This window comes from Actinoplanes sp. NPDC049681 (genome assembly GCF_044465265.1).
GTDB lineage: Bacteria > Actinomycetota > Actinomycetes > Mycobacteriales > Micromonosporaceae > Actinoplanes.
In genome coordinates this window covers 57672-111228 of the sequence record NZ_JBITLP010000009.1, presented here as the reverse complement: position 1 = coordinate 111228, position 53557 = coordinate 57672, and the positions used below count along the sequence as shown (strand labels likewise).

Annotated in this window: 56 protein-coding genes and 1 pseudogene (2 of these 57 only partly in view); 31 read left to right on the top strand and 26 right to left on the bottom strand. The window is 72.1% G+C overall.

Annotated elements, in window-relative coordinates; translation table 11 throughout:
- The 4 genes from ACIBO8_RS30520 to ACIBO8_RS30505 form a co-directional block, all read left to right on the top strand.
- Positions 1-1171: the 3' portion of an FAD-binding oxidoreductase gene (locus ACIBO8_RS30520; protein ID WP_396118828.1), read on the top strand. It extends 413 nt beyond the left edge of the window; only the last 1171 of its 1584 coding nucleotides appear in the window; its start codon lies beyond the left edge, outside the window; its stop codon occupies positions 1169-1171.
- Between the two features lie 31 nt (positions 1172-1202).
- The gene (gene ngcE / locus ACIBO8_RS30515; RefSeq protein WP_396118827.1) at positions 1203-2606 is read left to right on the top strand and encodes an N-acetylglucosamine/diacetylchitobiose ABC transporter substrate-binding protein; all 1404 of its coding nucleotides are present in this window, start codon (positions 1203-1205) and stop codon (positions 2604-2606) included.
- 11 nt (positions 2607-2617) lie between these two features.
- Positions 2618-3376: a maleylpyruvate isomerase family mycothiol-dependent enzyme gene (locus ACIBO8_RS30510; RefSeq protein WP_396118826.1), complete on the top strand. Its 759-nt coding sequence runs from the start codon at positions 2618-2620 to the stop codon at positions 3374-3376.
- Positions 3377-3500: 124 nt separating this feature from the next.
- Positions 3501-3923 carry a hypothetical protein gene (locus ACIBO8_RS30505; RefSeq protein ID WP_396118824.1) on the top strand — a complete coding sequence of 141 codons (423 nt, stop codon included), beginning with the start codon at positions 3501-3503 and terminating at the stop codon, positions 3921-3923.
- On the opposite strand, the gene ACIBO8_RS30500 is transcribed toward ACIBO8_RS30505, so the two are convergent.
- From ACIBO8_RS30500 to ACIBO8_RS30490, 3 genes are all read right to left on the bottom strand, one after another.
- A complete protein-coding gene (locus ACIBO8_RS30500; RefSeq protein WP_396118823.1) occupies positions 3924-4757 on the bottom strand; it encodes a PIG-L family deacetylase in 834 nt (277 codons plus the stop codon).
- Positions 4758-4824: 67 nt separating this feature from the next.
- Entirely contained in the window at positions 4825-6222 is a 1398-nt protein-coding gene (locus ACIBO8_RS30495) for a M36 family metallopeptidase (RefSeq protein WP_396118822.1), read from the bottom strand.
- Positions 6223-6338: 116 nt separating this feature from the next.
- A complete protein-coding gene (locus ACIBO8_RS30490) occupies positions 6339-7049 on the bottom strand; it encodes a class I SAM-dependent methyltransferase (protein WP_396118821.1) in 711 nt (236 codons plus the stop codon).
- A 113-nt stretch (positions 7050-7162) separates the two neighbouring features.
- Between ACIBO8_RS30490 and ACIBO8_RS30485 the strand changes: the two genes are divergently transcribed.
- Entirely contained in the window at positions 7163-8827 is a 1665-nt protein-coding gene (locus ACIBO8_RS30485; protein WP_396118820.1) for a DEAD/DEAH box helicase, read from the top strand.
- A 33-nt stretch (positions 8828-8860) separates the two neighbouring features.
- Here ACIBO8_RS30485 and ACIBO8_RS30480 read toward each other — a convergent pair whose 3' ends face one another.
- Positions 8861-10090 carry a hypothetical protein gene (locus ACIBO8_RS30480; protein WP_396118818.1) on the bottom strand — a complete coding sequence of 410 codons (1230 nt, stop codon included), beginning with the start codon at positions 10088-10090 and terminating at the stop codon, positions 8861-8863.
- A 164-nt stretch (positions 10091-10254) separates the two neighbouring features.
- On the opposite strand from ACIBO8_RS30480, the gene nadE reads away from it, so the two are divergent.
- Positions 10255-11103, top strand: coding sequence for an ammonia-dependent NAD(+) synthetase (nadE, locus tag ACIBO8_RS30475; RefSeq protein WP_396118817.1), 849 nt, complete (start codon positions 10255-10257; stop codon positions 11101-11103).
- A 48-nt stretch (positions 11104-11151) separates the two neighbouring features.
- Here nadE and ACIBO8_RS30470 read toward each other — a convergent pair whose 3' ends face one another.
- The 3 genes from ACIBO8_RS30470 to ACIBO8_RS30460 all read right to left on the bottom strand — a co-directional run bounded on the left by ACIBO8_RS30470 (position 11152) and on the right by ACIBO8_RS30460 (position 14203).
- Complete coding sequence (locus ACIBO8_RS30470; RefSeq protein ID WP_396118816.1) at positions 11152-12231, bottom strand: LCP family protein; 1080 nt, start codon at positions 12229-12231, stop codon at positions 11152-11154.
- Between the two features lie 3 nt (positions 12232-12234).
- A complete protein-coding gene (locus tag ACIBO8_RS30465; RefSeq protein ID WP_396118815.1) occupies positions 12235-13017 on the bottom strand; it encodes a polysaccharide deacetylase family protein in 783 nt (260 codons plus the stop codon).
- A gap of 112 nt (positions 13018-13129) precedes the next feature.
- Positions 13130-14203 (bottom strand): methyl-accepting chemotaxis protein, encoded by a 1074-nt coding sequence (locus ACIBO8_RS30460; RefSeq protein WP_396118814.1) that lies wholly within the window; start codon positions 14201-14203, stop codon positions 13130-13132.
- A gap of 203 nt (positions 14204-14406) precedes the next feature.
- On the opposite strand from ACIBO8_RS30460, the pseudogene gvpJ reads away from it, so the two are divergent.
- The 14 genes and pseudogenes from gvpJ to frdD form a co-directional block, all read left to right on the top strand.
- Positions 14407-14628 (top strand): annotated as a pseudogene (gvpJ, locus tag ACIBO8_RS30455) (gas vesicle protein GvpJ); the annotation flags it as partial.
- 92 nt (positions 14629-14720) lie between these two features.
- Entirely contained in the window at positions 14721-15467 is a 747-nt protein-coding gene (locus tag ACIBO8_RS30450) for a GvpL/GvpF family gas vesicle protein (protein ID WP_396118813.1), read from the top strand.
- Entirely contained in the window at positions 15464-15649 is a 186-nt protein-coding gene (locus tag ACIBO8_RS30445; RefSeq protein ID WP_396118812.1) for a gas vesicle protein GvpG, read from the top strand. Before ACIBO8_RS30450 ends, ACIBO8_RS30445 begins: the two co-directional genes overlap by 4 nt.
- Positions 15646-15912, top strand: a complete 267-nt coding sequence (locus ACIBO8_RS30440; protein ID WP_396118811.1) for a gas vesicle protein — start codon at positions 15646-15648, stop codon at positions 15910-15912. The genes ACIBO8_RS30445 and ACIBO8_RS30440 overlap by 4 nt, the downstream gene beginning before the upstream one ends.
- Positions 15909-16649, top strand: coding sequence for a GvpL/GvpF family gas vesicle protein (locus tag ACIBO8_RS30435; RefSeq protein ID WP_396118810.1), 741 nt, complete (start codon positions 15909-15911; stop codon positions 16647-16649). The genes ACIBO8_RS30440 and ACIBO8_RS30435 overlap by 4 nt, the downstream gene beginning before the upstream one ends.
- Positions 16646-16840: a gas vesicle protein gene (locus tag ACIBO8_RS30430; RefSeq protein ID WP_396118808.1), complete on the top strand. Its 195-nt coding sequence runs from the start codon at positions 16646-16648 to the stop codon at positions 16838-16840. Before ACIBO8_RS30435 ends, ACIBO8_RS30430 begins: the two co-directional genes overlap by 4 nt.
- Entirely contained in the window at positions 16824-17147 is a 324-nt protein-coding gene (locus tag ACIBO8_RS30425) for a gas vesicle protein K (protein WP_396118807.1), read from the top strand. The genes ACIBO8_RS30430 and ACIBO8_RS30425 overlap by 17 nt, the downstream gene beginning before the upstream one ends.
- A 50-nt stretch (positions 17148-17197) precedes the next feature.
- Entirely contained in the window at positions 17198-18586 is a 1389-nt protein-coding gene (locus tag ACIBO8_RS30420; protein ID WP_396118806.1) for a glutamate decarboxylase, read from the top strand.
- 277 nt (positions 18587-18863) lie between these two features.
- Complete coding sequence (locus ACIBO8_RS30415; RefSeq protein WP_396118804.1) at positions 18864-19442, top strand: pyridoxamine 5'-phosphate oxidase family protein; 579 nt, start codon at positions 18864-18866, stop codon at positions 19440-19442.
- Positions 19443-19526: 84 nt separating this feature from the next.
- Entirely contained in the window at positions 19527-19763 is a 237-nt protein-coding gene (locus ACIBO8_RS30410; RefSeq protein WP_396118803.1) for a hypothetical protein, read from the top strand.
- A gap of 12 nt (positions 19764-19775) precedes the next feature.
- Positions 19776-21515 (top strand): fumarate reductase (quinol) flavoprotein subunit, encoded by a 1740-nt coding sequence (frdA, locus tag ACIBO8_RS30405; RefSeq protein ID WP_396118802.1) that lies wholly within the window; start codon positions 19776-19778, stop codon positions 21513-21515.
- A 1-nt stretch (position 21516) separates the two neighbouring features.
- The gene (gene sdhB, locus ACIBO8_RS30400; RefSeq protein WP_396118801.1) at positions 21517-22263 is read left to right on the top strand and encodes a succinate dehydrogenase iron-sulfur subunit; all 747 of its coding nucleotides are present in this window, start codon (positions 21517-21519) and stop codon (positions 22261-22263) included.
- Positions 22260-22658, top strand: a complete 399-nt coding sequence (locus ACIBO8_RS30395; RefSeq protein ID WP_396118799.1) for a hypothetical protein — start codon at positions 22260-22262, stop codon at positions 22656-22658. Before sdhB ends, ACIBO8_RS30395 begins: the two co-directional genes overlap by 4 nt.
- Positions 22659-23021 (top strand): fumarate reductase subunit FrdD, encoded by a 363-nt coding sequence (gene frdD, locus ACIBO8_RS30390; RefSeq protein WP_396118798.1) that lies wholly within the window; start codon positions 22659-22661, stop codon positions 23019-23021.
- Here the strand turns inward: frdD and ACIBO8_RS30385 are convergent.
- From ACIBO8_RS30385 to ACIBO8_RS30360, 6 genes are read right to left on the bottom strand one after another with little or no spacing between them, the layout of a single operon-like run.
- Positions 23018-23962, bottom strand: coding sequence for a class I mannose-6-phosphate isomerase (locus ACIBO8_RS30385; protein ID WP_396118797.1), 945 nt, complete (start codon positions 23960-23962; stop codon positions 23018-23020). The two genes, frdD and ACIBO8_RS30385, sit on opposite strands and share 4 nt — an antisense overlap.
- Positions 23959-25161 carry an ADP-dependent glucokinase/phosphofructokinase gene (locus tag ACIBO8_RS30380; RefSeq protein WP_396118795.1) on the bottom strand — a complete coding sequence of 401 codons (1203 nt, stop codon included), beginning with the start codon at positions 25159-25161 and terminating at the stop codon, positions 23959-23961. The genes ACIBO8_RS30385 and ACIBO8_RS30380 overlap by 4 nt, the downstream gene beginning before the upstream one ends.
- Before the next feature lies 1 nt (position 25162).
- The gene (locus tag ACIBO8_RS30375) at positions 25163-26026 is read right to left on the bottom strand and encodes a ketose-bisphosphate aldolase (RefSeq protein WP_396118794.1); all 864 of its coding nucleotides are present in this window, start codon (positions 26024-26026) and stop codon (positions 25163-25165) included.
- Positions 26027-26052: 26 nt separating this feature from the next.
- The gene (locus ACIBO8_RS30370) at positions 26053-26895 is read right to left on the bottom strand and encodes a carbohydrate ABC transporter permease (RefSeq protein ID WP_396118793.1); all 843 of its coding nucleotides are present in this window, start codon (positions 26893-26895) and stop codon (positions 26053-26055) included.
- Between the two features lie 7 nt (positions 26896-26902).
- The gene (locus tag ACIBO8_RS30365) at positions 26903-27835 is read right to left on the bottom strand and encodes a carbohydrate ABC transporter permease (RefSeq protein WP_396118792.1); all 933 of its coding nucleotides are present in this window, start codon (positions 27833-27835) and stop codon (positions 26903-26905) included.
- Positions 27836-27841: 6 nt separating this feature from the next.
- Complete coding sequence (locus ACIBO8_RS30360; protein WP_396118791.1) at positions 27842-29122, bottom strand: ABC transporter substrate-binding protein; 1281 nt, start codon at positions 29120-29122, stop codon at positions 27842-27844.
- 246 nt (positions 29123-29368) lie between these two features.
- On the opposite strand from ACIBO8_RS30360, the gene ACIBO8_RS30355 reads away from it, so the two are divergent.
- Positions 29369-30208 carry a DeoR/GlpR family DNA-binding transcription regulator gene (locus ACIBO8_RS30355; RefSeq protein ID WP_396118790.1) on the top strand — a complete coding sequence of 280 codons (840 nt, stop codon included), beginning with the start codon at positions 29369-29371 and terminating at the stop codon, positions 30206-30208.
- Here the strand turns inward: ACIBO8_RS30355 and ACIBO8_RS30350 are convergent.
- On the bottom strand, positions 30172-31089 hold the full coding sequence (locus ACIBO8_RS30350; protein WP_396118789.1) for an aldo/keto reductase: 918 nt from the start codon (positions 31087-31089) through the stop codon (positions 30172-30174). The genes ACIBO8_RS30355 and ACIBO8_RS30350 overlap by 37 nt on opposite strands.
- A gap of 76 nt (positions 31090-31165) precedes the next feature.
- On the opposite strand from ACIBO8_RS30350, the gene ACIBO8_RS30345 reads away from it, so the two are divergent.
- Positions 31166-31492, top strand: a complete 327-nt coding sequence (locus tag ACIBO8_RS30345; RefSeq protein ID WP_396118788.1) for a hypothetical protein — start codon at positions 31166-31168, stop codon at positions 31490-31492.
- A gap of 66 nt (positions 31493-31558) precedes the next feature.
- Here ACIBO8_RS30345 and ACIBO8_RS30340 read toward each other — a convergent pair whose 3' ends face one another.
- Positions 31559-32713, bottom strand: a complete 1155-nt coding sequence (locus ACIBO8_RS30340; RefSeq protein WP_396118787.1) for a hypothetical protein — start codon at positions 32711-32713, stop codon at positions 31559-31561.
- Positions 32714-32844: 131 nt separating this feature from the next.
- Entirely contained in the window at positions 32845-33174 is a 330-nt protein-coding gene (locus ACIBO8_RS30335) for a PLD nuclease N-terminal domain-containing protein (RefSeq protein ID WP_396118786.1), read from the bottom strand.
- Between the two features lie 162 nt (positions 33175-33336).
- Here ACIBO8_RS30335 and ACIBO8_RS30330 point away from each other — a divergent pair, with 162 nt between their 5' ends.
- Together ACIBO8_RS30330 and ACIBO8_RS30325 are read left to right on the top strand one after the other, a co-directional pair.
- Positions 33337-33798, top strand: a complete 462-nt coding sequence (locus ACIBO8_RS30330) for a peptidoglycan-binding protein (RefSeq protein WP_396118785.1) — start codon at positions 33337-33339, stop codon at positions 33796-33798.
- A gap of 277 nt (positions 33799-34075) precedes the next feature.
- Positions 34076-34258 carry a hypothetical protein gene (locus ACIBO8_RS30325; RefSeq protein ID WP_396118784.1) on the top strand — a complete coding sequence of 61 codons (183 nt, stop codon included), beginning with the start codon at positions 34076-34078 and terminating at the stop codon, positions 34256-34258.
- Here ACIBO8_RS30325 and ACIBO8_RS30320 read toward each other — a convergent pair.
- The 4 genes from ACIBO8_RS30320 to ACIBO8_RS30305 are packed head-to-tail and all read right to left on the bottom strand — an operon-like array spanning position 34255 to position 42508.
- A complete protein-coding gene (locus ACIBO8_RS30320) occupies positions 34255-37392 on the bottom strand; it encodes a BTAD domain-containing putative transcriptional regulator (RefSeq protein ID WP_396118783.1) in 3138 nt (1045 codons plus the stop codon). The genes ACIBO8_RS30325 and ACIBO8_RS30320 overlap by 4 nt on opposite strands.
- Before the next feature lie 57 nt (positions 37393-37449).
- On the bottom strand, positions 37450-38385 hold the full coding sequence (locus tag ACIBO8_RS30315) for a phosphotransferase (RefSeq protein ID WP_396118782.1): 936 nt from the start codon (positions 38383-38385) through the stop codon (positions 37450-37452).
- The gene (locus ACIBO8_RS30310) at positions 38382-39185 is read right to left on the bottom strand and encodes an HAD family hydrolase (RefSeq protein WP_396118781.1); all 804 of its coding nucleotides are present in this window, start codon (positions 39183-39185) and stop codon (positions 38382-38384) included. Before ACIBO8_RS30310 ends, ACIBO8_RS30315 begins: the two co-directional genes overlap by 4 nt.
- Positions 39182-42508 (bottom strand): amino acid adenylation domain-containing protein, encoded by a 3327-nt coding sequence (locus tag ACIBO8_RS30305; protein WP_396118780.1) that lies wholly within the window; start codon positions 42506-42508, stop codon positions 39182-39184. Before ACIBO8_RS30305 ends, ACIBO8_RS30310 begins: the two co-directional genes overlap by 4 nt.
- A gap of 145 nt (positions 42509-42653) precedes the next feature.
- Between ACIBO8_RS30305 and ACIBO8_RS30300 the strand changes: the two genes are divergently transcribed.
- The 6 genes from ACIBO8_RS30300 to ACIBO8_RS30275 are packed head-to-tail and all read left to right on the top strand — an operon-like array spanning position 42654 to position 47704.
- The gene (locus tag ACIBO8_RS30300) at positions 42654-43346 is read left to right on the top strand and encodes a phosphoribosylaminoimidazolesuccinocarboxamide synthase (protein ID WP_396118779.1); all 693 of its coding nucleotides are present in this window, start codon (positions 42654-42656) and stop codon (positions 43344-43346) included.
- 49 nt (positions 43347-43395) lie between these two features.
- Positions 43396-43731 (top strand): hypothetical protein, encoded by a 336-nt coding sequence (locus tag ACIBO8_RS30295; protein WP_396118778.1) that lies wholly within the window; start codon positions 43396-43398, stop codon positions 43729-43731.
- Positions 43724-44656 carry a histidinol-phosphatase gene (locus ACIBO8_RS30290; protein WP_396118777.1) on the top strand — a complete coding sequence of 311 codons (933 nt, stop codon included), beginning with the start codon at positions 43724-43726 and terminating at the stop codon, positions 44654-44656. The genes ACIBO8_RS30295 and ACIBO8_RS30290 overlap by 8 nt, the downstream gene beginning before the upstream one ends.
- Positions 44653-45603, top strand: coding sequence for an NAD-dependent epimerase/dehydratase family protein (locus tag ACIBO8_RS30285; protein WP_396118776.1), 951 nt, complete (start codon positions 44653-44655; stop codon positions 45601-45603). Before ACIBO8_RS30290 ends, ACIBO8_RS30285 begins: the two co-directional genes overlap by 4 nt.
- The gene (locus ACIBO8_RS30280; protein ID WP_396118775.1) at positions 45600-46889 is read left to right on the top strand and encodes a DegT/DnrJ/EryC1/StrS family aminotransferase; all 1290 of its coding nucleotides are present in this window, start codon (positions 45600-45602) and stop codon (positions 46887-46889) included. The genes ACIBO8_RS30285 and ACIBO8_RS30280 overlap by 4 nt, the downstream gene beginning before the upstream one ends.
- Positions 46886-47704 carry a hypothetical protein gene (locus ACIBO8_RS30275; protein ID WP_396118774.1) on the top strand — a complete coding sequence of 273 codons (819 nt, stop codon included), beginning with the start codon at positions 46886-46888 and terminating at the stop codon, positions 47702-47704. The genes ACIBO8_RS30280 and ACIBO8_RS30275 overlap by 4 nt, the downstream gene beginning before the upstream one ends.
- 60 nt (positions 47705-47764) lie before the next feature.
- On the opposite strand, the gene ACIBO8_RS30270 is transcribed toward ACIBO8_RS30275, so the two are convergent.
- From ACIBO8_RS30270 to ACIBO8_RS30260, 3 genes are read right to left on the bottom strand one after another with little or no spacing between them, the layout of a single operon-like run.
- Positions 47765-49015, bottom strand: a complete 1251-nt coding sequence (locus ACIBO8_RS30270; RefSeq protein ID WP_396118773.1) for an MFS transporter — start codon at positions 49013-49015, stop codon at positions 47765-47767.
- Positions 49012-49956: an aminoglycoside phosphotransferase family protein gene (locus ACIBO8_RS30265; protein ID WP_396118772.1), complete on the bottom strand. Its 945-nt coding sequence runs from the start codon at positions 49954-49956 to the stop codon at positions 49012-49014. Before ACIBO8_RS30265 ends, ACIBO8_RS30270 begins: the two co-directional genes overlap by 4 nt.
- On the bottom strand, positions 49953-51002 hold the full coding sequence (locus ACIBO8_RS30260) for an LD-carboxypeptidase (protein ID WP_396118770.1): 1050 nt from the start codon (positions 51000-51002) through the stop codon (positions 49953-49955). The genes ACIBO8_RS30265 and ACIBO8_RS30260 overlap by 4 nt, the downstream gene beginning before the upstream one ends.
- Before the next feature lie 162 nt (positions 51003-51164).
- Here ACIBO8_RS30260 and ACIBO8_RS30255 point away from each other — a divergent pair, with 162 nt between their 5' ends.
- Positions 51165-51878: an SDR family oxidoreductase gene (locus ACIBO8_RS30255; RefSeq protein ID WP_396118769.1), complete on the top strand. Its 714-nt coding sequence runs from the start codon at positions 51165-51167 to the stop codon at positions 51876-51878.
- On the opposite strand, the gene ACIBO8_RS30250 is transcribed toward ACIBO8_RS30255, so the two are convergent.
- The 3 genes from ACIBO8_RS30250 to ACIBO8_RS30240 form a co-directional block, all read right to left on the bottom strand.
- Positions 51875-52612, bottom strand: a complete 738-nt coding sequence (locus tag ACIBO8_RS30250; RefSeq protein ID WP_396118768.1) for a LuxR C-terminal-related transcriptional regulator — start codon at positions 52610-52612, stop codon at positions 51875-51877. The two genes, ACIBO8_RS30255 and ACIBO8_RS30250, sit on opposite strands and share 4 nt — an antisense overlap.
- Positions 52613-52782: 170 nt before the next feature.
- Positions 52783-53196, bottom strand: a complete 414-nt coding sequence (locus tag ACIBO8_RS30245) for a peptidase inhibitor family I36 protein (RefSeq protein WP_396118767.1) — start codon at positions 53194-53196, stop codon at positions 52783-52785.
- A gap of 57 nt (positions 53197-53253) precedes the next feature.
- A protein-coding gene (locus ACIBO8_RS30240; RefSeq protein WP_396118766.1) for a hypothetical protein crosses the window boundary here: on the bottom strand, positions 53254-53557 show its end. The gene runs 563 nt beyond the window's last position; 304 of the gene's 867 nt are visible here — the last part of the coding sequence; its start codon lies beyond the right edge, outside the window — the gene reads right to left on this strand; the stop codon is at positions 53254-53256.

Genomic DNA, 53557 nt, shown 5'->3' with positions numbered 1-53557 from the left:
ACCGCGAGTGGGTGCGGACTACGCCGGGGTGGTCAGCCTGGACCTGACGGCCATGGACAAGGTCCTGGAGATCGACCCGGTGAGCCGGGCCGCGCTCGTCCAGGCGGGGGTTCTCGGCCCGCACCTGGAGAATCAGCTCCGACCCCGCGGATACACGCTGCGGTTCTTCCCCCAGTCCTTCGAGTTCTCCAGTCTCGGCGGCTGGCTGGCCACCCGGGCCGGTGGCCACTTCGCCACGCAGCTCACCCACATCGACGACCTCACCGAATCCCTGCGGGTCGTCACGCCGGCCGGTGTCGTCGAGACCCGTAGACTGCCCGGTTCGGGCGCCGGCCCGTCCCCCGACCGGTTGTTGCTCGGCTCGGAGGGGGCGCTCGGCATCATCAGCCAGGCCTGGGTACGCCTGCAGGAACGGCCCCGGTGGCGGTCCGGCGCCTCGGTGACCTTCGCCGACTACGACGCCGGCGTACGGGCGGTGCGCGCGCTGTCCCAGTCCGGCCTCCACCCGGCGAACTGCAGACTGCTGGACCCCATGGAAGCCTTGATCAACGCGGGTTCGGCGGCCTCCGTGCTGGTGCTCGGGTTCGAATCAGCCGACCATCCCGTCACCGCGTGGCTGGACCGGGCGCTGGAGCTGTGCCGGGACCACGGCGGGGTTCCCGAAGACCGGGCGGGCAGCGGAGCCGCCGACACCTGGCGCTCCTCGTTCCTGCGGATGCCGTATCAGCGGGACGCGCTCGCCGCCCAGGGCATGATCGTGGAGACGTTCGAGACCGCCTGCACGTGGGACCGGTTCGAGACGCTGCGCGCGGCCGTCACCTCGGCAGCCGTCGACGCCATGGATCAGGCCGGGGTCACGGGCGTCATCACCTGCCGCTTCTCCCACGTCTACCCCGACGGCCCCGCACCGTACTTCGGGATCTACGCCGCTGGAACATGGGGCAGGACCGTGGAGCAGTGGGACGAGATCAAGGCCGCGGTCTCCGACGCCCTGATCGCCGGGGGTGCCACGATCACGCATCATCATGCGGTGGGCCGTGACCACCGTCCGTGGTACGACCGGCAGCGCCCCGACCTCTTCGCCTCCGCACTCCGGGCAGGCAAGGCCGTGCTGGATCCGGCCGGAATCCTGAACCCCGGCGTGGTCGTCGATCCCGCGTACACCCGCTGAGGAGGCCGCAGATCACGTACATTCAATCTTCATGTGGGCTGAGCCGCCGGGCAGCCGCCGCCCGGCTCGACGGGCGGTCCTGCGGCAGCTCGCCTCGGTGCCGCTCCTGACGCTGGCGCCCGCATGGCTCACCGGATGCGGCCACGACCAGGTGGCGGGTGACGACCCGTTCGGAGTCCGGGCGGACGCGCCGCTCGAGGTGGTCATCTTCGACGGCGGGTACGGCGACGAGTACGCCAAGATCCACCAGTCGATGTACCGGGAACGGTTCCCGCGGGCCAGGGTCACGCACGTGCCGACCAAGGACATCCAGGCGCTGGTGCAGCCGCGGCTGGAGGCCGGCAACCCGCCGGACGTGGTGCTCAACGACGGCGCCGGGCAGTTCCAGCTCGGCGCCCTCGTCAACGACGGCGCGCTGGCGAGCCTGGACGGCCTGATGAACGCCCGCACCATCGACGACCCGGCCGTCAAGGTCCGCGAGGTGCTGCTCCCGGGAACGATCGAGTCCGGCACCTTCAACGCCACCGTGTACTCGTTCAACTACGCGTACACGCTGTTCGGGCTCTACTACGACGCCGCGCTGTTCCGGGCCAAGGGTTGGCGGCCGCCGACGACCTGGGACGAGTTCCGGGCCCTCGCGCCGAAGATCAAGGCGGCGGGCATGGCGCCGTGGGCGCACGCCGGCAAGTACCCGTACTACATGGGGTGGCCGCTCGCGGACTGGATCCAGAAGGCCGGCGGCACCGAGGCGGCGATGCGGATCGACAATCTGGAGCCGGGCGCCTGGCGGCAGGAGGCCGTCACCGCGGCGCTCAGCATGGTCATCGAGATGGTGGCGAAGGGATGGGTGCTCCGCGGCACCGAGAACCTCACCCACCTGGAGTCGCAGCAGGCACTCATCGACGGCAAGGCGGCGCTCCTGCCCTGCGGCACCTGGCTGGAGAACGAGATGAAGGCGACCATGCGGCCCGGCGTGGAACTGACCTTCCTGCCGGTCTGGAGCGTCGGCGCCGGCGACGTGCTGCCGCACGGCAGCGTGCGGGCCGGCGCGGTCGGGTCCTTCGTCGTCCCGGCGAAGGCCGCCAACCGGGAAGGTGCGCTGGAGTACCTGCGGATCATGGCCTCCGCGGCCGGCGCCGCCGCCTTCGCCCGGTCCACCCTCTCGCTGGCCAGCGTCCGCGGTTCGGCGGACAGCGTCAGCGGCTCCACCGCGCTGTCCTCGGCGAGCCGGGTCCTCGCCGAGGCGGGCACCAACATCCTGCAGTGGCGCCTGAACGACTGGTACGAGAACCTGGACAAGCAGTGGCAGGCCGCCGTGGACGACCTCATGCGCGGGCGCATCAAGCAGCCGGGCGAATTCATCGGCCGCATGGAGTTGGCGGCGGACCAGATCGCGAAGGATCCTTCGGTGACGAAGTTCCGGCGCGAGAGGTGACAGGTAGCCCCATGACGTTGTCCTACGACATCCACTGTGCGGCGGTCGAGCGGGAAAGTGCCCAGTTCGTACGCGTCGTGACCGGCGCCGATCCGACGGTGCCGGTTCCGAGCTGCCCCGGCTGGACGCTCGCCGCGCTGATCACGCACACCGGCGGCGTCCACCGCTGGTTCGCCGGCCTGCTGCGTGAGCTCGTGCAGGAACGGCCCGCGCGTCGCGACGTCCGCCTGGACCTGCCGTCGGCTCCCGAGGAATATCCCCGCTGGCTCGCCGAGGGCGCGGCCGCGGCGGATACCGTGCTGCGGGCCACCGACCCGGACGCGGCCATGTGGACCTGGGGCGCCGACCCGCACGCCCGGTTCTGGGCACGCCGGATGCTGTTCGAGACCCTGGTCCACCGGGTGGACGCGGAACGGGCACTGGGCCTGCCGTCGCAGATCGACGCCGTGCTGGCGGCCGACGGCGTGGACGAGTTCCTGACCAACCTGCCCTATGCCAGGCCCTTCGCGCCGGACGTCGCCAAGCTGCGCGGAGACGGCGAGACCATCCTCTTCCGGTGCACGGACCGCGACGCCGAGTGGGTGGTCCGGCTCCGGCCCGACGGCTTCGGCGTCGAGCCCGCCGGCCTCACCCCGGACGCAACGGTACGGGCGCCCGCCGCGGACCTCCTTCTGCTCGTGTACGGCCGCAGCGAGCGCGACGAGGACCCCTTCGAGTGCCGTGGCGACGAGGACCTGCTGGCCCGCTGGTGCGCCAACTCGCGCTTCTGAGCCGGGGCAGGGGAGGAAACCGTCCCCCATTCGTCACCTGTCCGCCGCGTGCGGGAACTGGTTGTCTCTTCGGCGAGCGGATCTTGGTCCGCCGTCGAACAGGACGATTCTTGTGAGGAGCACCATGAAGTTCCCCCGCGCTGCGCTGACGATGACGGTGGCGGCCTCCGCGCTCGTCGTCGCGCTGCAGAGCCCCGCCATGGCGTCGGACTCGTACCACGTGATGAACACCGGCGACGCGTTCGGTGGCGGCATCTTCGACTACTACGGCGAGGCGTACTTCACCGAGCACGGCGACATCGTCAAGGTCTGCGACACGGACGCCGACGGCCACGGTGTACGCATGTACGTCAACCTCGACGACGCGTACGGGCCGAAGCTGTACAGCATCACAGTGGGCGGGGAGGGCAACTGTGAGACCCACCGGGCCAGCCAGGGCGGGGTCTACGACCTGCCGGAGAAGCGGAACATCGGCTTCCTGTTCTGCCGGCACGACGCCACCTCCGAGGGGGAGTGCCGGGCCTACAAGTTCTACAACGACTTCTGATCAGCGCAGCCCGGCGAAGAGGTCGTCCTCGGACAGCGGGGCGCCGGTCCGGTCGTACGCCCGCACGAAGGTCTCGACGCCCATCAGCTCGGTGAACCGTTCCCGGCCCATGCGCAGGAGCGTGGTGTTCTCGTCCTGGCTCGCGTGCGCCGCCAGCGCGTCGTACTTCTGGCCGCCGAAGGCGCGCGTGTCCACCCAGGTGCTGATCTCTTCGTCGGGCAGGCCGATCCGGGGAGGGCCGGAATTCTCGTCGATGTCGGCCTCCTCCCAGCCGACCCCCAGCTCGCGCAGGACCTCGCCGAAGGCGGCCATTCCCGAGTGCGGCGCGGTGGTCCAGTACACCTTGGCGGGGATGTCCGAGCCGGCGACCGCCGCCATGGTGACGCGGTGGGCCTGGATGTGGTCCGGGTGCCCGTAGAAGCCGTTCTCGTCGTACGTGACGACGACGTCCGGCGTGTAGCGCCGGATGAGCGCGGTGAGCCGTTGCGCCGCGTCGGCGACAGGGGTGCTCCAGAACGAGCCGGGCGCGTCGTTGGTGGGCCAGCCCATCATCCCGGAGTCGGCGTAGCCGAGCAGCTCGAGGTGGGTGACCTTGAGCGCGGCGCAGCTGGCGTCGAGCTCCGCCCGGCGCAGCGCCGCCACCGCCAGCGGGTCGTGGCCCGGGTCGCCCGGCTTCACCCCGCCCGGCCCGTCGCCGCAGCGGCCGTCGGTGCAGGTGACGAGCACGGTCGTGATGCCCTCGGCCGCGTAACGGGCGAGCACGCCGCCGGTGCTGGAGGCCTCGTCGTCGGGGTGTGCGTGTACCGCCATCAACGTCAGGGAGCGATCAGCCATGACGCCACCCTACGATCACGCGCGGGCCGGCCCGGGTCCGCCCGATCGACGGACCCGGGCGCTGCTGTCAGGAGAGGATGCCGCGGTCCTGGAAGGCCTTGCGGGCCTGGGATGCGGCCCGGGGTCCGTAGAGGACGCGGGCGGTGGCGACGGTCGCCTCGGCCGCCTGCGGCATGGTGACGTCCGGGGTGAAGCGGAACTGGGCCTCGAGGATCGTGCGGTTGGCCCTCGTGCGGCCCAGCGCCTTGTTGACGTCCCAGAGCGCGTGCGACCAGATCTCACCGTCGGCGTGCACCTCGCCGACCAGGTCGCCGGGGTAGAGCTTCGCGGTGTCGGTGCGGCGCAGGCAGTGCGGCTCGTCGTCGGTGTACGCGGTCGCGTCCCAGTCCATGACGCAGGCCAGCGGCGTGACGGCGGTGTCCGGGCTGTTCGCCTGGGACATCGTCACCGCCCAGTAGTCGCCGAAGCCCTCGCCGATCGCCCCGGCCTCCTCCGTGCTGCCGAAGCCCGGCACCTGGTCGTCCTGGATCGCGTGGCCGTACTCGTGCCAGATCACCTCGTCGTCCTCGGCGTCGTCGACGCCGCCGGTGCCGAGGGTGATCGCGTCGACCGAGGGGTCGTAGTACGAGTTGTCCTCCGTGAGGCCGGTGGTGGCGTAGTCCTGCGGTTCGTTGTTCACGTCGACGAACCCGAGCCGGTGGATGTACTCCTCGGCCTTGGTCATGCTGTGGTACGTCATCACCTGCTCGAAGCCGGGTTCCGAGCGCGGGTAGACGTACCTGCGCCGGGCCGAGGTGACGGCGGGCTCGCTGATGTTGTTCGCGTACGAGCCCTGCAGTGTGTCCTTGCCCGGGTCGAGGTGGCGCAGCGTCACCCGCCGGTAGGCCGCCTGCAGCGCGGGGTAGTCGGCGTCGTCCTGGTCGGTGAGCGACTCGTCCTGCAGGGCGACCACCGGGTTCGGGTCGAAGACCTGTCCGGTGCCGTTGGCCTGGCGAACCGTGTTCTCCTCGCTCAGTACGGCGCCGCTACCAGCGTCGACCAGCGACCGGACGGTGCCGCGGGCGGTCGGGGTGAGGGTCTTCCAGGCCAGCTTGGCGGTCGCGCCCGGGACGATGACGAGCTCGGAGCGGGCGGGCTGCCGGCCCAGCCGCCCGGCCACCGCGGACCTGGCTCGCTGCTCGGTGAACGCCGCGGCGGTCCGGGCCAGGCCGGTGACGGTCTTGCGGCCGTCAGCGGTGGTCACGGCGCCGTCAGCGGCCCGGTGAACGGCGTAGTAGCCGCCGAAGACCGGGATTCCCCGGTACGTCTGCTGGTACCAGACGTGGCTGCCGAGCAGCGACTGCCGGGTCTGGATCTGCCGCAGGTCGCCGGGTAGGGCGCCCGGCGCGGCAGCGGCCGGTGCAGCTACCGCCGTCGTGAGGCTGGTGACGAGCACGGACGCGAGCACGAGCGGTGTCTTTTTCAAGGGTTCTCCCACTGTCGCACGTAGATCCATCGATGCTAATCACATTCGATCTCCATCGATACCGTCCACGCGGACCGGCCGCCCGCCCGATCGGGCGAGCCGGCGTCAGGGGCGGTTCATTGCTTACGCGCGAGGGCGAGCCAGCACCGGGGAGAGCCGTCCCGCTGCCGGCCGAGGTCGATCAGGGGTACCGCTTCCACGGTGAATCCGGCATTCCTCAGGTCGTTCCGGACCGCGCTCAGGGAGGCGGTGCGGTAGTACATGACGAACGGGGGGCGTACCACGGTGTTGCGCACCAGCATGGCCAGGTCGAACCCGAGCTCGGCCCAGTGCAGGAGCGAGGTGAGGGGCGGCGGCGCGGGGACCGGGACGGCGAAGAGTCCGCCGGGCCGCAGGGCGCGGTGGACCCCTTCGAAGACGGCCGGACGTTCCGCCGGCAGGAAGTGCCCAAGCGCTCCGAAGGTGACGGCGAGGTCGAAGCCGCCGGCGAAGGGCAGGGCGCGCGCGTCCGCCCGTACCAATGTGGCATCCGGATCCGCGGTGCGTGCCTGCCGCAGCATGCCGGCGCTGAAGTCGACGCCGGCGATCCGGTCCTCGCAGAGACGCCGCAGGACCGTCAGGCCGGCGCCGGTGCCGCAGCACACGTCCAGCCCCGTGCCGAACGGCCCGGATCCGGACAGTGCCTGGACGGTCGCCTCGAGAATGCTCTCCGGGGTCCGGAAGGGCGTGTGGTCGAACTTCGGAGCCAGCAGGTCGTAGCCGCGTTCGACCGAGGACAACGCCTGGACGCACAGTTCGCGCAGAGACGGACCTTGAGGGGAGAACACCCGGCAACGGTACCGTCCGGTCGGGCGATCGGGCTGTCACTTCCACGCGGGGTCGGGGCCGGGGTGAGGATGCGTTTGTTCCCGGATGCGGCGGGTCTCCTAAGGTTGTCGCCATGGACAAACATCCGTTCGAGCCCGGGGCGGGTTTCGCCGGGCTGGGGCTGCGGGCGGAGCTGCTCCGTGCACTGACCGTCCTCGGCTACGAGGAACCGACGCCGATCCAGCAGGAGGCCATCCCGCCACTGGTGGCCGGCAACGACGTGGTGGGCCAGGCGGCCACCGGCACCGGCAAGACCGCCGCGTTCGCCCTGCCGGTGCTGCAGCGTCTGACCACCGCGGGGCCGGGCGGTGGCCCGGCGGCGCTCGTTCTCGTGCCGACGCGCGAACTGGCCGAGCAGGTGTCGCAGGCGATCCACCGGTACGGCCGGGACCTCGGCGTGCGGGTGCTCCCCGTCTACGGCGGCCAGCCGATCGGGCGACAGCTGCAGGCGCTGCAACGGGGCGTGGACGTCGTCGTCGGTACGCCGGGACGAGTGCTCGACCACATCGAACGGGCGACGCTTCGGCTCGGCGACGTGCGTACCGTCGTCCTCGACGAGGCCGACGAGATGCTGGACATGGGCTTCGCCGAAGACCTCGAGGCGATCCTCGCCGAGACTCCCGGGGACCGGCAGACGGTGCTCTTCTCCGCGACGATGCCACCGAGGATCGACAGCATCGCCCGGCGCCACCTGCGTGACCCCGTCCGCATCACGATGGGCCGCGAAACGGCCGACCCGGGTGACCTTCCCCTGGTCAGGCAGAGCGCATACATCGTCGCCCGGGCGCACCGGGCGGCGGCCCTGGGCCGGATCCTCGACGTGGAGGCGCCCTCGGCGGCGATCGTCTTCTGCCGCACCCGGGAAGAGGTGGACCAGGTCACGGAGACGCTCAACGGTCGCGGGTACCGCGCGGAGGCCCTGCACGGCGGCATGAGCCAGGACCAGCGCGATCGGGTCATGGGTCGCCTGCGCGGCGGGAGCACCGAGCTGCTGGTGGCGACCGACGTGGCCGCCCGCGGGCTCGACGTGGAGCAGCTGACGCACGTCATCAACTTCAACGTGCCGGTGGCGCCCGAGGCGTACGTGCACCGCATCGGCCGGGTGGGCCGGGCCGGCCGGGAAGGCACCGCCATCACCCTCGCGGAACCGCGGGAACAGCGGATGCTCAAGGCGATCGAACGACTGACCGGCCGGCGCATCACCCTGGAGAAGCTCCCGACCGTCACCGACCTGCGGGCACGGCGACTGGAGCTGACCCGTACGGCGTTGCAGGCCTGCCTGGAGACCGACGACCTCGAGCGGTTCCGGGTCGTCCTGGACTCCCTCACCGACGAGTTCGACGTGGAGAACATCGCCCTCGCCGCCGTGAAGCTGCTGCACGAGGCGGCCGGCGGCGACGCCGGCGAGGACGACATCCCGACGCCGGCGCCGACCCAGGACCGAGATGCCCGGGGCGGACGCGACCGCCGCGCGCCTTCCCGGGGATCGGACCCGGGGGTGACCCGCCTGTTCTTCGGCATCGGCAGACGAGCGGGGCTTCGCCCGCAGGACCTGGTGGGTGCGATCGCCGGCGAATCCGGCCTGAGCGCCCGCGAGATCGGGGCGATCCAGATCACGGACCGCTTCTCGCTCGTGGAGGTTCCCGAGCCGGCCGCCGACATGGTGATCGCCGCCATGCAGCGCAGCACCATCAGGGGCCGGCGGCCGACGGTGCGCCGGGAACGCTTCGTCCGCTGAGGCCGGGACCGCAACCTCGCCACCCGCCAGGGCTCAGGCGTGGGCGAGGGCGTCCTCGGCCAGGGCCAGCCAGCCGGAGTCCGCGACGGTCCACGGCCACGGCCGACCGGCCGCGCCCCAGACCCCGCGCGCGCCGGCGACGTACGCCCGGGCACCGGCCAGGTCGCCCTGGACGACCGCGGCCTGGGCGAGCACCGCCCACGGGGTGCCGCCGCAGGGCGCGGCCGACGCCGTGGGCTCGCACGCCCCGGTCCACTGCGGCCAGTGGGCGGTGAATCGCGCCCACAGCTGCTGCCGCTGCTCGGCCGGCCCGAGCTCGGCCAGCACCGGCCAGACCTGGCCGACGGCGTTCGACTCGTCCTCCGCGGTGGGGTAGAAGCCGTCCCAGGTGGGGCAGCGGCCGCCCGCGGCGCAGGTGGTCACGGCACCGACGTCGTTGCCGTACATGCCGGCCACCGGGGAGTACAGGTACGTCTGGATCGCGGCGGCCATCCGGTCGGCCTCGGCCGCCCAGTACTCGCCGGCGTACGCGTTGCCGACCACGTTGCTCATCAGCCAGCTCAGCGCGGCGAGACCGCGTTGCGCCTCGACGTTGTCCATCAGGTACTCGGCCGGCCAGTCCGGCTTGGCCCCGGTCAGCTTGTCGGTTTGCTGGGTGGCCTTGATGACGTTGCCGATGGTGTCCAGCAGGTACGCCTGTTGCGCGACCCAGCCGGCGTCGCCAGGGTTGGCCTCGGCGTACGCGCGCATCGCCACGAGAAAGGTGCCGGCGTAACCGTCGGAGGAGTCGTAGAAGCAGGTGCCGGAGTGCCGGCCGCTGCCGTCGATGAGGTGTTCGGTGCCGGTGGTGACGTCGATGCGGTAGTCGCAGACGGTGCCGTGCACACCGTACTGATCCGGCCACTGCACATGGTTCAGGTACCAGGTGAGGTAGGCCCGGGCCGCCGGGTAGTAGCGCGGCCCGCCCTTGACCAGGCCGGGGATGGCGAGGTTCGCCAGGTACGGCCGGACCAGGGCGTCGGTGGCGCCGGTGATGCCGCCGGCCGGGATGTTGACCGAGATGGCGCCGCTCGCCCGGCCGTGGCCGTCCGGCACCTGGGCCAGCGAGATCCAGTACGCCTCGTCGGCGGCCGCGGCAGCGTAGTCGGTGCCGTCGGCTGCGGCCGGCGACGCCGTCCCCCCGATCGCGAGCCCGCCACCGGCGGCGAGCGCCACGGTCAGGACGGCTCGGGTCAGCCGGGTACGGAGCGTGGTCAGGCGCATGGTTTCCCTCGTGAGTCGCGGCGCGCGGCGGCCGGCTGTCCGACAACCCGGACAAAGCTACGCGGCTCGCGCGATCCGGACGTCCTCCGATCGGCCGGACATGATCACCGCTCCGTCCGGCTCGGGTCCGCCGGTCTCCGCCGCCGGATCAGTACAGTGCGGGCATGGAGGATCTACAGAAGCGGATCATCGCGGAGCTCGGCGTCCGGTCGGCGATCGAGCCGGAGGCGGAGATCCGGCAGCGCGTCGGCTTCCTCAAGGACTACCTGCGGTCGACGCCGGCCGAGGGGTATGTGCTGGGGATCAGCGGCGGCCAGGACAGCACGCTCGCGGGCCGGTTGTGCCAGCTCGCCGTCGAGGAGCTGCGGGCCGAGGGGCGGGCGGCGACCTTCGTCGCGGTACGCCTGCCGTACGGGGTGCAGGCCGACGAGCACGACGCGCAGGTCGCCCTCGATTTCATCCGGCCCGACCGGTCCGTCACGGTGAACGTCCGCCCCGGCGCGGATGCCGTCGCCGGCGAGGCGGCGCTGGGCCTGCGGGAGCTGCTGGGCGACGACCAGCGGTTGCGGGACTTCGTGCGCGGCAACATCAAGGCCCGCGAGCGCATGGTGATCCAGTACGCGATCGCCGGCCAGCTCAATCTGCTCGTCGTCGGCACGGATCACGCCGCCGAGGCGGTGACCGGCTTCTTCACCAAGTACGGCGACGGCGGTGTCGACATCACGCCCCTCACCGGCCTGACCAAGCGCCAGGGTGGCGCGCTGCTCCAGGAGCTGGGTGCCCCCGCGAGCGTCTGGCAGAAGGTGCCGACCGCCGACCTCGAGGACGACCGGCCGGCGCTGCCCGACGAGGTGGCGCTGGGGCTGAGCTACGACCAGATCGACGACTACCTCGAGGGCGCCGACGTCGCGCCCGGTGTGGCGGAGCGGATCGAGTCGGTCTATCGCGCGACCCGGCACAAGCGCGCCCTGCCGGTCACGCCCCTCGACAGCTGGTGGCGTCCGGACGCCTGAGCCGCTGAGGTCGTCCCGTGTGCCAGGTCCGTCGTGGAGGCGGACGCGTCAGCGGCCGTGACTGACGTCGTTCGGGGGGTACCTGCGCACGTAGCGGTCCAGCCGGTCAGCGCGTAGAGCCGCGAACAGCTCCCGGCAGCGGTCGGCGTCGGGAACCATCACCGATCCGACCCCGGGTACGTCACGGTTCTCCGCGATGGGCAGCGTCAGGAAGGTCAGATCCTTCGGGCGCAGGCCACGCAGCGTGAACGCCAGCCGTTGCACGGGCATGCTCCGGTCCACGGTCAGCATGCCCGCCGCGGCCCGGACCAGCCGGTCCAGGGCCAGGGGGTCGGTGACCAGGTTCTTCTCGGCGACCTTCTCGGCGAGAGCCCGCAGATACTGCTGGTGCCGCTTGGCCCGGTCGAAGTCGTCATTGGGCAGACCCCGGCGCTGACGCACGTAGTACTCCGCGAGCTTGCCGTCGAGGTGCACCTTGCCGGCGGTGAAGACGACGCAGCGGCGGGACCGGCCCTGCGGGTCGGTGCAGGGCGCCGAGGGGTACGGGCTGTTCTCCGGCAGGAAGCGATACCGGTCGACGGCCGTCTTGTCCACGACGACGTCGACGCCTCCGACCAGCTCGGTGAGCTTCCGGACCCCGGCGAAGTCCACGATGACCGGCCAGTCGACCGTGATGCCGCCGAAGAGGTCGAGCGTCTGCACGAGCCGGGGAGCGCCACCCCACGCGTACGCCGCATTGACCTTGTTGCGGTTGCCCCGCTCGCCGTCGGCCGTGGCGATCGGCAGGTACGTGTCGCGGGGAACGGAGATCACGTATGCCTGACGCGTCGACGCGGGGACGTGGACGAGGATGACGACGTCGCTGCGCCCGTCCCCGGGCTTGCCGCTCGTGCGGCTGTCCGAGCCGATGAGCAACAGGTTCATCGGCCCGCGAACCCTCGGCGGCTCGGTCCTGCCGCCGGAGCGGGCCGGTGCGGGAAGCAGGTCGGCGCGTTTGACCGCACCTTCGTAGCGGCCTCCCAGCAGATGCATTCCGGCCACGGCCGCCACGGATCCGGTGATGAGCAGGGCGACCACGACGGCGACGGCGAGCCGCCGGCGGCGCTGGCGCCCGGGGCGTTCGACCATGCCTCACACCCCCACGAACCGGTAGCCGGAATCGATGAGCACGGGGACGTAGTGCCGCAGCGCCTGCACGGTCGGCGACCGGTCCCCGCCGCCGTCGTGGTTGAGCACGATCGACCGGTTCCCGACCTGGTCGAGCACCTCGGCACTGATGTGGTGCGCGCTCGCGTCGTCCCAGTCCCGCGGGTCCACGTTCCAGGCGATGGAGGTCTGCCCCATCGCCGCGCATTCCTTGAACACGGTGGGGGACCAGCTGCCGTACGGGGCGCGGAACAGGGTGGGCCGCCGTCCGGTGGTCGCGGTGACCGTGTCCACCGCGCGGCCTATCTCGGTCCGCACCTTGGCGGCGGGCAGTTCGGTCAGATTCTTGTGCGACCAACTATGGGTTCCCACGGTGTGCCCGGCGTCCGCCACGGAACGGACCACGTCGGGATGTGCCGCCGCGCTCTGCCCGATCATGAAGAAGGTCGCGGTGACCTTGTGTTTGCGCAGGATCGCCAGCACCTGCGGGGTGTACGCCGGGTCCGGCCCGTCGTCGAGGGTCAGCGCCACCACCTTCGAGCCCTGGTGAGCGGCCGACGCCGGCACGACGTACCGCGGTTTGCGCTGCACCGGGATGGCGACGGGTGGCGGTGACGAGGGTGGCGGCGGTGCCGGCGCCGCCGAAGGGGATCCCGTCCCCGGGACCGGGCCGGGCTCGGGCGGCTCCGCCGCGCAGGCGCTGAGCAGCGTCAGACCGCCCAGTGTGAGGAACGCCCGCCGGCCACCGCCTCGTCGTCCTGCCGTCATCCTCGTCACCACCTCCCGCTTCGCGCGTCGCTGACGGGGGCAGCGCCGAACCGCGAAGTGCTGGGAAGTCTGGTGGCGAGATATCAGGAACTCGTGAGGTTCCCGGCGATGGTCAGCGGGACGCGGGAACGGTGAGCGTCAGGAGCCGGGAGGCCTGGTCCTCCAGGCTCGCGGCGGCGGCGAGGACGGTTTCGGCGGCCTCGGCGGAGGACTGCACGGCGTCGGCGACCGCTGCCATGCCGCCGGTCATCTCCGCGCTGGTCGCGCTCTGCTCCTCCACCGCTCCGGCGATCATGCCCTGCTGCTCGGCCACCTCGTCGATCAGCCCGACGATCCCGGCGATGCCCTCGGCGGCCTCGGTGCTCTCCTTCTGGATGCCGTCGATGATTTCCGAGATCTGGCCGGTGGCCTCCGCCGTACGCGCGGCCAGGTCCTTCACCTCGCCGGCGACGACCGCGAAACCCTTGCCCATCTCGCCCGCGCGGGCCGATTCGATGGTGGCGTTCAGGGCCAGTAGCTTGGTCTGCCCGGCGATCTCGGTGATGAGCTTCGTGACGCTGCCGATCCTGCGGCTGGACTCCTGCAGCTGCTCCATCCGGCGAGTCGCGTCCCGCGCCGCCTGCACGGCCGCCGTGGTGCTGGCGGAGGCGCTGTGCACGCCGCGGGAGATCTCGCGGATGCTCAGGGTCAGCTCGGCGGAGCCCTGGGACACCCCGTCGGCGCGCTCGGCGCTGAGGCGCGCGCTGCCGACGAGTTCCTGCCCGGCGCCGGTGAGGGCCGTGCTGGCCGCGGAGAGCTCCCGGGCCAGTTCCCCGGCGAGCGCCTGGGTCCGGGACTGCTCGGTCGTGTCGACGTAGGTGACGAGGAAGCCGCCCGCGAACCGGTCGTACGTGGCGGTGCCCTGGACGGGTTCGCCGGGCCGGCTGTCCCGCACGAACGGCACGGTCCGGATGGTCGGCACGGTCTGCTTCAGGATCGTCGCCAGGCCCCGCACGGCTTCGGGGCCCTGCCGCTGGGCGAGCTGGTCGATGGCCCGGACGGCGGCCTTATTGCGGTAGACGATGTCACCGGATTCGTCCACGACCACGAGGACGGCGGGCGCGTTGTCGAACGCCTCGTACAACGAGTTCCCGAACCGGGCCAGGGGATGTGCACCCGTGCCCCGAGCTCGCCACCACTTCCGCATTGCCACTCCTCCGGCTGTCGTCGACCGCGCCGATCGACGGCGGCCGGAGCGAGCTGAGAACGGGCGGAGAGATGAGACAAGCGTCATGCGTACGGAAGGAACGCGTTTGACCAGGTTTACTGACCTTCATCCCGGTTACGACATCGACGCCCGCCAATGGAGCTGGGCGCCCGTTCCTGTCGTCACGGTGATGGTGGTGTGAGATGAATCTGCAGGCCGGCCAGCTCGAACGATCCGCCACCGGCGGTCTGGCGGAGGTCGTCGGGATGGTCCTCGACAAGGGCATCGTGGTGGATGCCTTCGCACGCGTGTCGCTGGTCGGCATCGAGGTGCTGACCGTCGAAGCCAAGATCGTCGTCTCCAGTATCGACACGTACCTGCGATACGCCGACGCGATGGCGCAGCTCGACGCCGCCCGTCCGGCACCGCAGGGGCTGACCGGCATCGTCGAGGACGTCGCCGGGGGTCTCGGCGCGGCGGCCATCGCCGTGCAGCAGGCTGCGGGTGGGGTACGGCCGTGACCCGCTGGTATCTGTACGGGGTCGTTCCCTCGCAGGCGCATATTCCTGGAGAGCTGCGCGGGCTGGGCGCGGCGGCGCCGCCGCCGACCCTGGCGACCCACGGCGCCGTGGCCGCCGTGGTCAGCCCCATCGACGAGTGCCGGGCCCTCGGCAGCCGCCGTGACCTGCTCACGCACGCCCGGGTCCTGGACGGGCTGGCCGGCGCGACGGCCGTGCTTCCCGCGCGGTTCGGCATGATGTTCGACGAACTCGAGACCATCGTCGCGCAGGTGCTGGAGCCGCGCGGTGCGGCGTTCTCGGAGGCCCTCGCGCGGCTCGCCGGTCTGATGCAGTTCACCGTGACGGTGCGCCATGTCCCGGCAGCCGTGCTGGGAGAGGTCCTCGCGGCGGATCCGGAGATCGCCGAGCTCCGCGACCTGGTCCGGGCCGGCGCCGCGCGGCCGGACGTACGCGTACGGCTCGGCGAGCTGGTGGCGGCGGCGCTGGCACGTAGACGGGCCCATGATGCGCGCTGTCTGCACGCGGTGCTGGAGCCCCACCGGGTCGCAGCGGTCGAGCGCCCGGTAGCGGCCGCCGACCAGGCCGTGTCGGCGGCGTTCCTGGTGGAGCGGCAGCGCCGGGCGGGTTTCGAGGCCGCTGTCGAGCGGCTGGCCGTGGAGCAGGCCGGGCGGGCCCGGGTACGGCTGCTCGGCCCACTCGCGCCGTACGACTTCGCCGACGCGCTCCTGGACGGCCCGACATGATCGGATTCCTGGTGTGGCTGGCCCGCGTGATCGGCGAACAGGCGGCGGCCGAGTGCGATCCGAGGGCGACGGTCGGCCGCCGGCTTGCCGAGCTCGAGCAGGCCCTCGCCGCCGGCCTCATCACCGAGGAGGAGTGCGCGGCCCGCCAGGACGAGCTTCTCGAGCAGCTGGTGCAGTCATGAGCGATCTTTTCAGCGGCCGGGGACCGTCCTCGCCGGCGCAGCCCGCCGACCTCGGCGACATCCTCGAACGCGTCCTCCACACGGGGGTCGTCATAGCGGGCGACATCAAGATCAGGCTCCTCGACATCGAGTTGCTGACGATCCAGCTGCGGCTGCTCGTGGTCTCCGTCGACAAGGCCCGGGAGATGGGCATCGACTGGTGGGAGCACGACCGTTCGCTGTCGTCGGGCCGCCGTACCCTCGCCCGGAAGGACCTCCCATGAACGACACGTGCGGTATGTGGGTCTATGCGGCCGTGCCACCGCGGGGCCGGGCTCCCGGGCTCACGGGGGTGGCGGACGAGCCGCTGTCGGTGGTCGATGCCTCGATGGTCGCCGCCGTCGTGGGCAGGGTTCCGCTTGCCGAGTTCACCATGACCGGCGACCGCGTCGAACGGATCGCCCGCGCCCACCACCGGGTGCTGACGGAGCTGCGGAGGCACACCGCGCTGGTGCCGTTCCGGCTGGGCACCGTCCTCGGCGACGAGGCGGCGGTCGAGGCCATGCTGGGCGCGTGCGCCGTACCGCTCATCCGCGGCATCGAGCTTGCCACCGGGCGTACCGAATGGGGTGTCAAGGTCTTCGTGCGGGCCGTGCCCGCCGGGCCGGCCGGGGCGCCGCCGGCGGGCGGAGGCAGCGGGACGGCCTATCTGATGCGGCGCCGGGCCGAGCGGCAGGCGGCCGAGCTGCGCCGGCAGCAGCTGGCGGAGCACGCCGAATCCGTGCACCGGGCGCTGGCCGGGTACGCCGCGGCGAGTCGCCGGTACCCGCCGCACGACCGGGACGGCATGGTGCTCAACGCGGCCTATCTCGTTCCCGAGAACGACAGCGACCGTCTCGTTGCGGAGGCGGCGGAGATCGAGCGAGCCAACCCCGCGCTGCGCATCGAGGTGACTGGGCCGTGGCCGCCGTACTGCGCCGCCGTGCAGCTGGACGACGGCGCGGGAGCGGGCCGGCGATGAGCGTCCGGACGGTTCCCGAGTCCCGGCCGGTGCCATTGGTCGACATCCTGGATCGGGTGCTCGCACGTGGCGTGGTGCTCGCGGGGGACATCGTGCTCTCCATCGCCGACATCGACCTGGTGCGGGTCTCGTTGCGAGCTCTTCTGAGTTCGGTGCACGCGGAGGGAGCCGATGATGAACTCTGCCGATGACGGTGCTGCCCGTGCCCGCCTGGCGCTGGAGCCGGAGTCCGTCGGCCGGGGGCTCGCGACCCTGGTGCTGACCGTCGTGGAGCTGCTCCGTCAGTTGATGGAGCGGCAGGCGCTGCGCCGTCTCGACGAGGGCGGCCTCTCGGACGAGCAGATCGAGCGGCTGGGGAGCACGCTGATGGCGCTGGAGGAGAACATGATCGGCGTCTGCCGGCAGTTCGGGCTGACGCTTGCCGACCTCGACATGGACCTCGGCCCGCTCGGGCCGCTGCTCGGCCCGGCCCACCCCGAGTTCCCCCGCGGAGGGTGATGCCGGCCGCCCGCGGATCGTCTGTGCTGGACGGACGAGGGAGGGCGGACATGCTGAAGCACCCGAGCAAGGCGCCGTCGGGGCGCGACGAGCTGATACCGGCTCCCCGATTCGGCATCGAGGATCTCGTCATCCCGCGGTACGAGCTGCCGCAGGACGAGCTCCCGCCGGACGCCGCGTACCAGATCATCCACGACGAGCTGATGCTCGACGGCAACGCCCGGCTCAACGTCGCGACATTCGTCACGACCTGGATGGAGCCGCAGGCGGATCGGCTGATGGCCGAGTGCGCGGACAAGAACATGATCGACAAGGACGAGTACCCGCAGACCGCCGAACTGGAGATGCGCTGCGTCAGCATGCTCGCTCGGCTGTGGCACGCGCCGGCGGCGGCGCAGGCGACGGGCTGCTCCACCACCGGCTCCAGCGAGGCCGCCATGCTGGCCGGGCTCGCGCTCAAACGCCGCTGGCGGCAGCGCCGCCGGGCCGCGGGTGCGGCGGCGGACCGGCCGAACCTCGTCATGGGCATCAACGTGCAGGTGTGCTGGGAGAAGTTCGCCGCGTACTGGGACGTGGAGACGCGGCTGGTCCCGATGGAGGGTGACCGGCTGACCCTGTCCGCGGAGGAGGCCGTACGGCGCTGCGACGAGAACACCATCGGCGTGGTGGCGATCCTCGGCTCCACGTACGACGGGTCGTACGAACCGGTGGCGGACATCTGCCGGGCGCTCGACGAGCTCCAGGAGCGGACCGGGATCGACGTTCCGGTGCACGTGGACGGGGCCTCCGGTGCGCTCGTGGCCCCGTTCGTCGATCCCGGCCTGGTCTGGGACTTCCGGCTGCCCAGGGTCGCGTCGATCAACGCCTCCGGCCACAAGTACGGCCTGGTGTACCCCGGCGTCGGCTGGGCGGTGTGGCGTGACGCCGACGCCCTGCCGGAAGAACTGATCTTCCGGGTCAACTATCTCGGCGATGACATGCCGACGTTCGCGCTGAACTTCTCGCGGCCCGGGGCGCAGGTCGTTGCCCAGTACTACAACTTCCTCCGGCTGGGCCACGCCGGATACCGTCGCGTCCACTCCTACGCCCGGGAAGTTGCCACCCGGCTCGCCGGCCGGATCGCCGAGCTCGGCCCCTTCCAGCTGCTCACCCGGGGCGACCAACTGCCGGTCCTCGCCCTGAAGGTGCGTGACGAGGTCACCGGCTTCTCCGCCTTCGACGTGTCCGCGGCACTGCGGGAACGCGGGTGGCAGGTGCCGGCCTACCGGTTCCCGAGGAATCGGGAGGATCTGTCGGCACTCCGCGTCGTCGTCCGGCGCGGGTTCACCCACGACCTGGCCGACCTGCTGGTCGACGATCTCCAGCGGCAGCTGCCCCGGCTGGAGAAGCAACACGTACCGCAGCACGACAGCACCACGACCTCGAGTTTTCATCATTGAAGGCGTTTGGGCGGGTACGCGGGCTTGGCGACTTCACGTGCAGAGCGCACGCCGAGCAGCTCGAGCCGGCGGGGCTCGTCGACGTGCCCCCGCGCCGGTCTACCGGAGCAGCAGGGCCATGTCCTGCGGCAATGTAATCCTCTGACATCGGCGGTGCCGGCTAATCACGGCCGGCGACCGTCGTCCTCCCTGCAAATTGCAACGCGCTGCGACTGAGTGACTACTGAATGACACTGGCGGCACGCAGCAGGAAGTAACCGCCAGCAGGAGGTCCCCCATGAACCGCGGCGAGCGACAACTGCAGGACGCCCTCGGCACCCGGGAGCAAGCGGACGCCTTCGAGGCGCGGCAGACTCTGCACCTTCTCAACGACAGGATGCAGTCCTTCATCGCACGGCAGACGATGATGTTCCTGGCCACCGCCGACGGCAGCGGTGCCTGTGACAACTCCTTCCGGGCGGGGCCGCCCGGCTTCGTCCGGATCCTCGACGAGCAGCACCTCAGCTGGCCGGAATACCGCGGCAACGGCGTCATGGCGAGCCTCGGCAACATCACCGAGAATCCCCGGGTCGGCCTCCTCTTCATCGACTTCGGCGAGGTCATCGGCCTGCACGTCAACGGTACGGCGGAGATCATCCAGGACCCCGGGGACCAGGCGGACACACCGCCGGGGCAGCGTGCCCGGCTGTGGATCGTCGCCAGGGTGCAGGAGGCGTACATCCACTGCGCCAAGTACATCCCGCGGATGGTGGAGGTGCCGCGTCAGGGCGCGCGCCGGTCCCCGGAGGAGCGACCGAAGAAGAGCGAATACTTCGTACCCGCCCCGGCCACCGCCTGCCAGGGACGGAGCCGGTAGCCGGGCGGGATGCGGCGTCTTCCGCTCATGTTCGCGGAGTGGGAGGCTGGAGCTGCTCGATCCCCGCGACGCTATGGGGGAGGCATGGTCGGCTCCCGATCCTCCTTCGAACCCCAGCAGGCCCCGTGCGGCAGAACCGTCGGAGGCGACTGCTACCGCGACAACGACGGCGAGGGCCTCGTCGTCTACGACCTCACCTTCTCGTGCGGCTGCCGCCGGACCCGGCACGAGTACCACGACGGCACCGTGACCACGACGGAGATCCGGCACGGACGCCGGCACAAGCTCATCTCCGATGAGCACTCCGAGCACCCGGTCTGACCGGGGAGAGCCATGAGCGTGTCCCATGACGTCGTCATCGTGGGCGCGGGCGCCGCCGGGCTGCGCGCCGCCATCGCGGTCGCGGAGGCCGACGCCCGTCTCAGCGTGGCGGTCGTGTCCAAGGTCTATCCGATGCGGAGCCACACGGTGTCCGCCGAGGGCGGCGCGGCCGGCGCGGTCGCCACCGATGACAGCCTCGACGAGCACGCCTACGACACGGTCTCCGGCGGGGACTGGCTGTGCGACCAGGACGCCGTGGAAGCGTTCGTGGCGGAGGCGCCGCTCGAGCTGCGGCGGCTGGAGCACTGGGGCTGCCCGTGGAGCCGCGAGCCGGACGGGCACGTCGCGGTGCGCGCGTTCGGCGGCATGAGGAAGAAGCGCACCTGGTTCGCCGCCGACAAGACCGGCTTCCACCTGCTGCACACGCTGTTCCAGACCTCCCTCAAGTACCCGGGCATCACCCGCTACGACGAGTGGTACGCCAGCCGGCTGATCGTCGACGACGGTTGGGTCTGCGGCGTCGTCGCGCTGGAATTGATGTCGGGGCAGATCGAGACGATCACCGGACGGTCGGTGGTGATCGCGACCGGCGGCGGCGGGCGGGTCTTCCCGTTCACCACCAACGCGGCCATCAAGACCGGCGACGGCATGGCGCTGGCGTACCGGGCCGGGGCACCGCTCAAGGACATGGAGTTCGTCCAGTACCACCCCACCGGGCTGCCGTTCACCGGCATCCTGATCACCGAGGCCGCCCGCGCCGAGGGCGGCTGGCTGCTCAACAAGGACGGTTACCGCTACCTGCAGGACTACGACCTCGGCCGGCCGGAACCGGGCCCGGTGCTGCGCAGCATGGAGCTGGGCCCGCGCGACCGGCTCTCCCAGGCGTTCGTCCACGAGGCGGCGAAGGGGCGCACGATCGCCTCACCGTACGGGCCGGTGGTCCACCTGGACCTGCGCCACCTGGGCGAGAAGGTCATCGAGGCGAAGCTGCCGATGGTGCGCGAGCTGTGCCGCGGCTACGAGCGGATCGACCCGGTCCACGACCTCGTCCCGGTGCGTCCCGTCGTGCACTACATGATGGGCGGCGTGCACACCGATCTCGACGGTGCCACCGCCCTGCCGGGCCTCTACGCCGCCGGCGAGACGGCCTGCGTCAGCATCAACGGCGCCAACCGGCTGGGCTCCAACTCCCTGCCGGAGTGCCTCGTGTTCGGCGCGCGCGCGGGCCGGGCCGCCGCCCGGTACGCGGCCGATGCCCGGCCGCCGGGCCCGGCCGTGGCGGCGCAGGGCGACGACGAGCGGCGCCGGCTCGACGAGGACCTGCTGCGCCGGGGCGGCGGTCCCGACCGGATCTCCGCCCTGCGCCGGCGGATGCAGGAGATCCTGGAGGACGTCGCCGGCATCTACCGCGACGGCGACAGCCTCACCAAGGCCACGGACGAGCTCCGGGAGCTGAGGGACCGGGCGGCGACCGCGGCGATCGACGACACCAGCCGCCGGTTCAACACCGAGCGGGTCGCCGGCCTGGAACTCGGCGGGATGCTCGAGCTGGCCGAGTGCATCGTGCACAGTGCCTTGCGGCGGGAGGAGTCACGCGGCGCACACCAGCGGACCGACTTCCCGCGCCGTGACGACAAGCAGTTCCTCGCCCATTCGCTGGCGCTTCGCGAAACCGGCGGCTCACCGCGCATCTCGTACCTGCCGGTCACCGTCACGCGCTGGCCGCCGGGCGAGCGGGTCTACGGGAGGTGACGTGTCCGAGCACATTACGCTGCGGATCGCCCGCTACCGGCCGGAGGAGCAGGACGCGGGGCCCACGTTCGCCGACTACGACGTACCGCTGCGGCCGGACTGGGCCGTCCTCGACGGCCTCAACCACATCAAGGACGAGCTGGACGGCACCCTGTCCTTCCGCTGGTCCTGCCGGATGGGCATCTGCGGCAGCTGCGGCATGATGATCGACGGCGAGCCGAGGCTGTCCTGCGGGACGTTCCTGTCCGAGCTGGCGCCCGGGCCGGTACGCATCGAGCCGCTGGCCCACTTCCCGGTGATCCGGGACCTGGTCGTCGACCTCACCGAGTTCCTGCACCACCTCGGCCGGGTCAAGCCCTGGCTGATCCGGGACGAGGAATCCCCGGTGGAGCAGGGGGAGTATCTGCAGACGCCCGCCCAGCTCCAGGACTTCAAGCAGTTCAGCATGTGCATCAACTGCATGCTCTGCTACGCGGCCTGCCCGGTGTACGGGCTGGACGACGCGTTCGCGGGCCCGGCGGCGATCGCCCTCGCCCACCGCTACGACCTCGACTCGCGCGACGAGGGCGACCGGCAGCGGCTGACCGTCCTGTCCCAGCCCCACGGCGTCTGGGACTGCACGTTCGTCGGGGAGTGTTCCGCGGCCTGTCCCAAGGGCGTCGATCCGGCCGGAGCGATCCAGCAGGTGAAGCTCGCCGCGGCACTGGAATCGGTGAAGTCGCTCGTCCTGCCGTGGCGGTCCCGATGATCTCCCCTTGGGAGGCGCGGTACCACCGGGCGCGCATGCCCCGGTGGTGGTGGGCGCGGCGGCGTTCCTACCTGACGTTCATGTTGCGCGAGCTGTCCAGCGTGTTCGTCGCCGTGTTCGTCGCCGAGCTGCTGCTGCTCGTGCGGGCGGTGGCCCACGGCGCCGGTGCGTACGAGGATTTCCTGGACGCGATGGCGAATCCGGCGGTGGTGGCGCTCAATGTGGTCGCGCTCGCCTTCGTGCTCCTGCACGCCGTCACGTTCGCCAACCTCACGCCCCGCGCGATGGTCGTACGGGTGCGCGGCCGTACGGTGCCGGCGCGCCTCGTCCTCGCGGGCGTCTACCTGGGCTGGATCGTGGTCACCGCGTTCCTGGCCTGGCTGGTGGTGGGTTAGGTGACCCCCGCGCCGGGCCGCACCACGCCGGAGCCCTTCGTCTGGCTGCTGTTCAGCGCGGGCGGCGTGGTGGCCGCGCTCGTGCTGCCCGTCCTGCTGCTGTTGTTCGGGGTGGCCATCCCGCTGCACTGGGTGGCGGCACCCGGCCAGGCGCACCTGCTCGCTCTGCTGCACCACCCGCTGACCCGGCTCGGGCTGCTCGGGATCTGTGCGCTCGCGCTCGTCCACGCCGCCCACCGGCTGCGCTTCACCGTCGAGCACGCGTTCCAGCTCCGGCGCTACGACCGGATCATCGCGACGGTCTGCTACGGCGGCGCGCTCGGCGGCACGATCGCCGCCGCCTCCCTGCTGTGGGCGGCCTAGCTTGGCGCCAGGCGGATCGCCTCGAGGTCGCCGTGCAGGTGGAGCGGGCCGGCGGCGTACGGAATCAGCAGCGTGTCTCCCCGCCGGACGGACAGGTCGTCCTTCTCACCGGTGAGCCGGCCGGCGCCGGCCACCACGACCAGCACGCTGAAGCCATGCGGCAGACGGCCGTCACCCCGCAGCCGGCGGGCGGAGAAGAACTCCTCCGCGGCGTCGGGCAGCAGCCGCTGCGACCCGCGGAGCCGGTCGAGGCGCTCCGGCGTCCAGGCGCTGCGGTCGACGCATTGCAGGGCCAGGTCGTAGCCGAGCCCCAGGTGGCCGTCCGCCAGGCCGAAGCCCTCGTACTCGAGCAGCACCGAGAAGTCGGTCGGCTCCTGGACCTCGACCAGCAGGATGCCGTCGCCGATCGCGTGCGGCAGGCCGGCCGGGCAGAGGATGCCGTCGCCGGCCGCGACCGGGATCCGGTTGGTGGCCGCGAGCATCCGCTCGGTCCGCTGCCCGGCGACCCAGTCGGCCAGCTCGTCGGCCGCCACATCACGGGAGAAACCGAGATGGACGAAGGCGCCGGGAGCCGCGGAGACGATCACCCAGGCTTCGGTCTTTCCGTACGGGGAAGCCAGGTGCGCGGTGGCGAAGCGGCGGTCCGGGTGTACGTGCAACGGCAGCCGCTGACCGGCGTCGAGCAGCTTCACCAGGACGCCGGTGTCCGTGCGCTCGGGACCGAGCCACCAGTGCGGGTCCACCGCGATCGCCTCGGCCAGCTCGCGGCCGTCGGGCAGCGTGGACAGGCCGGACGGCGCGAGTCCGAAACGGCTCGTCACGGAGCCCACCCAGTCCTCCGGGCGGTCCGGCAGCGCCGGGGACGTGCGGAACTCGGCGATCCGGCCGGCGCCGCGGTAGAACGTCTCGGGTTGGTTGGCGGGAAGCGACTGGACGGTCATAGCTGTTCCTTCCTCGCGATCTCGGCGAGGAAGCCGCCGACGAAGGTGTCGCCGAGTCCGACGGTGGTGGGGTCGTCCACGTCGAGCGTGAAGCCGGGAATGCAGCGGATCGTGTCGCCCATGCGCCGGTGCAGCGCTGCGGCGAAGGTGACGGATTCGGGTCGCCGGGGCCGGGCGCGGATGCGGCGGACGTCCTCGTCGCTGAAGTCGTCGCCGTGGCAGTAGCGGGTCGCCGCCATCACCGTGCCGGTGTCGAGGGCGTCGGCGTACCGCCCGGCGCCTTCGCCGAGCGCCGCCGCCCAGTACTTCGTGTGCAGCACCAGCGTCGGCGCCGGGATGAGGACCTGCAACGCCGTGAGGGCGTCCGCGACCTCGAGGGCCGAGAGCAGGTCGACCGGGTGTCCGAGGTACGCCTGCATCTCGTCCTCGTTGAGCCCGTACAGGTCGATCCGGTCCAGGAGCGCGTCGCGGACCCGGCGGCTGAAGGCGGGCTCGTGGTACGCCGCGTCCTCGAAGTAGGTCACCGCCCGGGGCGGCAGTTGGCGCAGGTGCGAGCGCAGTTCGGCCATCCTTTGATCCAGTTGCCCGGGGGAGCGCATGGCGTTGAAACCCGAGATCAGGAACACGTCCGCCTTGCTCAGCCGATCGCCGAGGTCGCCGGTGAGGACCATGGCGCCGTTGGCCGGGTCGTTGACGTAGATCAGCCGGTTCGGGTGCGGCGCGGTGATGTCCAGGTCGCCGGTCCGGATCCGCAGGCCCCGGTCGTACTGGACGATCAGGTGGGGGTGGAAGGTGTCCTCGGCGCCGCTGCAGATGTACTCGCCGTCCGGGGGTAGCAGCCGGCGTACGGTGTCGTTGACGCTCACCAGGTGCAGGGTCGACGGCACGCCCAGCCGGCTCATCATGATGCCGGCCCGTACCGAGGTCCCGCCCAGGGTCGTCCGGTGCGGGAACCGGCCGGCGAAGGTCTCCAGCGCCGGGGCGGCGGCGACGAAGTGCTCGCCACCGCCGCCGCGGGCCACGTACCCGAGGATCGACACCACCAGGTCCCGCTCGCCGGCCACCGTGGCCGGGGAGGTCAGTTCGACGGCTCGGATGCCGTATGCGGCGACGAGGTGTTCCAGGACCTCGGCGGTGAGCTTCAGCTCGTAGTCGACGCAACCGCCGAGGCCGAGGACCACACGGGACGCGTCCGCCATGTCAGTAGAGCGCTGCCTTGCCGGCGGCGCCGAACAGCTCGATCTTCTGCGCCGCCACCTCCTTCATGGCGGCGATGCAGGCGGGCTGGATGGCGTTGGGCTCGCGGAGCTTCGGATCCTGGCCCAGCACCTCGCGCATCTTGTGGTGGTACGCGACCTTGATGTCGGTCGAGATGTTGATCTTGTTGATGCCGGTCCGCGCGGCCTCGGCGATCTCGTCGTCCGGGTTGTTGGAGCCACCGTGCAGCACCAGCGGGATCCGCACGCGGCTCTTGATCTCCTTGAGCAGGTCCAGCTTCAGCGCCGGCTTGAGGTGCGCCGGGTAGAAGCCGTGGAAGGTGCCGATCGCGATGGCGAGGCTGTCCACACCGGTCTGCTCCACGAAGGTGACCGCGTCGTCGGGGTCGGTGTAGATGATCTCGGCGGCGCCGGCCTCCGCGTAGCTGTCGTTGGCGCCGATCGTGCCCAGCTCGCCCTCCACCGAGACGCCGACGACGTGCGCGGCATCGCTGACCCGCTTGGAGATCGCGACGTTCTCCTCGAACGGCCGCATCGAGGCGTCGATCATCACGGAGGTGAAGCCGTACCGTATTCCCTGCAGGACCTGCTCGTAGCCGGCGCCGTGGTCCCAGTGGATCGCGATCGGGACGCGCGACGTGTGCGCCCGCCCGATCATGCCGGTGATCATCTCGGGGCCGACGTGCCGGACCTCGTCCGGGTGGATCGCGGCGATCAGGGGAGCGTCCGTCTCCTCGCTGATCTCCACGATGCCCTTGAACATGGCCCAGTCGCTGATGTTGAAGGCGGGCACGGCGAAGCTGTGTTCGTTGGCGACGTCCAGGATCGCCTTGCCGGTCGTCAGCATGGTGTGTCTGTCTCCTTAACGGGGGGTCAGGCTTTGACGGCGCCGGCCGTCAGGCCGCCGATGAACCGTCGCTGGAAGAGCAGGAAGAGGACGAGGACCGGAATGGACCCGAGGATGCTCATCGCCATCATCTGGTTCCACTCGTACGAGTGCTGGCCCATGAGCAGCTGGATGCCGATGGGCACCGTGCGCATGTCGTCGGTGCGCGTGAGCGTGAGCGCGAAGAGGTACTCGTTCCACGAGATCATGAACGTGTAGACCCCGACAGCGATCAGGCCGGGCACCGAGATCGGCACGAGGATCCGCCACAGTGCGGTCCAGCTGGTGCCGCCGTCGACCTTGACGGACTCGTCCAGCTCCCTCGGCAGGGTGTTCAGGTAGGCGGTGGTCATGATGATCGCGTACGGGAGGGTGAACACCATGTGCGTGAGGATCAGGCCGGGATAGGTGTTGTACAGCCCGAGCGCGACGACGAGCCCGAAGTACGGGATGACGAGCGTGATCGGCGGCACGGCCTGCACGCTGACGATCACGGCGTTGATGGTGCGCTGCAGCGGGAACGTGAAGCGGCTGAACGCGTACGCGGCCAGCAACGCCACCAGCAGCGTCAGGACGGTCACCGAGAGGGCGACGACATAGCTGTTGAGGAAGAACCGCAGCTGTGCGCCGTTGCCGAGGATCTCGCGGTACGCGCCGAACGAGAAGCTGCCGGTGATGAGCTTCGGCGGGTTCTGGAACACCTCCCCGTTGCTCTTGAACGAGGTGGAGAGCATCCATAGGACCGGCAGGCCGGCGAACAGCGCGCCGATGCTCAGCCCGGTGATGACGCCTGCTTTGGCGAGCCGGTGCCGCGTCGTGACCCCTGCCATGCTCGTCTCACCCTTCCCTTTGCTGGCGTACGTAGAAGAAGGCCAGCACCATCGTGATGAGCAGGACGATCACGGCGGCGGCGGACGCGGTCGCGAACTCGTACTCGCTGAAGGCCTGCTTGTAGGTGAAGGTGCTGAGCATCTCGGTGGAGTTCAGCGGCCCGCCGCCGGTCATCATCCAGATCAGCGCGAACTGCTGGGACGTCCAGATCAGGTCGAGCACCGCCATGCTGACGATCACCGGCCGCAGCTGGGGCAGGGTCACGTGCAGGAACCGCTGGACCGGGTTCGCCCCGTCCACGGCGGCGGCCTCGTACAGGTCGGCGGAGATGCCCTGCAGCCCGGCCAGCAGGCTGATCATGAAGAACGGGTAGCCGGACCAGATGTTGGCGAAGGTCACCGCCCAGAGCGCCGTGCCCGGGTCGCCGAGCCAGTTCACGCCGTTCTGGATGACGCCCAGGGTGTGCAGCACGTAGTTGACGACGCCGGACGGGTCCAGCAGCAGCCGCCAGATGACGGCGATCACCGCGATCGTGAACAGCCAGGGGAGGATGTAGACGATCCGGAAGACGGCCTTGGTGACGCCGCTCAGCAGCTGGGTGTTGAGCATCATCGCGAAGGCGAGGCCGAGGATCAGGTGAGCCGCGGTGCTGACCGAGATGAAGACGGCGGTGTTCTTCAGCGCGGCCAGGAAGTCCGCGTCGGTCAGCACCTTGGTGTAGTTGGCGAGCCCGGCGAAGACCGAGTTCTCCTGCACGATCACGTTGTCGCGGAACGAGTAGCTGATCACCATGACGATCGGGATGACCATCAGGACCACGATCAGCAGCATCGTGGGGGACAGGTAGCCGTACGGGACCAGGCGCCGGGTCAGGGTCTTCCGCGGCGGCGCGGCGTGCTTGGCCGGCGCGGCCGCCTCGGTGGCGAGCAGGGAGGTCATCGCCGGCTACTCGATCACCGAGGACCAGGACTCCTGCGCCTTGGCGAGAGCATCGTCGACGCTCGTCTTGCCGGTCAGCACGAGCTGCAGCTGCTCGTCGAAGCTGCGCATCAGGTCCTCGGACTTGGGCAGGCCGACGAACTCGTTGGCCGGGTAGCCCTGCTGGTAGATGTCGAAGGCCGACTTGAACAGCGGGTCGCTCTTGCTGAAGTCCGGCTTGGCGTTCTTGTTCCCGGGGAACCCGTTGGCGATCGTGCTGAGATTCGCGTTCGTCTCCTGGCTCATCAGGTACTGCACGAGCTTGAAGGCCTCGGCCTTGTGCTTGGTGGAGTTCGAGACGCCGATGCCCCACGACGCGTACGGCATGCCGCGCTTGCCGGTGTAGCCGTCCTCGGCCGGGATGGCCGCCACCTCGAACTTCAGGTCCGGCTTGCTCTTCTTGATCAGATTGATGTGCGCGAGCGAGTCGATCATCATGCCGACCTGGCCGTTGGTGAACTTCTCGACCTTGTCCTGCTCCTTCATGGTGAGCGAGCCGGGCGCGATGACGCCGGCGTCGTTCAGGCTCTTCACGTACTCGACCGTGCTCTTGACCTGTGGGCTGGTCAGGGCGGGCTTGCCGTCGGCGAGCATGCTGCCCCCGGACGCCCAGAGCCAGGACATGACGTCGTTCTGGATGCCGTTCGGCACGGCGGTGTCGAGGGGCAGCGCCCAGCCCTTGACGTCGCCGCCGCTCGCGCTGACCTTCTTGGCCGCGTCCAGGAATTCGGTACGGGTGGCAGGCACGCCGGCGACTCCCGCCTTGGCGAGCAGGTCCTTGTTGACGAAGAGCGGGTAGACGAAGTTGACCACGGGGATCATGTACGTCTTGCCCTTGACCTGGACCTGGCTCGCGAGCTGGCTGGTGTCGTACTTCGCGTCGGACATCAGCTTGGACAGGTCGGCGATGGCGCCCTGCTTGGCGAAGTCGCTGACCCAGGCGCCGTCGAGGCCCACCACGTCGGGCAGTGTCTTCGACGCCGCGCCGGTGACGAGCTGCTGCTTGGTCGAGGCGTAGGGCGCGCTCAGCAGCTTGACCTTGATGGTCGGGTTCTGGGCCGTGAAGTCGGAGATGATCTTGTCGAAGTCCCCCGTCGGAAGCTCCGCTCCCCACCACTGGGCGAACTCCAGCGTCACGGGGCCGCCGGAGCTCGTGCCGCCCGAGTCGTCCGAGCCGCAGGCGGCCACGAACGTCACCATCGTGGCCGCCGTCACGGCCCCCACCAGTCGCTTCAGCCGAGCTGTCATGACGACTCCTTCTGTTCTCTGCCGGGGTTGCGTCACGTTAACCACGCAGTACGTGAGCAGACAAGCCAAGAACAGCAAAAAACAGCGGAGTACGGCAGAGTCTCGCAGCATATGGGCAAAGAGAGCTATCCGAGTTCGGAGCTTCATCAGCATTAACTGCATTTGAGTGCTTGCGGTTCTCCTCTGTTCTCTGCGGCAGGGTGCATGGTTGTGGCATACTGCCGCACCTACGGAGGAGGGGGAGACGTGAGCGTCGACAAGGACGAGCGGCAGCGGCATCTGCCGGCGGGGCGCAAGGCTCAGCTGGCCGCGTACGTCGCCGAGGCCGGACAGGTCACGGTGGGCGAGCTGGCCGACCGGTTCGGCGTCTCCATCGACACCGTGCGGCGCGACCTCGATCACCTGAGCGCCGAGGGCGTTCTCGTGCGCACGTACGGCGGCGCCGTCAGCCTCGCCACGATCTCGCGTACCGACCGCGCCGTCGATCAGCGGCTCGCCCTGCAGGAGCAGGAGAAGGAGAAGATCGCGGCGCTGGCCGCCGCGCTGGTCCAGGACGGTTCGACGATCATGATCAACGGCGGGACGACCACCCTCGCGGTCGCCCGCGAACTACGCCAGCACCGCGACCTCACCGTCGCGACGAACAACCTGCTGGTGCCGGGCGCGCTGGCCCCCACGGCGATCCGCGACATCTACGTCTTCGGCGGCGCCGTCCGCTCGCTCACCCTCGCCACGGTCGGGCCCGTCAGTTTCCGCGTCAACGGCGGCGCCGACCTGGACATCAGCTGCGACCTGGCGCTGATCGGCGTCGGCGCGGTCGCCGAGGACGCCGGCTACACGACGAGCAACCTCGCCGAAGCCGCGATGATGAAGGACATGATCTCGCGGGCGGCCAGGGTGGCGATCCTCGCCGACTCCTCGAAGTTCGGCCGCCGGCTCTTCGCCCAGGTGTCGGAGCTCAGCAGCGCCGACTACCTGATCACCGACAGCGCGCCGCCGCCCGGCCTGAGAGCCGCGCTCGCCGCCAGCAACGTGGAGCTGATCACCCCTCAGGCCCAGGCCAGCCGTGACCGCTCCGCCCAGTAACGGCTGCTGGGAACGGCCAAGCCGCGCCAGTCGCCGGGGTCGACCGTGAGGGCCTGCGCGCGCAGGTTCGAGGCCAGCTGCTCGCCGGTCGCGGCCCCCGAGAGCACGATCGTCGCCCACGGCTGATGCAGCGCCGCCGCGAGCGCGACGACGTCGGTGGTGACGCCGCCGCGCCCGGCGAGGCGGCCGTTGGCCAGCGCCTCCTTCACGATGACCCGGCACCCCGCCGCATGCGCCTCGGCCAGCGCCGGTCCGGCGCTGGGCTCCAGCAGATTCCAGGTGGCCTGCACACAGCGGAACAAAGGCTCCCCTCCTACCCGTACGCCCAGAGCCGCGCGGATCGCCTCCGCCTGCGAGGGGCCGCTGGTCGACAGTCCGATCACGACGCCCCGCGCGGCGAGCTCGGCGAGCCGGGAGTGCAGGACCGGGTCGCGCAGCGCCGGGCTGTCCGGGGTGACCGAGTGCACCTGGTACAGACCAAGGCGGTCACCGAGCAGCGCGAGCGTCTCGCCGAGCTGCCGGTCGAAGGTCGCGACGCTGTGATCCTTCACCTCGTGCACCTCGGCGTCGACCCGCCACCCGGCGGTGTAGGTGTAGCCCCACTTGCTGCCGACGACGACGTCGTCCACGCCGGGCCGGCCGTGCAGCCACTGCGCCAGGAACTCCTCGGCCCGGCCGTAGGAGCGGGCGACGTCGAAGTACCGGATGCCGGCCGCGTACGCCTGGTCGAGCAGGTCGTGAGCGCGGGCGCGGAGGGCTTCGACCGTACGTTCCGCCGGCAGATCCCCGGCGCGCCCCAGATTGATGTAGCCGGGGCGGCCGACGGCGGCCAGCCCCAGCCCGATCCGCGACGCTCCATGGAGGCTGTCGAGGGCTGCCATGGTCCCATCTCACCACGGCACGGAGCATCCGCACATGCCGTCAACATCCCAGCCGGAAGCAAGGTGCATGCCTCAGATGACTGTCGCCGATCCCCGCGAGCGAATCACCGTGGCCGAGCGGATCGCGGCCCGATTGCGGGACCTCGTCCACCGCGAAGCTCCCCGAGGAGTCCGGCTCGCCTGGTCCGAGCAGTTCCGGCGGCTGCTCGACATTCTCGGCGCCGACGACGAGCCGGACGAGATCCTCAAGTACGCCGCGCTGGCCTTCGACCAGCTGTACTCCGGAGGCCGGAACTTCGCCGACTTCGTCATTCAACGGCCCGACCGGCGCGAGCTCGTCGCGGAGAACGAGCGGCTGGCCGCGCTGGCCGAAGAGCTGAAACGGCTGCTGCACGGCAGCTGAGCTACCGCGGACAACAGAGGGCGGTGCCGGAAGTCCGGCACCGCCCCCTTGGGCGTCGATCGCGGGCTACCGCGATCGGCCGCCGCAACCGTACGAGCACGGCGTGACGAACTGCGCGAAGTGCGGACGGCTGAGGCTGCCGAAGGCCGTGAACTCGCCGCCCACCGCGATCCTGCCGAGCGTGGGGTGGACGTCCATGCTCAGCACGCCCCACTTGCCGTTGCTCTGCGGGTTCCAGTCGAGCAGCTTGCCGTTGTCGGCGTCGAACGCCGCGATCTTCGGCTGGCTGCGCAGCGTGGTCGGGCACCATGAGGTCGCGGTCCGCGACGGTACGGTGCAGGCCACGGTCCAGTGGCCGCCGGCGTACACCGCCCGGCCCAGCTGCGTGATCGCCTGCACGTCCCCGTCCGTCACCGTGCTCCAGACCAGCGTGCCGTCCGGCCGGTACGCCGCCACCCGGCCACCCGGTCCGGCCAGTGCCGCGTACACCTTGTCCGGGGCCACCGTGAGTGCCCCGACGAAGTACGGCGTGACGGGACGGAACGACGGGTCGACCTGTCCGTCGGCGAGCCGGAGGGCGGCCAGCCGGACCGTGCCGTCCGCGCCGTTGAGGTGCTTGAACTTGCCGCCGACGTACAGCCGGGAACCGGCCACCGTCAGTGCCTTGACCTCACCGTCGGCGCCGCTGCCGAACGTGGTGTCCAGGGCGCCGGTGGCCAGGTTGAAGGCCGCGAGGTTGCGTTGCGTGCGCCCGTCGACGGCGCTGATCGCCCCGCCCAGGAACAACCGCCCGCCGCCGACGGTGAGGGTGTGCCCCTCGCCCTTGATCGTGTGCCGCAGGGTGCCGACGGCGCCGGTCCTCAGGTTCACGTCGGCCAGGCCGCCGCGCGCCTGATCACCCACGGTGGTGAACTTGCCGGTGATGTACAGCGACTGCCCGAAACCGGTCAGCCCGAAGACGGTGCCGTTGGTCGTCGGCGCCCAGGGCAGCAGCTCACCGGTACGCGCGTCGATGGCGGCCAGCCGTTTGCGCGGCACCGATCGCCCGTCGACGAGGGCGTTCCGGAAACTGCCGCCCACGAACACCGTGTTACCGGCGTACGCGGTGGCGTACACCAGGCCGTCGAAACCGACCGAGGTCGCCGGCTTGACCGACACCAGCGGCTCGGCTGCGACGGCGGCCGTGGGTGCCGCGGTGGAAGCGAGCACACCGGCGAGCAACAGTCCAAGGTGGCGCCGCCGTGGTCGGGCAAGGCGCACAATCGAAGCTAAATGCATGATGCGACCGTAAAGCGGCGGCGGCCGGCGAATTTCGAGAACCACGAACGTACGCCCTAAAGAGGGGCCGCCCGTCAGCGGTTCATCAACGCTTGACTCTTGAGGCGTTCGAACTCCTCGCCCGAGATCCGCCCCTCGTCGTGCAGCCGGGCCGCCGTGGCGATCTCGTCGGCGGGGCTGCGCGCCGGGCTTCCCTCCCGGGGCTTCGCCGCGTGCGTGATCAGGTAGATGAGCACGCCGAACAGTGGCACGACGACGATCAGCGCCACCCAGCCGGCCTTCGCCCAGCCCGGCATCGGCCGCCGGAACAGGTCGTTGAAGACCGCGATGAAGGTCCAGATGATCCCGAACCAGAAGCTCGCCAGGAACATCACGTAGAGGATCGAATCGAATGACCAGTCCACGGACCATCCTGGACACGCGAAACCGGCGTCCGGTTCATTCCCGGCGGATGAACCGCGTGCCGAAGACGGCACGCGGCATGGCCCCTTCGGCTCTACCGACCATCGTGGCCACCGCCCGACGATGAGGTGTCATGGCCGAGCAATGACCGAAGGGAGCACACCATGGCAGGAACGTTGAGTCCCTGGCCGCTGACGAGTCAAGGGGCCAAGGAACATCCCGTACCGACCCTGCAGTACCTGCTGCGGGCCCGGGGGCACAGCGTCGCGGTCGACGGCGTCTTCGGGCCGCTGACGGATGCCGCCGTCCGGGCGTTCCAGCGGGAGAAGAGTCTGGCGGTCGACGGTATCGCCGGCCCGGACACCTGGGGAGCGCTGATCGTTCAGGTGAAGCGGGGCTCCGAGGGGGACGCCGTCCGCGGCGTCCAGGAAGAGTTCCAGTTCCGCAACCTGTCGGGCGACCCCTCGAAGGGCCTCGCGGTGGACGGCATCTTCGGGTCGAAGACCGAGACGGCGGTTCGCGGCTTCCAGAGCGCGCTGCACGCCGACATCCCCGCCGTGGCGGTCGACGGCATCGTGGGTCCGATGACGTGGCAGGCCTTGGTCAGCGGGATGCTGTCGTTCTGAGGGGACACCGGCCGAACGGCCGAGCGCCGGGCTGGACGGCCGGGCACGTCGCCGCGACGAGAAGGCTGCCGCACGGTGCCCGGCGGTGGTGATGAGGGGTCCGGCCTCAACGTATAGACGACTGGAAATGCACGCACCGGCACCCGCACATGGGCCGGAAGCACGACGGGGTCGTGGCCGCCGGCCATCCATACTGACTCGCGGCGGGGGCTGCGGGCCCGGCGGCCGTAGGGGACGGCCGCGGAAACGCCACAACAAAAGGGGGATTTCCATGAGGATGGAACGCTTCAGATCCATCGTCCTGTGTGGTGTTGCCGCTTTGCTGGCCGCAGTGCTCGGCGCAGCGAACCTGGCCGGCAGTACGTCGTCGACCCAGAACAACGGGGACTCGGGCGGCACGACCGCGTGCGGCGTCACCTCCGCCGAGTACGTCCAGCGTCCGCCGGACTGCCCCGCCTAGATCCGATCGAGCGCCTGGTCCAGCAGCCGCTGGGCCAGGCGTTCGCCTGCCGGGCGGCCGATCCGGCGGAACGCTGCCAGCGCGTGCTGCGCGTACCCGGCCGCCTCGGCCGCCGTGGCAGCGCCGGTCAGTGCCGCCGCGGCCACCACCGTCAGGGCTTCCGCCTCGAGCAGGCCGAAGCCGGTTCGCCGGGTGACCTCGAGCGCCTCCACCGCTCCGTCGTAGGCGTCGCAGTGCCGGCCGGCACCGAGGTCCGCCTCGGCCAGCCCGATCAGCGCGGCCGCGACGCCCTTGCCGTGGCCCACCTCGCCGGAGAGGCGCAGCGCATCCCGATGGTGCGTGGCCGCGTCGTCCAGGTCGCCCAGACGCAGGGCGATGCTGCCGAGCAGATTGTGCGCGTCGGCCTGGATGCGCCGGTCGCCGACGTCGACGGCCAGGTCGAGTCCCGACCGGGCCAGGTCCTTCGCCGTGACGGGGTCGCCGGCATCGCGGTTCGCCTCACCCATGTTGACCATCGTGTCCGCCTCGCCCTCGCGGCTGCCCGCCTCCCGGTGCAGGACCAGGGCCCGGTCGAACGCCTCCCGGGCCTCGTCGATACGGCCGGCGCCGAGGTGGGCGTACCCGAGGCTGTTGTGCATCATCGCCTGGCCGTTGACCGAGCCGAGCTCGCGATAGCGGTCCATGCCCTCGGCGAGCCGCGCGATGCCCTCGGCGAGGTTTCCCGACTCGATCAGGACGTTGCCGAGATTGCCGAGGCTGACCGCCTCGCCGCCGCGCCCGCCGGTGGCCCGGTAGATCGTCAGCGCCTGCCGATGGTGCTCCGCGGCGTCGGCGAGCCGGCCCTGGTCGCGGTACACGTTCGCGATGCTGCCGAGCGCGGCCGCCTCGCCCTGCCGCCAGCCGGCCAGCCCCGCGTCGGCCCGGGCCCGGGCGAAGTGCTCGACGGCGGCCTCGTGCCGGGACAACGACCGGTACGCCTGCGCGAGCGACAGGTGCGCCGCGGCCCGGCCGTGCGGATCTCCGGCGGCCTCCGCCGCGGCGAGCCCGCCCGCAGCCGTCGTCAGCCAGTCGTCGGCGTACCGGCGGGTCCAGAAGTATCCCCGCAGCGTGTCGGCCAGCAGCCAGCTGCAGCGGCGCAGTGCCGGGACCTGCGCGCCGTGGCGCACCAGCGCCACCATGGTGGGCCGTTCGGCGTCGAGCCAGGCCAGTGCGGCGGCCGGGCCGGTGAAGGTCAGGCCCGGCTGCCCGGCCGTGGGTTCCGGCAACCGCTGCATCTGCGGGTACAGCAACCGCGCGGCGGCGCCGGCGGTACGGAGATGGAACTCGTACAGGCGCAGCAGCGCGGACTCCCGTTCCGCGGCGGCGTCCTCGGCGTCGGCCAGCTCGGCGGCGTACAGGTGGAGGAGGTCGTGCCATGCATAGCGACCTGACGCGACCTCCTCGATGAGGTGGGCGTCGGCCAACTCGGACAGCAGCGTGCGGGTGCGGGCCGGGTCGAGGTCGGCGAGCGCGGCGGCCGCCGGAACCGTCACCTCGGCCATCGGCACCAGGCCGGCGAGCCGGAACAGCCGGGACGCCTCCGGTTTCAGCGCGGCGTACGAGAGGTCGAAGGCCGATCGCACCGCGGACTGCTCGTCACCCGGCACGGCGAGCATCGCCAGCCTGTTCCCGGCTTGGAGATCCGCGACCAGGTCGGCGACCGGGCGGCGGGGACGGCACACCAGGTGCGCGGCGGCGATCCGCAGCGCCAGCGGCAGCCGGCCGCAGAGCCGTGCCAGGTCGGCGGTCGCCGCCGGGTCCTCGGTCGCGCGGGTGCCGAGCAGCCCGTTGAGCAGCGCCTCGGCGCCCTCGGGGCTGAGCTCGCCGAGGGTCAGCGGGCGGGCGCCGTCGCGCGCGATCAGGCCGGTGAGCCGGTCCCGGCTGGTGACCAGGGTGACGCAGTGGAGCCCGCCCGGCAGCAGGGGACGGATCTGGTCCGCGCCGGCCGCGTTGTCGAGGATCACCACCAGGCGCCGGTCCGAGACGAGGGTGCGGTAGAGGGCGCCCGCCTCGACGACGTCGACCGGCACCTGGTCGGCCGGCACCCCGAGCGCCCGCAGGAAGGTGGCGAGCGCCTGGGCCGGGTGGACCGGGCTGCCGCCGCTGTACCCGCCGAGGTTGAGGTAGAGCTGGCCGCCGGGGAAGCGGTCCCGCCGGCGCTGCGCCCATTGCACGGCGAGCGCGGTCTTGCCGGCGCCGGCCGTGCCGCCGATGGTGACGACGGCCGTGCCGGCGCCCTCGGCCAGCAGCGCGTCGAGGTCGGCGAGCTGCTCGTCGCGGCCGGCGAAGCCCGCCACCAGCGCGGGCAGTTGCGCGGGCGCGGGGACGGCCCGGGCCGGCTCGGGCAGCAGCAGGGCCGGATCCTGCCGCATGACGGCCCGTTCCAGGCGTTGCAGCGGCAGCCCCGGGTCGAGGCCGAGCTCGTCGGCGAGCACCTGCCGGGTGGCACGGGCGACCGCGAGGGCGTCACCGGCCCGCCCGCTGCGGTACAGCGCGAGCATCAGCTGGGCGGCCGGCCGTTCCCGGTGCGGCTCGGCGGTGACCAGGCCGGTCAGTTCGTCGATCAGCTCGCGGTGCCGGCCGAGGCGCAGCCCGGCATCGATGCGATCCTCGATGGCGGTGAGGCGGGCCTCGACGAGGCCCGCGCCGAGGCGGTCGCAGACGTCCGCCGACGCCGCGCCCTGCAACGGCGGGCCGGTCCACAGCTCGAGGGCGCGGTCGAGCAGCGCGATGCGGCCGGGATCGTCGCCGGCCTCGGCCGCCTGGGCGAGCAGCGCCCGGAAGCGGTGCACGTCGATCAGCATCGGGTCGGCGGCGAGCAGGTAGCCGGCGCCCTGGGTGCGGATCTCGATGCCGTGGTGGCCGGCGAAGATCCCGCGCAGCCCCGACACGCAGACCTGGATCGCGTGGCCGGCCGTACGGGGCGGCGTGACCGGCCACGCGAGGTCGACGAGCCGGTCGATCGGCACCGCCTTGTTGACCTCCAGGGCGAGGACCGCCAGCACGAGTCGTTGCTTTCGCGGGCCGAGCATCAGCGGCGCCGCACCGGCATGCGCCTGCACAGCACCGAGCAGCCGCAGCCGGAGGTCCGTCACGGCCGGAATGGTAACGCCGCGGATCGACCGAGACGGATGATCGATCCGATACCCGATTCACGGCGATGACCAGCGCCATCCCGTGCGCCGGGCCAGCCAGGCGAGGGTCCGGCGCGCGGCGGCGGCCTGAAATCCCCGCAGACGCGGCGACCGGGGCAGATCGGGCCCGCGGCACTCGCGCGCGAAACAGCCGGCGAGCGCGCACAGGAACGCGTCCACCGCCGCGTCCGGCACGTCCCGGCTGAGCGGATGCGTACGCACGACCCGGTCGGCGTCCACGCCGTCGGCGGACGCGAGCAGCAGCACGAGGTCCACCCAGGGGGCGCCGACGCAGGCGCAGGCCCAGTCCACCACGACGACCTCGCCCTGCGGCGTGAGCAGCATGGTGTCCGGGCGCAGATCGGCGTGGAGCAGGGTGTCGCCGGCGGTCCCGGCGGCCCAGCCGGCCTCGAGTCGGGCGAGCCGGGCGAGGTGGTGGCTCGACCACGGGTCCAGGTCGGCCGGCGGGCCGTCCGCCGCGTACTGCCGCCAGCCGGTGAGCAGCGGGGCGAGGGCCGCCTCCACCGTGGGCACCCCGGCCCGGGCCGCCGGCGTCAGTGCCGCTGCCAGCCGACCCAGCGCGGACAGGACCGCCTCGCGCTCCGCCGGCACCCGCAGGTCCGGATGGCGCCCGTCGACGTCGTCGAAGGCCAGTACCACCCAGCCGCGGGCCTGCGCGGTGAACCGCAGCCGGGGCGTGGGTACGTCCGCGCCGAGCAGAGCGGCGTATCGTGCCTCGTTCCGGTACACCCCCACCGACTCGTCGTCCGCCTGGATCGCCTTGACGAACGCCCGCGACCCGTCGGCCAGCAGGACGCGGGCGGCGACGCCCGGCGTGAAGCCACCGGCCTGCCCGGCGGCGGTCCGCACCGGCGCGCCCAGGCAGGTGCCGACCAGCTCGCGTACGTCGACGGGCAGCTCCGACCAGGCCGGCCGCCACGCGGTGGTGGTCATCGCCCGTCCCGGAGGCCGAGGAGACGCTCCAGCACCTGCGCGACCCCGTCGTCGTCGTTGGCGGCGGTGACGATGTCCGCGGCGTGCAGGACGGTGGGGTGGGCGTTGGCGACGGCGACGGCCGTGCCGGCCCAGGCGAGAAGGGGCAGGTCGTTGGGCATGTCGCCGAACGCCACGACGTCCGCGGCGGCGATACCCGCCCGGTCGGCGATCCGGCGTACGGCGGCGGCCTTGGTCACGCCGCTGCGGCCGATCTCGCAGAATGCCGTCGTCGACACCGTCGCGGTCAGCGAGGCGGGCAGCACGGCCGCGATCGCCGGCCAGTAGTCCGGGGCGGCGCCGTCCAGCTGCGCGATGACCTTGCCGAAGCCGCGCTCGTCCACGATCCCGTCGAGGCGTGCGACCCGCTGCGCTCCCCGGCTCAGCGCCGCCTCCAGTTCGAACTCGTGCTCCAGGAGCAGGTCCAGTCCCCGCTCGGCGCCGAGCCGTACCCGTGGATGCGCGTCACGCAGCGCCCGTAGGGTCGCGGCCAGGCCGGCCGCCGGGATGGGCTGCTCGTCGACGATGCGGTGCCGGCCGAAGTCGTACGTGATCGAGCCGTTGCCGCAGACCGCGACCATCATCGCGTCGATCGCGACCGCGATCGCCCGGGTGTCGCGGACCGGCCGCGCGGTGCAGAGCAGCAGCGGCCAGCCGGTACGGCGGACCGCGCGCAGCGCCGCCCGGGAGCGCGGGCTGAGCCGCCCGGCCGAGGTGAGCAGGGTGCCGTCCAGGTCGCAGACGATCATCCTGCGGGTCATCGCGGTGACCGGGCGAGGAGGCGGCCGCTCAGCGCGCGGATCGTCTGGCAGGCGAACAGGTCCTGCACGGTGACGTCGTGGTGGGGCAGCTTCTGCCGCAGGGTGGCGGCGACCCGGAGCAGCTGCAGCGAGTCGCCGCCGACCTCGAAGAAGCGCTCGTCGAGGCCGAACCGGGCGGTGCCGAGCACGTCGGCCCACGTACGCGCGATCGTCGCGGTGACGTCGTCGCCCTCCGGCAGTACCGCAGCGGACGGAACGCCGGCGGGCCCGGGACTCTGGGCCAGGTCGCGCAGCCGGGCCGCGTCCAGCTTGCCGTTGCGGGTCACCGGCAGGTCGCGGACCACGGCCCACAGCGACGGAACGGCGTACCCGGGCAGCCGGTCGGCCGCGAACCGCCGCACCTCGGCGACGAGTCCGGGCCGGTCGTCGGCGACCAGGCCGGCCAGCAGCCGCCGGTCCGCCTCGCCCGGCGTGGCCACGACCGCGACGTCCCGGACCGCGGCATGGTCGCGCAGCACCCGGGCGACCGCCTCCAGTTCGATCCGGAACCCGCGGATCTTCACCTGCCGGTCGCGGCGGCCCAGGAAGCGCAGTCGCCCCTCGCCGTCCCAGCGGGCCAGGTCACCGGTGCGGTAGAGCCGCTCGCCGCCGGACGCCGCGAACTGCCCGAAGGCGGCGGCGGTCTCGGCCGGGCGCCCGGCGTACCCGAGGGCCAGGCCGGCGCCGGAGGTGTGGAGCTCGCCGATCCCGCCGGGCGGCACCGGGCGGCCGTGCTGGTCGAGCACGGCCACGCCGGTGCCGGCGACCGGGCGGCCGATCGGCAGCGGATCGCTGACCTCGGCCGGATCGTCCACCGCGTGGGTGGTGGTGAACGTCGTGTTCTCGGTGGGGCCGTACCCGTTGGTGACGCGCAGCCCCGGGCAGGCCGCCAGCACCCGGGCGACCTGGGCGGGCGGCACCACGTCGCCGCCGGTGAGGATCTGCCGCAGGCCCGCGAACGCGTGCGGCTGGTAGTCGGCGACGAGCCGGAACAGCCCCGCGGTCAGCCACAGCCCGGTGGTGCGCCGCTCGGAGAGGAACGTGGCGAGCGCGGCCGGCGTCGGATAGCCGTCCGGGAACACGTCGACGGTTCCGCCGGCCAGCAGCGGGGCGAAGATCTCCAGGGTGGACGCATCGAAGGCCAGCGGCGCCAGCCGGACGAACCGGTCGGTGGCGCCGGGCACGAGGAAGTCCGCGTCACGGGTCAGCCGGACGACCCCGCGGTGGGGGACCCTGGCACCCTTGGGCACTCCGGTCGAGCCGGAGGTGAAGGCGATGTACGCCACCCGCTCCGGGTCCTGCCCGGCCGCCTCCGGAATGTCCCCGCGACACGCGGTGCCGTCCCACGGGTCGATGATGCGCAGGTCGGCGCGGTCGTCGTCGCCCAGCACGATGCGCGCCCCGGCCGCCTTCCGCATCCCGGCGGCCGTGGACGCCGGCACGTCCGCCTCGATCCCGGCGTACGCCGCACCCAGGCGCAGCACGGCGAGCACCGCGACGATCTCCCGGGCGGAGCGGCGGACCGCCAGCGCCACGCAGTCCCCGGCCCGTACGCCCGCCGCGGCCAGCTCGGCGGACTGCCGCTCCGCGGCGTTCCTGAGTTCGGCGTAGGTGAGCGTGCGTGCCGGGTCGCCGTCGCGGACAGCGATCCGGTCGGGCCCGGCGGCCACCGCCGCCTCGAACAGGTGCCAGATGCCGGCGGGCCCCGCGACGTCCGGGCCGGCGCCGAGCTTCGCGAGCCGCTGCCGCTGGGCCGGCGTCATCGTCCGGACCTCCGCGAGCGGCGCGCCGGCGGCCATCTCCTCCAGCGCCTGATTCAGCGCGCAGGCGAGTTCCGCCGCCTCGTCCGGTCGCAGGACGTCGGTGGCGTACTCCAGCGCCAGCCGCGGCCGGTCCGCCCACCGCTGGACGTACAGGACGGCGTCGTAGACGGTGCCGCCGCAGTGTCCCTCGTGCACGGTGGCGGTCACGCCGAACGCGCCCAGTTCCTCGGGGACCAGCTCGTCGTGCGCGGCGAACGCGACCTGGACGAGCGGGTGCCGCGCGTCGTCGCCGCCGAGCTCGAGCGCCGCGACGATGTCCTCGAGCGGGACGTCGGTCGCCGCGAGCGCCGTACGCAGGCCCGCCGCCGTGCGGCGCACATGGTCGGCGACCGTGCCGGCGTCGTCGATCTGGCACACCACCGGCACCATCGTCAGGCAGGGGCCGACGACGTCCAGCGTCGCGGCGGTCCGCCCGGCGGCCACCACGCCCATCACGAACTCCGGCACGGCCGTGCGACGGGCCACGACCAGCGACCATGCCGCGAGCAGAACGGTGTTGCGGGTGGTGCCGCAGCCGCGGGCGAGCGCCGTGCAGGCATCGCGCGCCGCGTCGGAGAGCCCGAAGAGCAGCCGCGTCCCGGTCCGGCCGGCGTGCCCGGGCCGCGGGGCGTCGGTCGGCAGCTCCAGCGTCGTGGGCGTGCCGGCCAGCGCCTCGGCCCGCTGCCGCGCCCGCTCGGCGACCGCGCCGGTGCGCTCGGCCGCGACCACCGCCTCCAGCGCGGGCGCGGTCGTGGTCAGGTCGGCGCCGCCGAGGCCGGCGACGAGCTCACGGAAGAGCAGGCCGACGCTCCACCCGTCGACGAGGGCGTGATGGACGAGCAGCGACAACACGATGCGGGACGGGCCCGCCGGGGTGACCGCGAACACCACCGGCGGGCGCCGGAACGGGTCGAGCAGGCGGCCCGCGGCGGGGGCGAGAATCGCCTGGACCGCGGCGACCGGGTCGCAGCCGTCCGGCGGCACCGGCAGATCGAGAACGACCGGCGTCCACCGTGGCAGCACCCGGCGGGCGAGGCCGTCCCCGTCCTGGACGAAGACGGTCCGCAGCGAGGCGTGCCGCCGGGTCAGCGCACCGAGCACCGAGCCCAGCCGCTCCGGATCGACCCGCCCGCGCAGATCCGCGCTGAACAACAGGTGGAACGGGGTGCCGCCGTGCAGTTGCTCGCCGACGAGCATCGCCTGCTGAACGCGGGAGGCCGGCCGCAGACCGCTGGAGGGGGCCACCGCCGGCGCGGGTGTGGCCGGGACCGCGGCGTCGAGGACGCCGGCGAGCGGCTCGGGGCCGAGCAGTGCGGGCACCGGCACGGTCAGGCCGTGCCGGAGCTCGATCCGGGCGGCGCACTCGATCGCGCGCAGCGACGTGCCGCCCAGCGCGGTGAACGACAGCCGCGCGGCGTCGGCGGTGGTGACCTCGCGGCCGAGTACCTCGGCGGCCACTGTCAGGGTGTCGATTCGGTCCACGGTGGCCAGCGTGCCGACGTACGCGGGCGGCGGTAAGGCCCGAAGGTCGGGCCGAAATTGCGCCCCGACCGGGCGGACCAAAGTGGCCTTGTCCGCGCTCCGCGGCCGCGCCCAGACTCGGCTCGCTCACAGGGGGAGGAATTCTATGGACACCAGGACCGCGCCGGACATCGAGGGGCGCAGCAAGCGGGTCTGGCGGGACAGCGACGACACCTGCGTCGTCGAGCTGATCCCGAGCCTGCGCAGCTTCACGTACGACCGCGACGAGCTGATCGAGGACACCGGACCGCTGCGGCTCGACTTCTACGAACGGGCGGCGGCCCGGCTCGCCGCCGCCGGCCTGCGGACCGCGTTCCTGGAGCGGCTCGGGCCGATCCGGTACCGCGCCCGGTACCGGCCGGCGCCGCCGTTCGAGGTGATCGTGAAGAACCGGGCCGTCGGCTCCACCACGATCAAATATCCGGGGCTGTTCGAGGCCGGCTGCCGGCTGCCGCGGCCGGTGGTCAAGTTCGACTACCGGGTGGACCCGGAGGACCAGCCGATCGGGGAGGACTACCTGCGGGCCCTGGACGTCCCGGTGGACGCCTTCCGGGACACGGCGTTCGCCGTGAACGCCGAACTGCGCGCCTGGCTCCATCCGCTGGATCTCTGGGACTTCTGCCTGATCCTCGCCGTGGACACGGACGGCGCGCCGATCGTCATCTCCGAGGTGTCGCCGGACTGCATGCGGCTGCGCCACCCGGACGGCGCCAAGCTCGACAAGGACCTGTTCCGCGACGGCGGGCGGCCGGAGGAGATCACCGCGGCATGGCGCAGGCTGCTCGATGAGCTCCGGTGAGGGCTGGTCGTCGCCGTTCGCAGGGCGCCGCCTCGCGAGGTGGCCCACGATGAGGGTCGCCGACCTCGACGAGTTGCAGGCCGCCGTACGGTCGGTGCGCCTCCGGCACGGCCTCGGCGTGACCGCACGGGTCGCGCTGCTGGACACGTGCGCCGAGCTGGGCGAGCTGGCCGGCGCGTATCTCAAGGACACCGGGTACGCCGATGCGCCGGAGCCGGGGGCGCCCACCGAGCGGATCCAGGCCGAGTTCGGCGACGTCCTGTTCTCGCTGCTGAGCTTCGCCGTCGCCGCGGGGCTGAGCGCCCGGGAGGAGCTGACCGCGACGCTGGACCGGTACGAGACCAGGTTCGGCTCCGCCGCCCGCGGTGGTGACCGGCATGGGTGACTACCACGTCCACCTGCACCCCCACGTGCCGCGGCCGGACAGTCCGCCGCCGGGCGTGTACCCGGTGGACTACGTCGACGCCTTCGTCGAGACCGCGCTTTCCCGCGGCGCCACCGAGGTCGGGTTCACCGAGCACCTGCACCGCTTCGTCGACTTCGAGCCGGCCGTCGCGGGCTTCTGGAACGTCGGGTCGCGCCCGGATCTCGTCGAGCACTCCCGTACGTATTACTACGACGACCTCAACCTGCGGCTGGACCGGTACGTGGAGGCGGTGCTGGGCGCCCGGGACCGCGGCCTGCCCGTCCTCCTCGGTATGGAGGTCGACTTCTTCCCGGCGCACCTGGAGAAGATGACCGCCGTCCTGCGGCAGTACCCGTTCGACTACCTGATCGGCTCGGTGCACTGGATCGATGCCTGGTCGGTGGACCACCCGGCGGTGGCCTACGAGTTCGAGCGCCGGGGCGTGCGCCGGGCCTACGAGGACTACTTCGGGCTCGTCGCGGACCTGGCGGAGTCCGGCCTGGTCAAGGTGCTCGCCCACCCCGACGTGGTGAAGAAGTTCGGGCACCGCTGCGCCGAGGAGCCGGTCGACCTGTACCGGAAGGTGGTCGGCGCCGCCCAGCGTGGCGGAGTCGCCATGGAGGTCTCCAGCGCCGGCCTGCGCTACCCGGTGGGGGAGCCGTACCCGTCGCCCTCGCTGCTGCGGATGAGCTGCGAGGCCGGCATTCCGATCACCCTGGCCAGCGACGCCCATTACCCCGAGCAGGCCGCGGACCAGCACCGTGAGCTGGTGCGCTACGCCCGCGCGGCCGGATACCGCCACCGGCTCGCGTTCGGGGTGGGCGGTGCCGCCGAGCTGGTGCCGCTGCCGGACCCGGACGCCGCCGAGCCGATCGACCCGACGAGCAACGAGGCTGAGAGATGACACGAGACGCAGTCCTGATCACCGGCGGCGGGGGCCGCCTCGGCAGTGCGCTGGCCCGCCGGCTCGCCGGAGCCGGCCACGCCGTGACGGCGGTGGACCTCGGCTTCCCGAGCTGGCTCGACGACCCGGCGCTGCCCGTACGGTGCGTGCAGGCGGATGTGCTCTCGGCGGCCGGCGGGGACGAGCTGCACCGCGCGATCGCCGACTGCGGCGTCGTCGTGCACCTGGCCGGCCTGCACGGCCTGCACCTGCGGCAGGGGGCGAGCGTCGCCGACCTGTGGCGCTCCAACGTGGAAGGCACCCGCCGCGTCACGGCGGCTGCGGTCGACGCCGGAGTACGCCGGATGGTGCTGGCGAGCACCACGGCGGTGTACGGCCCGGGAAGCGCGCCCGGCCAGCCCGCCGCGATCCTCGACGAGGCCCGCACCCCGCAGCCGGACAATCCGTACGCGACCGCGAAGCTCGCCGCCGAGTCGGTGATGGCCACCGCGGCCGGTTCGGGCATCGAGGTGATCTCCCTGCGCATGGGCCGGTTCTTCCGCGAGGACGAGCGCTCGTACCAGATCCGCAAGCTCTCCACCGGGCTGGACCTGGAGGACGCCATCGACGCGATGGAGGCGGTCTGCGTGGCCGACCAGCTGGCGAGCGGCGTCTACTGCGTCGCCAGCGACCTGCCGCTGAGCCGCGCCGACCGGTACGCCCTCGGCGAGGACTGCCACGCGATCCTCGACGGCCATCTGCCGGGCTTCGTCGCCGCGGCGGCACAGCGGGACTGGCCGCTGCCGTCCCAGGTGGGGCGGTCGGTCGACTCGAGCAAGCTCCAGGCAGCGACCGGCTACCGGCCGCGGCGCTCCCTCGCCCGTACCGCCGAACGGTGGCGGGCCGAAGCGCTGCGGCTCGGTCAGCCTCCCCAGCGCATCACGATGAGAGAAGAGGTAACTCCATGACAGTAAGCGGATCGACGACGGGTGGCGTACTCGCCGTCCACGGGGGGACGCCGGTCATCGAACCGGCGCACCGCTTCAAGTGGCCGAGGGTCACCGACGAGGACCGGGCCGCGGTGACGGACCTGCTGGTGCGCGGGGAACTCTCCTATTACGGCCGGGAAGGGGTGCTGACCGAGCTCGAGGATTTCTGGTCGGATCGGCTGGAGGGCCGGCGCACGCTCGGGCTCTCCTCGGGTACGGCGGCACTGCACTCGGCGTTCTTCGCCCTCGGCACCGGACCGGGCGACGAGGTGCTGTGCCCGACCAACACCTTCCTCGCGACCGTGATGCCGCTGGTGCAGCTGGGCGCCGTACCCGTCCTCTGCGACGCCGAGGCGGACACCGGCAACATCGACCCCGCTTCCATCGCCGCGGCCATCACGCCGCGGACCGTCGGCATCGCCGTCACCCACCTGTGGGGGCACCCCTGCGAGATGGACGCGATTCTCGAGATCGCCCGCCGGCACGGCCTGTGGGTCGTGGAGGACTGCTCCCACGCCCACGGTGCGACGTACCACGGCCGCGAGGTCGGCACGCTCGGCGACGCCGCCGCGTTCAGCTTCCAGGCGGCGAAGATCGTCTACGCCGGCCAGGGCGGCCTGCTCGCCTCCAAGGAGACGGAGGTCCACGAGCGGGCGTGCCTGCTCGGCCACTTCCGCGTACGGTCCGAGCAGGACGTGGCCGGCCCGCTCAAGCGGTACGCCAGCACCGGGTTCGGGCTGAACTATCGGATGCACCCGTTCGCGGCCGCGATGGCGTTGCAGAGTTCCCGCGCCATGCAGGACCGGATCGCCGGCCGGGCCGAGCTGCTCGGCCGGCTCGCCGAAGGGCTGGCCACCATCCCGGGCCTCGTCCCGCCCGTCACGCGGGAGGGTTGCGACCGCGGCGCGTACTACGGCTTCAAGGTCCGGCTGTCCGGGCCGTGGCTGGAAGCCGGCGCCGAGACGGTCGCGCACGCGCTGAGCGCCGAAGGACTGGACGTCCACCCGCCGGGTTCGCGGCCCCTGCACCTGCTGCCCTTCTTCGCCGACGGAGCGGTGCCGCTGCGCCGCAACGCCCGGGCGTCGCAGTTCCCCGCGTACAAGGAGGGTGACTTCCCGGTGGCGGAGGAGGTGTGGCGGACCTCGCTGAGCCTGCCGACCTTCACGTTCGCCGACGAGGCCGCCCTCGTCGATCGCTACTGCGAGGCGTTCGAGAAGGTCGCGGCCCAGCTGCCGAGGCTGGCCGAGCGCGGGACGCGGCCGTGACGGGCCGCGCCGCCGAGCCGGTCCCCACCGACATGCTGATCTCGTCCTGGGGAGTCGATGCGGCCCGGCTCGGCGCCGCACTCCGCCCGCGGACCGGGGCCGCCCGGATGTTCCTGGCCGGGAAGCTCGCCGACGACCTCAGCGGCAGCCGGGGGCCGCTGGAGGTGGTCGCCGTCACCGAGCGGCCCGGCGAGGTGACGGAGCATTCCTTCGAGCCCAGCAGCATCACGGGGTGCCCGGTGACCGTGGCGGTCACCGTGCTGCCGCTCGACACCGTCCGGTCGTGGTCCGTTCCGCTGGTACGGCTCCTCACCGGCCCCGGGGTACTGCCGCCGGAGATGCCGGGGCCCGTGGCCGTCGGCTTCCACGCGCTCTACACCCAGCGGGGACTGGTGCTGGGCGACCGCTACCTCGACGCGGAGCTGGAGGAGGCGCACGCCGAGGTGATGCCCCTGTACGTGGCCGCCAGGCAGGTGCACCGCCTGCGCCGCAACGCCTCCCTGGCGGACCGCCCGGTGGCGCGGCTGACCGTGCTCGTCCGTGCCCTGCTCGGCGCGTGGGGATACTGCAATCCCTACCCCGCGACGCTGGCCCCGCTGTTCGAACGGGCGGCACGGCGGCAGCGGCTTGCGCCGGAGCTTCCGGCCACGGTCCGGCGGGTGCTGGCCACCTCCGCGGAGGGCGCTGAGGTGCGGGCCGCCGTGGCGCAGCTCGAGGCGTTGTGCGCGGCCGACCCGGTGCTGCGGTTCTGCGAGAACCTCGTCCGGTTCGCGCCGGCCGGTGCCGGTGCCGGTGCGGTCAGCGTAGGCGGATAACAGCGATGGCGACGGCCCGGCGCGGTGACTCGCGCCGGGCCGTCGCCATCGCTGGGGCGCCTACCCGACCTCGGCCGCCAGGTGGGCGGTCCGCCGCGGTCCGCCGCCGACGGCCAGGTGCCGGCAGACGAAGCCGGTCACGAGGAACAGCGCCGCGAGGGTCAGCCAGCCGAGCGCCCCGAATCCGACCACCAGCGTGGTGATCAGGGCCGGCCCCAGGAACTGGGCGATGCCGCGGCCCAGCCCGAACACGGCCTGGTACTCGCCCTGCCGGCCGGGCGGGGGAAGCTCGAAGGCGAGGCCCCAGCCGCCGCCGGCCTGCCAGATCTCGCCCACCGACAGGATCACCGTCCCGGCGACGAGGGCGATCATGCCGCCGGCGGGGCCGAGCCCGCTGCTGATCGCGCAGACGGCGCAGCCCGCCGCGAGAACGACACCGGCACGGCGCTGCAGCGCGGCGGCCCCGGCCACCGAGTCGGCGCCGCGGGTGAGGCGGACCTGGAGCATCACGACGATCACCGTGTTGACGACGATGAAGACCGACACGAGGCCGGCCGGCGCCGCCCTGCGGCTGACGATCCACAGGGGAAGGCCGAGGGTGAGCACGGTGGAGTGCAGCTCCAGCACTCCGTTGGCGATGGTGATCAGGACGAAGCGGGTGTCCCGCAGGGCGTGGCCCAGCGGCGCCCTGCCGGTCCGGGGCACGTCGCTGTCCGCCTGCGCCGGTGACCGCAGCCGCCATACGGCGAGGCCGCACACCGCCTGAGCCAGGGCGTTGGCGAGGCACACCGCCCAGAACGTGGCGTGGCTGGGCGCGGCGAGGACCACCGCCGCCAGCCCGGCGCCGAGGAGGAAGCCGATGTTGAAGGCGCTGCGCATCTGGGCCCGGGTCCGTACGGCCTCCGCCGGCGGCAGCAGGGCGTGCAGCGTGGCCGACCGCAGCGGGCTGGCGGAGATCTCGGCCATGGCGATGAGGCTCGCCAGGGCGGCGAACGAGGGAAAGCCGCCGGCGAGCGGGTAGAGGCTGAAGAGCAGCGCCAGCGCCAGATGGTTCCCGGCGAGCAGCCGGCGGGCGCCGTGCCGGTCGGCGAGACGCCCCATCGGCACGGTCACGAGGAAGCCGGCGAGCCCGGCGAGGGACAGGCCCAGCCCGACCTGACCGGGCTCGAGCCCGACGACGCGGACGAAGAACACGGCACTGGACGTCAGGAACAGGCCACTGCCGCCGGACTGGACCACGGTCACGAACACCATGCGCCGGCCGGGGCCGGCCGCCGGCACCAGGTCCAGCGACCGCAGCACCGTCCTCATCGCCAGCCCGTCCGGTGGGCGAGCCAGCCCAACGTGAGCTCTCCGTTGCGGGCCTGGAACCGCCGCAGGTACGGCGAGCGGGGCAGCTCGGGTTTGCGGCTCTCCCGTGCCCAGAGCCCGGCGAGGGCGCACAGGAACGCGTCGATCGCCTCGGCGGGCACGTCGCGGGTGACCGGATGGGAGCGGACGATCTGCTCGCCGTCGAGTCCGTCCACCGAGCCGAGCAGCACCAGCAGGTCTACCCAGGCGGCGCCGACGCAGGCGCAGGCCCAGTCCACGGTGAGCACCTCACCGGCGGCGGTCAGCAGCATGTTGTCCGGCCGGAGGTCGAAGTGCAGCAGGGTGTCGCCCGCGGTGGCCGCCACCCAGTGGCTCTCCAGCTCCACGAGCCGATCCAGGTTGCGCCGGGCCCACGGGTCGAGGTCGGCGGGCGGCCCGTCGGTGGCGTACTGCCGCCACACGTCCACCAGCGGACGCAGCTCCGCCTCGCACGTGGGGGCCTCCGGCAGCGGATTGGGTGTGAGCACCTCGGCAAGCCGCTCGAAGGCCGACAGCACCGCGGCCAGCTCGCCCGGCTCGGACAGGTCCGGGTTGCGCCCCTCGACGTCGGCGAAGACGAGCACCACCCAGCCGTCGGCCTGCAGGCTGAACTCGAGCCGGGAGGCGGGGACGGCGGCGGGCAGGCGGGCGGCGCACCACGCCTCGGCCCGGTAGGCGGGTGCCAGCTCGTCATCGGCGGGCATCGCCTTGGCGAACACCCGCCGGCCGTCGGCGAGCGTCAGGCGGGCGGCCAGCCCGTGCGTGAAGCCGCCGGTCTGGTCGACGGCGTGTACGGTCGGCGCCCCGAGGCGGGACTCCAGAGTGGCGAGCAACGTCGCCGGCAGCGCTGTCGTCCAGCGCGGGCGCACAGCGGTTGCCTCGGGCACGGTGGTTCCGGTCATGCCTTCGATCCTTTCGAGGTGGCGGGCGTCGCCTGCCGGCGCGGGAAGACGATCCGGTCGGCGGCCACCGCGACCTCCTCGCCGTACGGGACGATCCAGGAGGGACAGGTGTGGCCGAGGTCGGTGTTGACGACGATCGGGTAGCCGGCCGCCGGCAGAAGTCGGTCGACCAGCCCGCCGACGATGCGGGCCCACTCCGGCAAGGGCATGAGCGGATGCGCCCCGATCAGCATGCCGGCGAGCCCGGTGAGGTCGACGCGCTCGCACAGCGCCTCGAAGAGCGGCCCGACGGGCAGCCCGTGGTAGGAGATGTCCCAGAACAGCACCGCCCCGTCGAGCTCCAGGCCGAAGTCCGTCACCAGGTCGGGCAGGATCGAGATCTCCCCGCCCCACAGGGGCCCACGCGCGGTTCCCGGTCGCAGCCAGGTCCACCCGCCCGCGATGTCCCGGCCGCGCGGCTCCCGCTCCCGCTCGGGGACGTACCAGTCGATCAGGGCTCCGGTACGGTCGGGCATCGCCTCGCACACCAGGGGCTCGTCGCTGGCCAGCGCCTCCGCGAGGTGCCGCAGGGTCTCCGGGTACGCACCGCCCGCCTCGCCGATGTGCACCATGTGGGAGATGCCGTAGAGCGAGCTGATACCGGCACGCCGGGCGAGGAACGCGTTGAGGTAGACGTTGTCGCAGTAGCCGACGAACGGCTTGGCGTTCGCGGCGATCGCGTCCGGGTCGAGAAGGTCGATCAGCTCCTGGCTGCCCTGACCGGCGTCGGAGGCGAGCACGACGTCGACCTCCGGGTCGGTGAACGCCGCCATGAAGTCCGCCGCCCGTTGCTCGGCGGTGCCGGCGGTCATTCCGTCGGCGGACACCTGGAAGGCGTTCGCGCCGTAGCTGACGGTGTAGCCGTGGTCCCGCAGCACCTGTTCGGCCCGGCGGGTGCGTTCGGGAATGTAGGAGATGGTCGGCATCGCCGGACTGACGAGCCTGATGTGTGCGCCCGGCCGGACCGGTGCCGGCGGGCGGACGGGGCTGGATACGGTGAAGTCCATATGTCTCACGCCCGCCATGCTCCCGGCGCCCGCGGGCGCGGAACAGGAACCCGGGAGAGGCCGAAAGTGCGCCCCTGGTGAGCGGCACCATCGTGCACTTGTTCCGGCCGGGGCCGTGCCGGTAGTCATGGGACGACCACCGGACGCGAAGGGACGACTGCCATGGACGCCACCACGATCGGGGACCCGCCCGCCGCGCTGGTCACCGGCGCCAGCCGCGGCACCGGCCTGGCGATCGCCGCGGAACTGCACCGGCGGGGTTATCGGGTGGGCGCGCTCCAGCGCACGCCGACGGGAGCCGACTGGCTGCACGAGTTCCCGTGCGATCTCACGGCACCGGATTCGATCGATGCGGCGGTCGCCGCGGCCGTCGAGCGGTTCGGTCGCCTCGACGCCTGCGTCGCCAACGCGGCCGTCCGCCGGCTGGCACCGGTGGGCCGGCTGGAGCCCGCCGACTGGGACGAGTCCGTGGCGGTCAACCTCACGGCGGTCTTCCGGCTGGTCCGGGCGACGCTACCGGCGATACGCGCCAGCGGCGGCAGCTACGTGGTGATCGGCAGCCACGCCGGCACCCACTTCTTCGAGGGGGGCGCCGCCTACAGCGCCACGAAGGCCGCGCTCAAGGCGCTGGTCGAGACGCTGCTGCTGGAGGAACGGCCGAACGGGGTACGCAGCACGCTGCTCAACCCCGGCGCGATCGCGAACCGGTACGGCCACGACACCCCGCTCAAGATGGCCACCGCGTCGGTCGCGCACTGGGTGGGCGCACTCGTCCAGGACCAGCCCGCGGACGTGGCGGTGGGGGAGGTGGAGCTGCGACCGGCGCGACTGGCCGATCCCCTCCTGGCGGGGATGGCGCGGCTGCAACACGTCTAGGTGCGTGGCGGCGCCACCGCCAGCAGCGCGACCTCGGTACGGTTCGAGCAGTCGAATTTGATCAACAGGTTGGACACGTGCCGCTTCACGGCATGACTGGAGATGCCGAGGCTGCGCGCGATCTGCTGATTGCTGCGGCCGCGGGCGACCAGCGCCATCACGGTCTGCTCGCGGGCGGTGAGCCGGCCGGCGAGGTGACTCCCGGCCGGCTCCGGCGCGGCGGCCGGCGGCTCGGCCTGCTCGTGCTGGCGGATCAGGGCGCGGCGGATCGCGGCCGGCATCGAGGCGGCCACCGCCCGGCGCAGCACCTCGTGCACGAACACCAGGTCGCCGCCGTCGGACGAGCGCAGCAGGCCGGCATCCAGGGCCTCCTGCCAGGCCGGCAGCAGGACCGCGGCGGGCCGCTCGACCATCTCCGCGATCCGGTCCAGATCGAGGACCGGCCCCAGCACCGCGGCGACGCACAGCACCTGGCGGCAGCCGGGCCGGCGGGCGGCCAGGATCTCCCGCGCCAGGGCCAGCGCCCGCTCGGGCAGGTGGTCCGGATCGTCGTCGTCCAGGACGGCCAGCCCGTCGTCGAGGCGGATCCGCCCCTCGTGCAGCAGGCCGTCGACCAGGGCCCGGGTCCATTGCGGATCGCCGTCCGCGCCGGCGATCAGGTCGAGCAGGCGGGTTGCGGGCGGGGCACCGAAGGCCGCGGTGCAAAGCCGAAGAACCGTATCCAGGTCACTCATCGAACGGCTCGTCCTTTCCGACACACCGGCGGCTCCGGGTGCCGCCCGCTCAGTGCCGAACATCGTGGGGAAGGCCACTCAGAGTTTGCTCCGAGTTGGCTCCGAGTTCGCACAGCGGCGGGGCGGGCGGGGGCCGCCGGGACCTGCGACCCCCGCCGGGACTTCCGCGATCAGCAGCTGGAGACCCACTTGTGGGACGAGATGTTGTCGTTCGCGTTCTGGCCGGCGCCGGCGCCGTTGTTCGGGAACGACACGCTCTGCAGGTTCTCGATGTACGTGCCCCGCCAGAGGCAGATGGACGCGCCGCCGTAGTTGGTGTCCCAGTACATGCGGACGTCGTCGTTGCCGCCCAGGTAGCCGTTGTTCCAGACGGAGCTGGCCTGGTTGCGGCACCCGGCGCCGGTCCAGTCGGCGGAGTTGCCCTGCCACGCGCACTTGTGGCCGCTGTAGCGCCACTCGTTCCAGGCGTAGAAGTTGCCGTCGGCGCTGCCCGCCGGGGTGTCGGCGTGCGCCGCGGACGGCGCCAGGAAACCGCCGACGGCGATTGCGGTCAGGGCGCCGGCGATTGCGAAGCGCATCTTCATCTGATTTCTCCTTGTGTTACCGGAACCGTGGCGCACGCCACGGAGACTCAGCGGGGGTCACAGCCGGGCGTCGACCGCGGCCCGGGCCCGCGGCAGGGCCTGTACCTGCAGGCGGAGCGCCAGGTCGACGTCCGCGCGATGGTCGGCGTTCAGTGCGTCCGTGTAGTGCCGGGCGAGTTTCCCGGCGGTGGCCGAGAGGCCTGTCCGCGTCGCGCAGGTGGCTTCCGCCCGGGCGACGGCCAGTTCCCGGACCCGGCTCGGCCCGGTCGCCGGGGTGTCCGCGAAGGCGCTGCGGGCGGCCGCCGGTGACGCGTACGGATGCCCCTCGGCCGCCATGCACCGCGACCAGCGGGCCACCGCC

Coding starts and splice junctions, on each gene's coding strand:
- ACIBO8_RS30370 (WP_396118793.1), bottom strand. CDS start 26,895: ATGGCAGGGGTCACGACGCGGCACCGGCTCGCCAAAGCAGGCGTCATC.
- ACIBO8_RS30500 (WP_396118823.1), bottom strand. CDS start 4,757: ATGGCTGATCGCTCCCTGACGTTGATGGCGGTACACGCACACCCCGAC.
- ACIBO8_RS30290 (WP_396118777.1), top strand. CDS start 43,724: ATGGGTGACTACCACGTCCACCTGCACCCCCACGTGCCGCGGCCGGAC.
- ACIBO8_RS30245 (WP_396118767.1), bottom strand. CDS start 53,196: ATGAAGATGCGCTTCGCAATCGCCGGCGCCCTGACCGCAATCGCCGTC.
- ACIBO8_RS30440 (WP_396118811.1), top strand. CDS start 15,646: ATGAGCGATCTTTTCAGCGGCCGGGGACCGTCCTCGCCGGCGCAGCCC.
- ACIBO8_RS30410 (WP_396118803.1), top strand. CDS start 19,527: ATGGTCGGCTCCCGATCCTCCTTCGAACCCCAGCAGGCCCCGTGCGGC.
- ACIBO8_RS30420 (WP_396118806.1), top strand. CDS start 17,198: ATGCTGAAGCACCCGAGCAAGGCGCCGTCGGGGCGCGACGAGCTGATA.
- ACIBO8_RS30265 (WP_396118772.1), bottom strand. CDS start 49,956: ATGACCGGAACCACCGTGCCCGAGGCAACCGCTGTGCGCCCGCGCTGG.
- ACIBO8_RS30255 (WP_396118769.1), top strand. CDS start 51,165: ATGGACGCCACCACGATCGGGGACCCGCCCGCCGCGCTGGTCACCGGC.
- ACIBO8_RS30310 (WP_396118781.1), bottom strand. CDS start 39,185: ATGACCCGCAGGATGATCGTCTGCGACCTGGACGGCACCCTGCTCACC.
- nadE (WP_396118817.1), top strand. CDS start 10,255: ATGGAGGATCTACAGAAGCGGATCATCGCGGAGCTCGGCGTCCGGTCG.
- ACIBO8_RS30330 (WP_396118785.1), top strand. CDS start 33,337: ATGGCAGGAACGTTGAGTCCCTGGCCGCTGACGAGTCAAGGGGCCAAG.
- ACIBO8_RS30325 (WP_396118784.1), top strand. CDS start 34,076: ATGGAACGCTTCAGATCCATCGTCCTGTGTGGTGTTGCCGCTTTGCTG.
- ACIBO8_RS30470 (WP_396118816.1), bottom strand. CDS start 12,231: ATGGTCGAACGCCCCGGGCGCCAGCGCCGCCGGCGGCTCGCCGTCGCC.
- ACIBO8_RS30315 (WP_396118782.1), bottom strand. CDS start 38,385: ATGACCACCACCGCGTGGCGGCCGGCCTGGTCGGAGCTGCCCGTCGAC.
- ACIBO8_RS30415 (WP_396118804.1), top strand. CDS start 18,864: ATGAACCGCGGCGAGCGACAACTGCAGGACGCCCTCGGCACCCGGGAG.
- ACIBO8_RS30485 (WP_396118820.1), top strand. CDS start 7,163: ATGGACAAACATCCGTTCGAGCCCGGGGCGGGTTTCGCCGGGCTGGGG.
- ACIBO8_RS30270 (WP_396118773.1), bottom strand. CDS start 49,015: ATGAGGACGGTGCTGCGGTCGCTGGACCTGGTGCCGGCGGCCGGCCCC.
- ACIBO8_RS30505 (WP_396118824.1), top strand. CDS start 3,501: ATGAAGTTCCCCCGCGCTGCGCTGACGATGACGGTGGCGGCCTCCGCG.
- ACIBO8_RS30285 (WP_396118776.1), top strand. CDS start 44,653: ATGACACGAGACGCAGTCCTGATCACCGGCGGCGGGGGCCGCCTCGGC.
- ACIBO8_RS30345 (WP_396118788.1), top strand. CDS start 31,166: ATGACTGTCGCCGATCCCCGCGAGCGAATCACCGTGGCCGAGCGGATC.
- ACIBO8_RS30300 (WP_396118779.1), top strand. CDS start 42,654: ATGGACACCAGGACCGCGCCGGACATCGAGGGGCGCAGCAAGCGGGTC.
- ACIBO8_RS30480 (WP_396118818.1), bottom strand. CDS start 10,090: ATGCGCCTGACCACGCTCCGTACCCGGCTGACCCGAGCCGTCCTGACC.
- ACIBO8_RS30460 (WP_396118814.1), bottom strand. CDS start 14,203: ATGCGGAAGTGGTGGCGAGCTCGGGGCACGGGTGCACATCCCCTGGCC.
- ACIBO8_RS30395 (WP_396118799.1), top strand. CDS start 22,260: ATGATCTCCCCTTGGGAGGCGCGGTACCACCGGGCGCGCATGCCCCGG.
- ACIBO8_RS30375 (WP_396118794.1), bottom strand. CDS start 26,026: ATGCTGACGACCGGCAAGGCGATCCTGGACGTCGCCAACGAACACAGC.
- ACIBO8_RS30295 (WP_396118778.1), top strand. CDS start 43,396: ATGAGGGTCGCCGACCTCGACGAGTTGCAGGCCGCCGTACGGTCGGTG.
- ACIBO8_RS30280 (WP_396118775.1), top strand. CDS start 45,600: ATGACAGTAAGCGGATCGACGACGGGTGGCGTACTCGCCGTCCACGGG.
- ACIBO8_RS30385 (WP_396118797.1), bottom strand. CDS start 23,962: ATGACCGTCCAGTCGCTTCCCGCCAACCAACCCGAGACGTTCTACCGC.
- ACIBO8_RS30365 (WP_396118792.1), bottom strand. CDS start 27,835: ATGACCTCCCTGCTCGCCACCGAGGCGGCCGCGCCGGCCAAGCACGCC.
- ACIBO8_RS30260 (WP_396118770.1), bottom strand. CDS start 51,002: ATGGACTTCACCGTATCCAGCCCCGTCCGCCCGCCGGCACCGGTCCGG.
- ACIBO8_RS30350 (WP_396118789.1), bottom strand. CDS start 31,089: ATGGCAGCCCTCGACAGCCTCCATGGAGCGTCGCGGATCGGGCTGGGG.
- ACIBO8_RS30380 (WP_396118795.1), bottom strand. CDS start 25,161: ATGGCGGACGCGTCCCGTGTGGTCCTCGGCCTCGGCGGTTGCGTCGAC.
- ACIBO8_RS30465 (WP_396118815.1), bottom strand. CDS start 13,017: ATGACGGCAGGACGACGAGGCGGTGGCCGGCGGGCGTTCCTCACACTG.
- frdA (WP_396118802.1), top strand. CDS start 19,776: ATGAGCGTGTCCCATGACGTCGTCATCGTGGGCGCGGGCGCCGCCGGG.
- ACIBO8_RS30510 (WP_396118826.1), top strand. CDS start 2,618: ATGACGTTGTCCTACGACATCCACTGTGCGGCGGTCGAGCGGGAAAGT.
- ACIBO8_RS30430 (WP_396118808.1), top strand. CDS start 16,646: ATGAGCGTCCGGACGGTTCCCGAGTCCCGGCCGGTGCCATTGGTCGAC.
- ACIBO8_RS30435 (WP_396118810.1), top strand. CDS start 15,909: ATGAACGACACGTGCGGTATGTGGGTCTATGCGGCCGTGCCACCGCGG.
- ngcE (WP_396118827.1), top strand. CDS start 1,203: ATGTGGGCTGAGCCGCCGGGCAGCCGCCGCCCGGCTCGACGGGCGGTC.
- ACIBO8_RS30250 (WP_396118768.1), bottom strand. CDS start 52,612: ATGAGTGACCTGGATACGGTTCTTCGGCTTTGCACCGCGGCCTTCGGT.
- ACIBO8_RS30360 (WP_396118791.1), bottom strand. CDS start 29,122: ATGACAGCTCGGCTGAAGCGACTGGTGGGGGCCGTGACGGCGGCCACG.
- ACIBO8_RS30445 (WP_396118812.1), top strand. CDS start 15,464: ATGATCGGATTCCTGGTGTGGCTGGCCCGCGTGATCGGCGAACAGGCG.
- ACIBO8_RS30425 (WP_396118807.1), top strand. CDS start 16,824: ATGAACTCTGCCGATGACGGTGCTGCCCGTGCCCGCCTGGCGCTGGAG.